Source organism: Pseudomonas sp. MSSRFD41 (assembly GCF_014230245.1).
GTDB lineage: Bacteria > Pseudomonadota > Gammaproteobacteria > Pseudomonadales > Pseudomonadaceae > Aquipseudomonas > Aquipseudomonas piscis.
The window spans coordinates 1-57,671 of sequence record NZ_JACKZK010000012.1; the positions used below are offsets into that span (position 1 = coordinate 1).

Sequence of the window (57,671 nt, forward strand, 5' to 3'; positions counted from 1 at the left end):
GTGCTGTCCTACGTGCGCGGCAAGGTCAATGCCGGCGGCGTCGGGTTCGTTGCCGCCAGCGATATCGTGATCGCCGACCAGAGCGCCTCGTTCAGCCTTTCGGAGTTGCTGTTCGGGCTGATGCCGGCCTGCGTATTGCCGTTCCTGGAGCGTCGCATCGGCCCGCAGCGCGCCCACTACATGACATTGATGACCAGCGCGATAGGTGTCGACCAGGCCCTGGCTTGGGGCCTGGTGGATGCCTGCGCGGCCGATGGCGACAACCTGCTGCGTAAGCACCTGTTGCGCTTGCGGCGCCTGTCCCGGCCCGGGGTGGCGCGCTACAAGCAATTTCGTGGCGCGCTGTGCGGCGCGCCACGACTCGATCGCGACGCCGCGCTGGCGGCCAACCGGCAGGTGTTCAGCGATCCGCAGAACCTTTCGAACATCGTGCGTTACGTCGAGACGGGCGCGTTCCCGTGGGAGCAGGTGTGATATGAACGACGATCTGGTACAGCTCGAGCAGGTAACGCCAGCGATCGTGCAGGTCACCATGACCGATCGCATCCACAAGAACGGATTCTCCACTGGCTTGGCCCAGGCACTGATCCGCACCTTCGAGACGGTGCGTAGCAATCCGGCGTGGAAGGTGGTGGTCCTGACTGGCTACGACACCTACTTCTGCACCGGCGGCACCCAGCAAATGCTGCTCGAGCTGGCAGACGGGCGCGGCCAGTTCACCGACTACCCGATCTACGAATTGCCCTTGAACTGCGAGATCCCGGTAGTGGCAGCCATGCAGGGGCATGCGATTGGTGGCGGGCTGGTGTTCGGCCTGTTCGCCGACCTGGCGGTGCTCAGCCGCGAGAGCGTGTATGCGGCGAACTTCATGCGCTATGGCTTCACCCCGGGGTTCGGCGCGACCCTGGTGCTGCAGGAGAAGCTCGGCCTGGCGCTGGCCCAGGAACTGCTGATGACTGCCGAGAACTATCGCGGTGACGAGCTGGCTGGCCGCGGCATCCCGTTCCCGGTGCTGCCGCGGGCGAACGTGCTGGCCCATGCCCATGAACTGGCGGCGCAATTGGCCGAGAAACCCCGGCATTCATTGGTGACCCTCAAGGCGCACCTGACCTCTGGCCTGCGTGCGCAGCTGCCCGCGGTCACGGCCCGCGAGGTGCAGATGCACGCGCAAACCTTCCATCACCCCGAGGTGCGAGAGCGTATCAAGGCACTGTTCGGCAACTGATTGGCCGTTACCCGGTGCGTTATTCCTTCAACAGCGAGGCACAAGCATGACCAGAGAACAGGTATTCGAATTGATTGTCCGTCACGTCCGGCAAGTGATTCCCACCCTTGCCAGCCATGCGTTCACCCGCGGCGACCGCTTGCGTGACCTGGGGGCGAACTCGGTGGATCGCGCGGAAATCGTGATGCTGGTGCTGGAGTCGCTGTCCCTGAGCATTCCTCGGGTAGAGCTGTTCGGCCCGGGCAATATCGGCGAACTGGCGGACCTGATCCACGCCCGGCTCGAGGCGCGGGCGGTGTAGCACGGATGGACCGGGCAGCGGGGCGCCAAGTCCGGCGCGCCGCCAGGGGCAATGCACAACGGAGGTGTCAATGAAGGTGTTCATCTTTCCCGGCCAGGGTTCGCAGCAGCGAGGTATGGGTGGCCCGCTGTTCGATGAGTTCCCCGAGCTGACCGAAGCGGCCAGCGACCTACTCGGTTATTCGATCAAGGCCCTGTGCCTCGATGACCCGGATGGCCTGCTGGACCAGACCCGCTACACCCAGCCGGCGATCTATGTGGTCAACGCCCTGGCCTATTTCCAGCGGCTGCGCGATGGGGCCCAGGCGGATGGTTTCGCCGGCCACAGCCTGGGTGAATTCAACGCCCTGCTGGCGGCGCAGTGCTTCGATTTCGCAGAGGGCCTGCGCCTGGTCCAGCGCCGCGCCGAGCTGATGAGCCAGGTCAGTGGCGGGGACGGGGGCATGGCCGCGATCATGAACCTGCGGCGCCACACGCTGGTGGAGCTTTTGCAGGCGCAACAGGCCGATGGTGTCGACCTGGCGATTCACAACGCCCCCTTGCAGAGCGTGATCGCCGGGCCCAAGGCCGAGCTGGCGCGCCTGGAAAGCGCGGTCGAGGCAGCGGGCGGCATGCTGTATCCGCTCAATACCAGTGGCGCCTTCCACTCGCGCTACATGCAACCGATCGCCGATGCCTTTCGCGCGTATCTCCAAGGCCTGGAGCTGGCGCCGCCGAACAAGCCGGTAATCGCCAACGTTTCGGCCCAGCCGTATAGCCAGGAAGCGATCGCCGACCACCTGGTCCAGCAACTGACCCATCCAGTGCAATGGTGCGAGAGCATCCAATACCTGCTGGCCCAGGGCGAGGTGCAATTCGAAGAGGTCGGCCATGGCGAGGTGTTGACCAAGCTGGTGGAGAAGATCCGCGCTGGCAGCCGCCCGCCTGTGCCTGGCGTTGCGGTTTCGCCGGGGGGCGCAGCGCCTGGGCCTCGCGAAGCGGTGCTGCACAGCGCCATCGAGCAGGTCGCCCAGTGGAATGCCCGGCATCCCGCCGGCACTCGGGTGCGCTCGCTACGGGTCGACGGCGAGCTGCTGACTCGCAGCACCGCCTTGGTGTTGCTGGGCCACCGGGCGGCGGTCTACCTGCAAGGCCACAACGGCTATTTCGCCCTCGACGAGATCCAGGCGTTGTAGCCATCCATGCAGCCATGGGCCGGCCCGTTGCCTTCGCCCGAATCGACAATCCTGGTGCCAACATGCTTGCCACTCGACCACTACCCGTTGCGATCACCGGTGTCGGTATCGTTTCCGCCATTGGCCAGGGCCGGGAGGCCTTCACCCGCGCACTGCTGGCCGGCGACGCCGCTTTCGACGTGCTGCAACGCCCCGGGCGCCAGGGGCAAAGCCGTTTTCTCGGCGCCGAACTCGGCCCCCTGCAACTGCCGCAGGAGCGTGCGCCACGGCTGTTCCGGCAGTTGTCGCTGACGGCCGAGGCGGCCCTGGTGGCCTTGCATGAAGCCTGGCAGGACGCCCGCCTGGAGGACGTGGACCCGCAGCGCATAGGCCTGGTCGTCGGCGGCTGCAACCTGCAGCAACGTGAACTGGCCCAGCTCCATGAGCGCTACACCGGGCGCGAGGCCTTCGTGCGGCCGGGCCATGGCGTCGAGTTCATGGACAGCGACCTGTGCGGGTTGTGTACCCAGCAGTTCGGCATCCAGGGCATGGCCTGCACCGTGGGCGGGGCCTCGGCCAGCGGCCAGGTCGCGGTGATCCAGGCGCTACAGGCGGTGCAGTCGGGGCAGGTGGATGTGGCGATCGCGCTGGGCGCCCTGATGGACCTGTCGCATTGGGAGTGCCAGGCGTTGCGTTCGTTGGGGGCCATGGGCTCCGAGCGCTATGCCGATGCACCGATGCAGGCGGCTCGGCCGTTCGACCGCGACCGAGACGGTTTCATCTATGGCGAGTGTTGTGGCGCGGTGGTGGTGGAGCGCATGGCCGGCCCCACGCGCAGCACCGTCCGGCCCTATGCGCAATTGTCCGGCTGGGGCTGGACCATGGATGCCAACCGCAATCCCGACCCATCGCGCGAGGGCGAGATGCGCGCCATCGCTCAGGCTTTGGGGCGCGCGGGCCTGGCCCCGGGGCAGATCGACTATGTGAACCCCCACGGGACCGGCTCGCCCCTGGGCGATGTGGTGGAGCTGGCTGCCCTGCGCGACAGCGGCCTGGGCCACGTGCGCCTCAACACCAGCAAGTCGCTGCTCGGCCATGGGCTCACCGCCGCCGGCACCGTGGAGGTAATCGCCACGCTGGTGCAGATGCGCGAAGGGCGCCTGCACCCGAGCCGTAACCTGGACACGCCGATCGATCCGTCCTTCGACTGGGTCCGTGATGTGGCCAGACCGCACCCGATAGAGCACGCCCTGACCCTGAGCATGGGTTTTGGCGGCATCAACACTGCGTTGTGCCTGACGCGCCATGAGTGATGAACAGCCAAGGAGAAAGCCAATGTTATCCGTAGGAATAGAAGCGATGAACGTGTTCGGCGGTCGGGCCTGCCTGGACGTTGCCGAACTGGCCGCGCACCGCCAGCTGGATACGGCGCGCTTCAATAATCTGCTGATGAAGGAAAAGACCGTCGCGCTGTTGGACGAGGACCCGGTGACCTATGCGGTGAACGCAGCACGCCCTCTGGTGGAGGCGTTGTCGGCCGAAGAGAAGGTCCGGATCGAGTTGCTGATCACCTGCTCGGAGTCGGGGATCGATTTCGGCAAGTCGCTGAGCACCTACGTCCATCACCACCTGGGACTGGACCGCAACTGCCGATTGTTCGAACTCAAGCAGGCCTGCTATTCGGGCACCGCAGGCTTGCAGATGGCGGTGAACTTCATCCTGGCCCAGGTCTCGCCGGGGGCCAAGGCGCTGGTGATCTCCACCGACCTGGCCCGGCACATGACCGCCGATGGCGGCAGCGCACTCACCGAGGACTGGTCGTTCGCCGAGCCCAGCACCGGTGCCGGCGCCGTGGCGATGCTGATCAGCGACCAGCCGCGGGTCTTCGACATCGACGTTGGCGCCAACGGCTACTACGGCTATGAAGTGATGGACACTTGCCGGCCAACCCCGGATACCGAGGCCGGCGACTCCGACCTGTCGCTGCTGTCCTATCTGGACTGCTGCGAGAACGCATTCCTCGAGTACCAGAAGCGCGTCGGCGACGTCGACTATGTCGGCTCGTTTCGCTACCTGGCGTTCCATACACCCTTCGGTGGGATGATCAAGGGTGCACATCGCACCATGATGCGCAAGCAGGCCCAAGCTACGCCGGCGGATATCGAGGCCGATTTCCAGCGCCGGGTGACGCCGGGGCTCAGCTATTGCCAGCGGGTCGGCAACATCATGGGCGGTACCGTGCTGCTATCGCTGGCCAGCACCATCGCCAATGGCCGCTTCGAATCGCCGGGGCGCATCGGTTGCTTCTCCTATGGCTCGGGCTGCTGTTCGGAGTTCTACAGCGGCGTAGTGCGCCATCAAGGTCAGGTGCAACTGCGGGCCCAGGAGATCGAACGCCAGCTCGATAACCGTTACCGGCTGTCGATGAGCGAGTACGAAGGGCTGTTGCAGAGCAACACGCAGGTACGCTTCGGCACCCGCAACGTACGGATCGACGACGCTTCCAGCGTACGTCCGCAGTTGCCGCGTGCGGATCGACCACAGCTGGTTCTGCGGGAAATCAAGGAATTCCACCGCGAGTACGAATGGGCCCAGTAAGGACCTGGGCCCATGGGTGGGCCGCGAACAATGGATGGTTTGCCAGACAACTGAAGGAGTAGATCCATGGATCCACGATCGCCGCAGGACGAAACCACCGCCACGCCTGGCGCCAGCGAACAGGCCGCCAAGCCATCGCCCCAGGCCTGCCCAGAGCAGGCAGCCATCGCCATCGTCGGCATGTCCGGCCGCTATCCCGGGGCCGACTCGCTGGAGACCTATTGGCGCAACCTGGCGGACGGCCGCGACTGCGTGGGCGAGATCCCAGCCACGCGCTGGGACGTCGATGCCTATTTCGACCCGGCCATACCTTCGCCGGGCAAGGCCTACAGCAAGTGGCTGGGCAGCCTGGAGGCCATCGAATGCTTCGATCCGCTGTTCTTCAACATCGCCCCCAGCGAGGCGCAACGGATGGATCCGCAGCAGCGCTTGTTCCTGGAAGAGGGCTACCGGGCTTTCGAGGATGCCGGACGAGCGCCGCTGGAACTGAGCGAGTCGCGTTGCGGCGTGTACCTGGGCATCAGCGGCAGCGAGTACGGCACCCTGGTCCAGCAGCGCCTGGGCCTGGTGGACATGATCGGCAGCAGCCCGGCGATCGCCGCGGCCCGCATCGCCTACTTCCTCAACCTCAAGGGACCGGCGATTCCGGTGGATACCGCCTGCTCGTCGTCGCTGGTGGCCATGCACCTGGCCTGCCAGGCCTTGCGCAACGGCGAAGTCGACCTGGCGCTGGCCGGCGGAGTGGCGTTGTACCTGATGCCGGAGCTATACGTCTGCATGTGCGCGGCGGGAGTCCTTTCACCCAGGGGCAAGTGCCGGACCCTGGATAACCAGGCCGACGGCTTCGTGCCAGGGGAGGGCGTGGGCGCGCTGGTGCTCAAGCGGCTCGCGGATGCCGAGCGCGACGGCGACCTGATCCATGGGCTGATCATCGGCTCGGGGATCAACCAGGACGGCCGGAGCAATGGCTTGACCGCGCCCAACCAGGACAGCCAGGCCGCGCTGTTGCGCGAAGTCTATCAGCGCCACGGCATCGATCCGGCCAGCATCGGCTACGTGGAAATGCACGGCACGGGTACCAAGCTGGGCGACCCGATCGAACTCAATGCCCTGTCCACGGTATTTCGCGAGGGCACCAGGGAACTGGGTTTCTGCGGCCTGGGCTCGGTCAAGAGCAACATCGGCCACACTTCGGCCGCCGCCGGTGTAGCCGGTGTGCACAAGGTGCTGTTGCAGATGCGCCATCGGCAACTGGTGCCGACCCTCAACTACAGCAGCCCCAACGAGCATTTCGACCTCAAGCTGGAACAGTCGCCGTTCTTCGTCTGTACCTCGGGCCAACCCTGGGCGCCTACCAGCGGGGCGCCATTGCGCGCGGCGGTCAGCTCGTTCGGCATCAGCGGCACCAATGCCCACCTGGTGCTCGAGGAGTATCGCCGGCCACAGGCCAGTCGCTCCAGGGTGGAACTGGACGAGCAGCACCCGCTGCTGATCGTGCTGTCGGCCAAACGCCCCGCACAGCTCAAGAGCTGCGCCGCACGGCTCAAGGCGTTCCTCGAGAACACTGCGGATGTGGACTGGCCGGCCCTGGCCCATACGCTCCAGGCGGGGCGGGCGCCCCTGGAGCAACGGCTGGCCTTTGTCGCCACCGCGCCTGGGCAGGTCATCGCGACACTCGCAGCCTTCATCGAAGGCCAGCCGCTCGAACAGGTAGTGGTGGGCGACATTCGCAAGATCCAGGAGCGCACGGCGGATTTCGATCCCGCCAAGGTCTTGGCTGGGTCCGGCGAGCTGGCCTTGCTGGAGCTGGGCAGGGAGTGGGTCAAAGGCACGCAGATCGACTGGCGGTCGCTTTACACCGAGCAGCCCGGGGGCCGTATGGCCCTGCCGACCTATCCGTTCGCCCGGGAGCGCTACTGGATCGAGCAGCCCCCGGATGCGGGCGACGAGCCCGGACCGCTGCCTCCATCGTTGCAGAGCTCGCTGCAGCCCCTGTTCCAGTACAGCGGCTCGCTGGCAGGTGAACAGCGTTTCTCCACGACCCTGACCGGCGACGAGTTCTTCTTGCGCGATCACCAGGTCGCGGGGCAGCCGTTGGTGCCCGCGGCGATGCAGCTGGAATGGGCGCGCGCGGCCATGGCCCAGGCCCATGGCTTGCCGGCCGAGCATCCCGTGCTGCTGGAGGACATCGCTTGGCTGCGCCCCCTGGCGCTCCGCTCGCCGCTGCAAGTACATGTCGGCCTGCATGAGCAGGGCGAAGGTACTGTCGCCTACCGGATCTTCAGCGCTGGCCAGGGCCAGCCATTGGTGTACAGCCAGGGCCGGGCGCGGCTGGACAGCAGCCCTGAGCAACCTCGGCTCGACCTCCAACAACTGCGTGCGAGGTGTGGCCGCCAGCTAGACGGTGCCGCCTGCTATGGGCGCTTCGCCGGGCTTGGCTTGGACTATGGCCCGAGTTTCCAGGTGCTGCAGGGCCTGGAGCTGGGTGACGACCTGGTGCTTGCACGATTGCGCGGCGCTAGTACGCCCCCTGGAGTCGGCTTGCCCGCACCGCTGATCGATGGCGCGCTGCAGGCCAGCCTGGGCCTGGCCGCGCAAGACGTCCTGGCATTGCCCTTTGCGCTAAAGCGGCTCGAGCAGTGGCAAGCGCTGCCGCACGAGATGTGGGCGATCTTGCGACCCGCTACGAACGACCGGGGCAAACGACGCGGGATCGATATCGAACTGGCCGACAGCGAGGGACGCGTCATGGTGCGATTGAGCGGATTCAGCAGCCGGGCGCCGGCGGACAAAGCGTCGTTGGCGGCGACGGGCACCGACCCGCTCCAGGAACTGAGCCTGATGCCGGCCTGGGAGCCAATCCTCGAGCAGCCGGGCAACAGGCTGAGCGATCCGCGGCCCGTGGGCCGGGCGGTGGAAATCGGCGGCGAGGTGGAGCAACGCCAATTGACCGCCGACGGCCAGGGCGCCTGGCAATCCTGGCTCCGGCAGCAGGAGCCGTTCGAGCAGTTGGTCTGGCACGTACCGCCAGGCCAGCCCTGGGCTGCCAGGGCCGCCTTCCTGTTGATCAAGGCCCTGCTGGAGCTGGGGCACGGCGGGCGGCCTCTGGCCCTCTGCATCGTCACCCGCCAAGCCCTGGGCGTACGCCCGCAGGAGCTGGGCGATCCCTTCCAGGCCAGTGTGCACGGTCTGATCGGTAGCCTGGCCAAGGAATACCCCCATTGGCGCCTGGACCTGGTGGACCTGGCGCCGCAAGACCCGATTCCCTGGTCGGCGCTGCTCGGTCGCACGCCAGGCGTGGCCGGAGAAACCCTGGCCTATCGCCAGGGCCGTGGCTATCGCCAACGCTTGCTGGCCTGCCAACTCGGCGCACCGGCGCAGCCAGCATTCCGCCAGGCGGGGGTGTATGTACTCCTCGGCGGCGCCGGTGGCATTGGCGTGGCGTTCAGCGAGTACCTGATCCGCCAGTACCAGGCCCAGGTGGTATGGCTGGGCCGGCGCGCTGAGGACCAAGCGATCGCCGATCAATGTGTACGCCTCGCGGCGCTGGGCCCGGCGCCCCTGTACCTGCAGGCCGATGGCCGCGATCGCGCCGCCCTGGAAGCGGCGCTCAGCGAAATCCGCGGGCGCTACGGCGCCGTGCATGGCGTGGTGCATGCCGCGCTGGTGCTGGCCGATCGCAGCCTGGCACAGATGGATGAACAGACCTTCGAGGCGGCGCTGGCGGCCAAGCAGGAAACGGCGCTGAACCTAGACGCGGTCTTCGGCAACGAACCCTTGGACCTGATGCTGTACTTCTCGTCGTTGCAAAGCTTCGCGCGGATGGCGGGGCAGGGTAACTATGCCGCTGGCTGTTGCTTCGTCGATGAATTTGCCCGCAATGCGCAACGTCCCTATCCGGTGAAGCTGGTGCACTGGGGCTACTGGGGTGGGGTCGGCGTGGTGGCATCGCCCGACTACCGGGCGCGGATGACCCAGGCCGGAATCGGCTCGATCGAGGCCCCACAGGCCATGGCGTGGTTGGAAAGCTGGCTGGACGGCCCGCTGGAGCGCCTCGGCTTGGCCAAGCTGGACCTGGCCAGGGTCGCCCCTGCCTGGGGCATCGCCAGCGATGCAGTGGCAGAGCTCATGCCCGCAGTGCCTGCGGTGTCGCTGCCGGTAGCGCCGGTACTTGCCCCACCGCTTGCCGTGGCCAGCGCCTGGCTAGCGCTGGAGCAACGCCTGAAGCCGCTGCTGTACAGCCTGCTGCAGGAGCACGGCTGGCTGGCAACCGAGCAGGGACTGGCACCGCGATACCAGCGTTGGCGTGCAGCGGCGTTGCGCCTGGTCGGCCATCCCGAGGCGGATACCGGCTGGGACCAGCAGTGGTCGCAGTGGCAGGCCTACTGCGAACAGGTTCTGGCAGGAGCCGAGCCGCGCGGCCTGGAGACCCAGGTACGCCTGCTCGACCAGATGCTGCGGGCATTGCCGGCGATATTGCGTGGCGAACGGGAGGCGACCCAGGTGCTGTTCCCCGAGGGGCGTCTGGACTGGGTCGAAGCCCTGTATCGGGATCACCCGGTGTCGAACCACTTCAACGCAGTGCTGGGTGAGCGCCTGCAGGCCTATGCCGAGCAGCGCTTGAGGCTCGAGCCCCAGGCGCGCTTGCGGATCCTGGAGGTCGGCGCCGGGACCGGCGGCACCAGTGCCGGGCTCTTGGCGCGCTTGGCACCTTATGCCGGACAGATCGACGAGTACGCTTATACCGATGTGTCGCCGGCCTTCCTTGAGCATGCCCAGCAGCACTACGCACCGGGGGCAGGCTACCTGCGCACCGGCTTGCTGGATATCGAGCGGGACCCGGCGAGCCAGGGTTTCCAGGCCGGTGGCTACGATGTGGTAGTGGCGGCGAACGTGCTGCATGCGACCCGTGATATCGCCTGGACCCTGGGGCAGGTCAAGAGCCTGCTCAAGGGCAACGGACTGCTGCTCTTGAACGAGGCGACCCAGGCGCACCTGTTCGGGCACTTGACGTTCGGCCTGTTGCCCGGGTGGTGGCTGGCCGAGGACCCAGAGCGGCGTATCCCGGGCACGCCGATGCTGGCTCCCGCCAGTTGGCGCTGCGTGCTGCAAACACAAGGATTTCATGGCGTGGACATCCCGTGCGGCACGACCCGGGCCCTGAGCCAGGAAGTCATCCTGGCCATCAGCGACGGCGTTGTGCGCCATGCCGTCACGCCCATCGAGCCGCTTCCCGCCGCACCTGCCGGACCCACGACTGAAGCTCAAGGCGACCAGCCGCCTGCGACGCCGTGCGGCCTGGATGCCCAGGAGCTGGTGACCCAGGTCGAAGCGGCGATCACCCAGATGATTTCCGACTACCTGCAGATCGCCCGTGAAGAGCTGGACCGGAATACGCCCTTTGGCGAGTTCGGTTTCGATTCGATCGCTTCGACGGCGTTTACCCGGCTGCTCAATGAGCGTTATGGCCTGGACATGGCGCCCTCGGAGTTTTTCGAGACTCCGACGATTGCCGCGCTGGCCAGCTACCTGGCGCAGGAGTACCGGGCCGAACTGCAACCGCTCTTTGCCTCGACCCAGGCGCCCCAAGGGCCCGAGGCGAGCGCGCCGAAGGCTGCCGTATCCAGGGTCGATCCTGTAGCCCAAGGTTCGCGTGGCGAGCCCGGCCCGACCAAGGCGGGCGCCGAGCCGATCGCCGTGATCGGTATGAGCGGGCGTTTCCCTGGGGCCGAGGACATCGACGCGCTGTGGCGCAACCTCGAGGCAGGCCGCGACTGCATCGGTGAGTTGCCCCTGGGGCGGTTTGGCGCTGGGCCAGAGCCCACCTTGCGCCATGCCGGAGTGCTGGAAGACCTGGATGGGTTCGATCCGGCCTTCTTCAATATTTCACGCCGCGAGGCCCAGGGCATGGACCCCCAGCACCGCTTGCTGATGATGCAGGTCTACAAGGTGATCGAGGATGCTGGGTATTCGGTGCAAAGCCTCTCGGGCAGCAATACCGCGCTGCTGGTGGGTACCTGCGCCACGGGTTATGCCCAGTTGCTGGCCCAGTCCGGCGAGGCCGTGACCGCGGCACTGGCAGTGGGCACCGCTGGATCGATGGGCCCCAATCGCATGAGCTACTGGCTGAACTGGCATGGGCCGAGCGAGCCCATCGAAACCGCCTGTTCGAGTTCCCTGGTGGCTGTACATCGGGCCGTGACCTTATTGCGTACTGGACAATGCGACCAGGCGGTGGTGGGGGGCGTCAACACCCTGCTTTCAGCAGAGGCCCATGAGAGCTTCATGCATGCCGGGGTGCTGAGCGGGGATGGTCGGTGCCGGGCGTTTTCGGCCCGGGCTGGCGGTTATGTCCGGGGTGAAGGAGTGGCGATGCTGATGCTCAAGCCACTGTCCGCGGCCGAGCGTGACGGCGACCAGATCCATGGCTTGATCCTCGGTAGCGCGCAGAATCACGGCGGCCAGGCCAACTCGCTGACCGCTCCCAATCCGCAGGCCCAGGCCAAGGTGATCGAAACGGCGCTGCGTGAAGCCGGGGTGGACCTGAAGAGCATCGGTTACATCGAGGCCCATGGCACCGGCACCGAGCTGGGCGACCCGATCGAGATCAAGGGCCTGAAGCAGGCGTTCCATACGCTGGCAGGCAAGGATGCGTTGGCCGAGCACAGCGTCGGCCTGGGAACCATCAAGAGCAACATCGGTCACCTGGAACTGGCGGCCGGAGTGGCGGGGCTGGTCAAGGTGCTATTGCAGATGCGCCATGGGTGCCTGGTCCAGAGCCTGCACAGCCAGCCGCTGAACCCGCAGATCGAACTCGCGGGCAGTCCGTTCTATGTGGTGGATGCCAAGCGCCCCTGGCCGGCGCTCGCCGATGGCCGGGGCAACGTGCTGCCCAGGCGCGCCGGGGTCAGCTCGTTCGGCTTTGGCGGGGTGAATGCCCATGTGGTGCTTGAGGAGTATCGGCCGCAGTCGCGCCCGGCCCAATTGGCCCAAGCCAAGCCGGTGCTGGTGCTGCTCTCGGCCCGGGATGCCACGGGACTCAAGGCGCGGGTCGAGCAACTGCTGGCTTTTCTGGAGCACCGCGAAGCGGACCTGCAATCCCTGGCGTATACCCTGCAGGTAGGGCGCGAGGCAATGAAGGTGCGCCTGGCTTGCGTGGTGGATTGCATCGATGGCCTGCGCAGCCGGCTGCGGGCTTACCTGGGCGAAGAGGGTGGGCAGGGCGAGATCTTCCATGGCGATATCAAGCGCGACCCGGGCCTGCAAATGATCTTCCAGGCGGACGAGGACCTGCAGGAAACCGCCAGCAGGTTGATCGCCCAGGGCAAGCTGGGGCGACTGGCGCAGTGGTGGGTATTGGGCCTGGAGATCGACTGGACGCGCTTGTATGGCCAGCAGCGGCCGCGGCGGATCAGCTTGCCGACCTATCCCTTCGCCCTGGAGCGATGCTGGGTGCAAGCATCCGCCAAACCGCGCGCTAGCCAGCCGCACCGCGAGCCTGCGCCGATGGCGTCGTTGCCCGGCAAGCCCCGGGGCCTGCGCCTGCGGGCGACGGAAGAGCGCACCGAGCTACGGGCCGTCGCTTCCCTGGGCGGGGCCTCGAGCGGGCATTCCACGGTGCAGGTGGCCGCAGCCCAGGCGCTCGCGCAGGCTCCCCGGAGCCTCTCCGATATCGACACCGTAGCGTATCTCCATCAGCAGAATGCTGGGCTGGATGAGCTGGAGCGGACTCTCAAGGAAACCCTGGCGGCGGCGCTGCGGATTGACGTCAACGAAATCGACCCTGACGAGATGCTCTCTGAACATGGTCTTGACTCGATCATCGCTGTGGAGTGGATCCGTGAACTCAATCGGCGGTATTCGATCTCGATCAATACCAGCCAGGTGTATGAGTTCCCGACGATTCGCCAGATGGCCAAGCTGGTGCAACAAGCCAGGGAGCGCCCGAGGCCCGTTGCCTTGAATTCCGCAGCCGACGGGCAGGGTTCCGGCCAGACCTCGGGCGCGACACAGATGGAGCGCGCGACGGCGATCGCCGTCCAGTCGCAGGCGGAGGTCGTCGGGCCCGCCACGGCCTGCTTGCCGCGCGCAGAGCGGAGTCAGGCCGACCAGGACGCGCTGGAGCAGGAACTGACAGCAAGCCTTGCCCAGTCCTTGCGCATCGACAGCCAGGAAATCGATCCGGAGGAAATGCTCGCCGAACATGGGCTGGATTCGATCATCGCCGTGGAGTGGATCCGCGAGATAAACCAGCGTTACTCGATCTCAATCAATACCAGCCAGGTCTACGAACACCCGACCATCAGACAGCTGGCGGCCCTGGTCGGCCAACTACGAAGCACCGAGTCGCCCGTTGTCTCGGGTACGCCGCCGTCGGTGGCAAGCGCACTCCAGCGAGCAGCGATGCCCGCCCAGCCATCGCCCGACGCGGATCCGATATCGGCTGTGACGGCGTCACCCGCCGGTCACCAGCTGGAATCGCCATCGCGGGTATTGGCAAACCAGCTTCGGCTGGACACCTTGATCGGTTCGGACATCCTGCGCGCGGCAGCGAAACTTGCGCACCCCACCGATCGACCACCAAGCCAGGTCCTGTTGACCGGGGCCAGTGGGTTCGCCGGGCGCTTCCTTGCCCTGGACCTGGCGCAAGGCTTGGCTCCAAGCGCGGGGACCCTGTATTGCCTGGTGCGGGCAACTTCGGATGCAGCAGCGCGGCAGCGCCTGGTCGAGAGCCTGGCGGCATCCACCGAACTGCAACAACGCCTGGTCGCACTGGAGCGGTCCGGGCGCCTGGTGGTCCTGGCGGGCGACCTGACCAAGCCGCGCCTGGGCCTGGCGCAACCGACCTGGGACATGCTGGTGCACAAGGTCGAGGCCATCGTGCACAACGGTGCCCTGGTCAATCACATGCTGGCCTACAACCAGTTGCACGGGACCAATGTCCACGGCACCGCCGAGGTGATACGCCTGGCGCTTTCGGGAAAGAAGAAGGCCATCAACTTCATTTCGAGCATCGCCGTGGGCAGTGCGGTGCACCGAAACGAGCCGATCCACGAGAGTGAGAAGGCCCTGGACCTGTATGACCAGTGCCTTGGAGCAGGGCGCTACGCCGCCGGTTATGCGGCCAGCAAGTGGGCCGGGGAGGTGCTGCTGCAGGAGGCATGCGAGAAGTGGGCGATACCGGTCAAGGTGTTCCGTTGCGGCATGCTGTTGCCCCACAGTACCCGTCCTGGATTCGTCAATCTTGCCGATATTTTTTCGCGTTTCCTGGTCAGCCTGGTACGCACCGCCATTGCTCCGCCTTCCTTCCATCTAGACAGTTCCCGTTCCATGGCCCCGATATTTCGCGGGTTGCCGGTGGACGCGGCCACGCGCTCGATTGCCCAGATCAGCCTGGGCGTGGAGGCCGGGTACTCCATCTACCACGTCCAGAGCAACGCGCCCGACGCCCCCAGCCTGGACCTGCTGGTGGAGTGGATACGGGAACTGGGCTATCCGCTCCAGAGGCTGGGAAGCTCCGAAGCCTGGAGCCAGGAGTTCATGGCCCGCCTGCAAGCGCTGGACGCCCGGCCAAGATCCTACAGCCTGTATTCATCGGTCTATCAACTGGACGAACTGCAGGAGGTATTGAACCAGCCCGAGTTCGACAGCCACAGGTTTGCCGAACGCTCCCGCTCACTCATCGACGGTCCGGTGGCCCAGGACTGGCTGGCGCCGATCGATCGGAAGTTCATTTCGGGCTACCTGACGGAACTGGCCAATGCCGGGTTGATCTAGGGACTCACTTCGATCGAGGACATGGATATGGGAAATACTCCTGACCCACTGGCACGGAGGGTCGGCACCGCGGCAAGCGAGCGGCTCCAGGGCGGGCAGAACCTGGGCAGCGCGCTGTTCCGCCGGCGCTACGGCTTGAAGTACGCCTATGTCGCCGGAGCCATGTATCGCGGCACCGCTTCACCGCAGCTGGTGATCCGCCTGGGCCGGGCCGGCCTGCTCGGCTACCTGGGGACCGGTGGCTTGAGCCTGGCGCAGATCGAACAGGCGATCGGCACGCTGCAAGCCGCGCTGCCGACGGGGGAACCCTACGGGCTGAACCTGTTGGCGGAGTACGACGATCCTCGCCATGAGCGAGCGACGGTGGAGATGTACCTGGCCCACGGCATTCGCAATATCGAGGCGGCGGCCTTCATCGAGATCACATTGCCGCTGGTGCTGTTCCGGCTGCGTGGACTTGCGCGCGAGGCCGACGGCACGCTGGTGTGCAGGCACCGAGTACTGGCCAAGGTCTCGCGGCTCGAGGTGGCCGAAGCCTTCATGAGCCCGGCGCCGGAGCCGCTGGTGGAGGCGCTGCGCAGGGCCGGGGATATCACCGAGGAGCAGGCCGAACTGGCTCGGCGGGTGCCCATGAGCCATGACATCTGCGTCGAAGCCGATTCCGGCGGGCACACCGATGGCGGTATCCCGACCATCGTGCTGCCGGCGATGGTGCAGTTGCGCGACGCGCTGCAAGCCCGGGCGGGGTATGCCGAGCCCATCTGCCTCGGCCTGGCTGGAGGCATTGGCACGCCCGCAGCCGCAGCGGCGGCCTTCGCGATGGGCGCCGACTTCATCCTGACCGGGTCGATCAACCAGTGCACGGTCGAGTCGGGCGCCACGGACCTGGTCAAGAGCATGCTGCAGGACGTGAGCATCCACGACATGGCCTACGCCCCGGCGGGGGACCTGTTCGAACGGGGGAGCAGGGTGCAGGTACTCAAGCGAGGGGTGCTGTTTCCCATGCGGGCCAACCGCCTGTATGCGCTCTACAGCCATTACGAGAGCCTCGAGGCGATACCGCAGAACATCCGTGGCGTGCTGGAGCGGCTGTTCTTCAAGCGCACCCTGGAGCAGGTCTGGCAAGAGTGCGAGCACTATCTGCTGGCCCAGGGCCGGGAAGAAGACCTGGCCCTGGCCCGGAGCAACCCCAAGGTGCGCATGGCCCGGGTATTTCGCTGGTACTTCGCCTACTCGACCAAGCTGGCCTTCAGCGGCGAAAGCGCGGACCAGGCCAACTACCAGGTACAAACCGGCCCGGCGCTCGGCGCCTTCAACCAGTGGGTCAAGGGCACGCCCCTGGAGTCCTGGCAGCGGCGACATGTGGACGAGATTGCCACGAGCTTGATGGAGGCCACGGCGCAGCACTTGCAGGCGCTGCAGATGGTGCTGGCCAGCCCGCAGGAAGCCATCCGATGAGCTGAGCGCCCGTCACCCGGCTGGGCGTACCGGCAAAGACTGCCCGCCACCCACGCCATCTCGCTGTCGTGCAGGAGCCGGCTGGCTCCCGCCAACGGTTTCAGTCGGCTGGTACACGATCCTGGGCCGGCGCCACCGATGCCTGCGCGCCTGCCGCCCGGGCGCTGGCGACGCTGATCGAGCGCAGGCGAGTACCGGCCAACGTTCGACGATCAGCATAAAAGCTGCTCCAGCTCATGGCGTTCGAGTGTGCGATTGGCTTCAATAGCACGCTGCGTCGCCTTGCCTGCTGCATGGCTTGCAGGGACATGGATGAATAACAAAAACGGAACAAAAGGACCCTGCATGTCGCTCTCCCGCTATCTGTCCGGCCTGTCCAACTTGCTGCACTACCGCCGTGAATGGTTGCGCGCCGACCTGCGAGCCGGTTTGTCGGTGGCGGCGATCCAGATTCCCATCGCCATCGCCTACGCCCAGATCGTCGGCCTGCCTGCGCAGTACGGGCTCTATGCCTGTGTGCTGCCGATGATCGTCTATGCCTTGGTCGGCAGCTCGCGGCAGTTGATGGTCGGCCCCGATGCGGCCACCTGCGCCATGCTCGGCGGGGCCGTGGCGCCCCTGGCCATGGGCGACCTGCAGCGCACCGTCGAGTTGTCGATGATCGTCACCGTGCTGGTGGGGCTGATGCTGATCGCCGCGGGCATCGCCCGGGCCGGGTTCATCGCCAGCTTCTTCTCGCGGCCGATCCTCATCGGCTACCTGAACGGCATCGGCCTGAGCCTGATCGCCGGGCAAATGGGCAAGGTGGTGGGCTTCAAGATCGAGGGTGAGGGCTTCATCCTCGGGCTGGTGGACTTTCTCCAGCGCCTGGGCGAGATCCACTGGCTGACCCTGGCCATCGGCCTGGCCAGCCTGGGCCTGCTGATCGGCTTGCCGCGCCGCTATCCACGGGTGCCGGCGGCGCTGGTGACGGTGGCGGTGTTCACCCTGCTGGCCGGGGTCTTCGGTCTCGACCAGTTCGGCGTGGCGGTGCTTGGCCATGTACCTGCCGGCATCCCGGAGCTGTCCTGGCCCAGCACCACCCTGGAAGAGAGCAAGAGCCTGCTGCGTGACGCCCTGGGTATCGCCACGGTGAGCTTCTGCAGCGCCATGCTCACCGCCCGTAGCTTTGCCGCGCGCCATGGATATTCGATCAATGCCAACCATGAGTTCATCGCCCTGGGCATGAGCAACCTGGCGGCCGGGGCCTCCCAGGGGTTCGCCATCAGCGGCGCGGATTCGCGCACCGCGGTCAACGACATGGTCGGAGGCAAGAGCCAGCTGGTGGGCATCATCGCCGCCGTGGCGATCGGCCTGATCCTGCTGTTCTTCACCGCGCCCATGGCCTGGATCCCGCAGCCGGCCCTGGGCGCGGTCCTGCTGATGGCCGGCTGGGGCCTGATCGATGTGAAGTCGCTGGAGCAGATCCACAAGCTCAGCCGCTTCGAGTTCTGGCTGTGCCTGCTGACCACGGTCAGCGTGCTGGGCCTTGGGGTATTGCCGGGGATCATGTTCGCCGTGACCCTGGCCATCCTGCGCCTGCTGTACAGCATCTACCAGCCCACCGACGCGGTACTGGGCTGGATGCCGGGCATCGAAGGCCAGGTCGACATCAGCAAGTACCCGCAGGCCCGGACCGTGCCCGGCCTGGTGGTGTATCGCTTCGACGACGCGATCCTGTTCTTCAACGCCGACTACTTCAAGATGCGCCTGCTGGAGAACATCGGGCGTGACGGCAAGCCCGAGGTGGTGTTGTTCGATGCCGAGGCGGTCACCGATATCGATGTCAGCGGCATCGCGGTGCTGCGGGAAATCCGCGACACCCTGGCCGCCCAGGGCATCCACTTCGCCATTGCCCGAGCCCGCGGCACCTTCCTGAAAATGCTGGAACGCTCGGGGATGAGTGCGCAAATGGACAACCAGATGCTGTTCGGCTCGGTCCGTTCGGGAATCAGGAGCTACCGGATCTGGCGCAACAGCATGCGCGGCAAGCAGTAGCACGCAGCAGCGGGAGAGAGCCGCCGGCAGGAGGCTGCGCCGGCGGTTGGATCTTGGCTCGAGCGAGCCGGCGGACCCTCTCCAGGTGTCTTGCGGCCCGCCCAGGCAGCCCGCAGGGGCGGATCACTGGGTGATGGTCAGGCTGCCGGTGGCCTGGACCGAGCCGTACCGAATGCGCGAATAGACCGGGTCGCTGTAACTGAAGTCCATGACGGTGCCCATGGAGCCGAGATGTATGGCCTGGCAACTGAAGTTCACTGCCACTTGCCCGCCATAAGGCGTGACGCCGATGGCGACCTGGGTCGGTCCGGTCCATTGGATATTGCAGCCCAGCGTGCTGCCCCCGGCGCTGGTGTTGTAGCCACGGCAATTCAAGCTGGCGTTGCCGTTGCTGGTACTGGGGAACCCGGCCCACTTGGCGATGGCCAGGTTGGCCGAGCAAGAGGTGTTGATGCTGCTGGCCCCCGGGGCAAGCTTGTAGACCCCGGAAGGCGGCGCGAGGGTGGCGGTGACAGGAGTCAGCGGCAGGGGGGAAAAAGTCGCGGCGGCCTGGTTTTCAACCACCGTGGTGGGCGAGGGAGGAAGCTTGCACACCACCACGGCGCCGACATCGTCGGACTTCTTCAGTTCACCCAGGGCGGTAATGTCGGAGCCGCCCCTGGACTCGCAAAAGAGTTTTCGCAACTGGGCTTTCTCTGCGTTATCGGCCGTGGATGAGGCCTGGGCCAAGGGGGCGGTTGCCAGGCCGATGACTCCTGTCAACAACAGGCGTGAAAGACGCATGATCGATTCCTTATCGAGGTCAAGACCCGGCGAAGGGTATGCCCGGCCTGTCGTCGATTTAATGACAAAAGCTCGGGTGCGAGCCTGTACTAAGCTGGATCGCAGTTGCGATGGTGCCTTGAGCCCATCGCTGAAAACCCACCCCACAATGCGAGGAAGGCTACATGCCGCACATCGAGGTAATCCTGGTGGATGACAACGATAGGGAAGTGGGCTTCATGGAGAAGCTGGCCGCCCACAAGGTCGGGGCGCGCCACCGGGCGGTATCGGTCTATGTGTTCAACAGCCGCAATGAACTGCTGCTGCAAAGGCGCGCGGCGCGCAAATATCATTGCGGCGGTCTATGGAGCAACACCTGTTGCGGGCACCCGCTGCCAGGCGAGAGCACCGATCATGCGGCGCAAAGACGCCTGGAAGAGGAGATGGGCTTGACCTGCCCGGTGACCAAGCGCTTGGAGCTCAGTTACTTTCTCCCTCTGCCGCAAGGCTTGATCGAGCACGAATACGGGCACCTGTACTTGGCCCGTTGCGATGTTGAGCCCGTCTTGAATCCCGACGAAGCGGACGCCTGTGCGTATCGCTCCCTGGAGGACATTCGCCAGGACCTGGATGAACACCCGGACGACTACACGCCCTGGTTCAAGTTCACCTTTCCCCAGGTCATGGACTTCAAGATCTAGTGCCCACGACAGCTATCGCAGTGTTTTTTCGTCGGTTCTGGCCGCAACCAGGGGGCTGCGCACCCGGCGCAGCGCTCACAGGTGACGCCCGCCCAGCCGGCCAGGCTCTCAGCGCCTCTGGATCGGCCAATCCACATCGTTGCAGCATGATAGAATCCGCCGCCCAAAAGGCTGGACTCCCCGCAATTTCATTATCAACGAGAGCGCTTTCAAGTGGCCCGCTAGCAGTTGCAGGGACCCAATCAGGGTGACTATTGCAACTGAAAAGGACTTCATACCTGACCGAGGGAAATGCAAAATAAAAATGAAAAGATCATTCATCGCTTCGCTGGCTGTCCTAGCGTCGATCCACGTGCCGCTGTCCTTCGCCGATAATGCCAATGGCAAAAACCTCTACCAGCAGCGATGTGCCGTGTGCCATGGCCCGGATATCAAGGGAACGGGGCCATTGGCCAATAAAAGCAATCCGCCGACACCGGACCTCACCACATCCGCCTTCAAGAAACGCCTGAACGATTACCCGGGCGTCATCGTCTCCTCGGTGATACTGCGGCCAAACGGCGACTTGATTCCAAGAACCTTGCGCGAGAACGGCGTGAAGATTGCGCCCTATGCCTGGAAGGTCCAGGACTTTCGCGATTTGCACCAGTACATGACCGGGGTGATCGCGAAAACTCGCTGACCTGGCCCAGTTCCACGTCTCGCAGGGCTTGACCCGGTACCGCCGTCTGCTGTTGAATGCGCGCCCTCAAGCCCCTGCAACCTTTCCCTCACGTGGTGAAGCCAGTGCCCTACGCCAGCCAACACGCCTGATACCGACGACGGTCCATCGTGCCTGATGGCTGCCCGTGCCTTTGCGCGGCGGCGCCTCATCGCTGTGCCTGCCTGATCCTGTCGTCGGTTTTTCCCTATGCCCAAGGAGAAACCCATGAACATGGATATTCGTGCCGACGCGCACTCCCTAGAACTGCTCAAGTACCCCCGTACCCCCCACCTGGAAAGCTCGCGCCTGCAAGATGGCGACACTGACACCGGACAGGTCCGTTATGCCTCACTGGCCGGCCAATGGCTGGTGGTGGAAGAAAAACTCGACGGTGCCAACGCCGGCATCAGCTTTACCGAGGGCGGCGAGCTGCGCCTGCAATCCCGCGGCCACTACCTCACCGGTGGCGGACGCGAGCGCCAGTTCAATTTGTTCAAGCAGTGGGCCGCGGCCCATGAACACTGGCTGCTGGAGCGCCTGGAAGATCGCTTCGTGCTGTACGGCGAGTGGCTGCACAAGAAGCACTCGGTGTTCTACGACCACTTGCCCCATTACTTTTGCGAGTTCGATGTGTGGGACCGCAGCAGCGGGTCGTTCTTGTCTACGGCCGCACGCCGCAAGCTGCTCAAGGACGGCCCCGTGCTGTCGGTACCGGTGCTGTACGAAGGCCCGGTGCCACGCCGGCAGGCCGAGCTGATGGCGCTGGTTGGCGATTCGCTGGCCAAGACTGCCCATTGGCGCGAGGCGTTCGAACACGTGGTGCAGCGCGAAGGCCTCGACCTGGCCCGGGCCTGGCGCCAGTGCGACCGCTCCAGTCGCATGGAAGGCTTGTACCTGAAGCTCGAGGACGCACAGCAAACCCTCGGCCGCTTGAAGTGGGTTCGCCAGGATTTCGTCCAGGCCATCCTCGATGCCGACCAGCACCATGCCAATCAACCGTTCATTCCCAATCAACTGGCCGACGGCGTCGACCTCTACGCGCCGCGCCTGTCCATGGACTGGCATGGCCCCTGCCGTGGCTACTGAAGGAGCTTTTCGAAATGGATATTCATCCACTGCAACACCTGGTGCCCGAGCCTGGGCACGCCATGGACAGTGCCGCCTGCCTGGCGGCCATCCCGGCCCTGGAGCGCCTGGCCGACACCCCGCAGGACCCGACCTACCACGCCGAGGGCGATGTGTGGATTCACACCCGCATGGTGGTGGAGGCGCTACTGGCCCAGCCGGCGTACCAGCAGGCCAATGCCGAGCAGCGCTTCGTGCTGTTCTTCGCCGCCTTGCTGCATGATATCGCCAAGCCCGACACCACGGTGATCGACCCCGAGACCGGGCGTATCGGCCAACCCGGCCACTCGCGTCGGGGCGCGGTGGATGCCCGGCTGCTGTTGTGGCGCGCCGCTGTGCCGTTCGAGCTGCGCGAGCAGATCTGCCGCATCATCGCCGTGCACCAGGTGCCGTTCTTCGCCCTGCAAGGCGATCGCAGCGGGCGCAGCACGGAGTTCCTGCTGCACAAGCTGTCGTGGGAGCTGCCGGTGTGGATGCTCTGCGCGGTGGCCGAGGCCGATATGCAAGGCCGCGATTACGCGGGCAAGGCCGATGTCTTGAGCGCTATCGAACTGTGGCGTGAACTGGCGGCCGAGGAGGGCTGCCTGCACGGGCCGCGGGCGTTTGCCGACGACTACACGCGCATCCAGTACCTGCGTGGCGCCCGGGTGCACCCCGACTATCCGCTGCATGCACCGCAAGGCTCGCAAGTGCTGATGCTGTCCGGCTTGCCGGCCAGCGGCAAGGACACCTGGGCCGCACGACATCATCCGGACTGGCCGGTGGTCTCGTTCGACGATGCACGCCAAGCCCTGGGCTTGCGCCACGGGCAGAACGAAGGCGCCGCCGCGCACTACGCCATCGACCGGGCCAAGGCCTTGTTGCGAGAGCAGCGGCCATTCGTGTGGAACTCGACGCACCTGTCGGCGCAGATGCGCAATCGCACCCTGGACTTGCTGTACGGCTATGGCGCGGAGGTGGAGATCGTCTACCTGGAAAGCCCGGAGGGCGAGATCATGCGGCGCAACCAGCAGCGCGACACCTCGCTGCGCAACGCGGATATCCGCCGCATGCTATTCAAATGGGAGGTGCCGCTGCCGACCGAGGCGCACCGGGTCAAGTACCAGGCGCTGACCGGGTGATGCCGGAGGAGGGCGGTGGAGGCCAGGGGGATATAGAGAGTGGCGCCCCTGCATGATTACGCTGGCCAACCCCATGGCCAGGTGGAGCAAGGCAAGGGCGCAGCGGGTTGGCCCAGGTTAGTTCTGCCAGCATTGCGCGTAGCGCTCACACACCCCGTAGCGCTTGTCCAGGTCGGCCATCCGGGTCCAGTGATCGGCCATCGCTTCTTTTTGCAATTGCTCATTGAGCCGACGGTAGTACTGCAACATCGCGTTGTTGGTAGCCAGCGCCTGGGTGACATCGGTGGCCTGGGTGTCTGGCACCAGTGCCTTGATGGCTGGTGTATCCAAGCGCGAGAGGCGTGTGCGGTACTCGGCCTTGTAGTGCTCGAGCGCGCTGGCCTTTACCCCTTGAGCCTGCTTCAGGTAAGTCGCTACGTTCTGCCGAAATTGCGTCCAATAAGCATCCGGCAGGTCCAGGTTCATCTGCCGCTTGCGCTTGTCGACCACCAGGTCGGCGGCTTCGTTCTGGTTGCTCTCGCTCAAGGCAGGCCCGGGCTTCATCTCGCTGATGATGCTCTGCGAGACAATCTGCTCGATCATTTCGTCACGCTCGACGGTGGCCGGCAGGCCCTTTACGGGCTCAGGGAAGAGGGCGTTGGCGCCCAGGCAGCTTGCCAGGCCTTTATTCACCAGAGGGACAGGGGAGCGCACCACTTGGCCCTGCGCTTGGTGCAGGCGCTTGAGCGATGTCACGCACTGACTGCCGGCACGACTGAAGGTGAGTTCGTATTCAGCGCCACTTTGCGGCGTGAAGGTGAAGGCCATGCCACATACCGAGGCGGTGCCTTGGGTATTGAGGTGCAGCATTCGCTCTTTGTTCGGGGCCAAGCGGATTTCCAGGTAAGGCGTCTTCTGGGAGGCAGGAGGTATCGACATGTTCGCTCGCCGGCGAGAATCGGCGAGGAACAAGTTATTGAGAATCCCCGTGGTTTGCCCGTCACAGTTCTGCTCATCGAACACACCCAGCGTGGCGCTGCTCATGTCGCTGATAAAACGAAGCTTGGCGGCGTCTGCTTCGGTTGCATCTGGATAAGTGCCCGATACACTGCAGCCGCTCAAGATCAAGGCGAAGGCCATGGCACCCGATACACGGCCAGTGAAAATACTACTCATAGTGGGGTGTCATCCTTAACGCTTGATTTGAAAGGGGCAGCATCATAATGGGAAAGCCACATTTTGTTTCAATGGATCGAGTATCGAATGCGCAAGACAAGTCAGTTGTTGGTCGTTGGAGTTACAGCCTTGATGAGTGCCTGTTCGGCATTACCACCTGAAATGGCCCTGGATTCCAAAGTCTATTCCGCCGAAAACGCAGGCCTCGTCCTGGGTGCGCTGATCGAGGGCGGGCCCTACGGCACCTGGGTCAGTTTTCGTGACGTGAATAGCGGCAAGACCTACGGCTGGGCTCCCAAGGACTATTACTCGGCATGGCTGCCTGCAGGTACCTATGAAGTGAATGACCTGGGTTCACGCCGCGGCCTCATGGGCCCCTATTCGAAACCCCTGCGTTTTACCGTGGCCAACGGCCAACTCAATTACCTGGGCGAGATGGCGTACGGCTGCCCGGTCGCGGCCCACCCAGCTGCCGTCTATGGGGTCAAGAACTGCGGTTTCCTTGCACTGGGAACCTGTACGGTGGACCGTCCCAGTATTGCCATATGTGTGACGGACAGGCAGGAACAGGCCGTTCGAACCTTCGTCAAACAGCACCCGCAATACTCCCAGCTTCCGGTCAGGCCGACCGTGATGTCGACGCAGCAGCCGTAACGACGGCCAACTCGCTTGGGCATCGATGACGGGTAGGGCAGGGAGCAGGTTGTGATCTTTTCGGCATTGCTCGCCTTATGCCTTAAGATGCCCGGTTGCCGAAAGAACCGTCATGGCCATAACCGCCATGAAGGGCTTTCATCCTTTACAAACAAGTGTGGTGAAGATGAACAAGCCTTTCATTTCGCTGTGCCCTGAAATCACTCGGGCACATGCGCTGACGTTGAAAGATTGGTTGGAAGATGAGCGCGTTACCTGTTACCTGAGCGATTCACGTGATGTTTCCCGTTCCATCGAACACGTCATCGATCGGACCCAGCTGCCGATCCTGACCCATCTGTTCAACCGGGGCGGCCGGTTCTTCATGGCCTATGACCGGCATGACGCGCCGGTGGGTTTTGTCCGGCTCGTCAAGACCGATTCGAATTGCGAGATCGTCCTGGTTATCGGAGACAGCGACAAATGGGGGCGAAACCTTGGCGCCCGGACCCTGCGCGAGGGCATGAAAAGGGCCTTTCTCGACATGCGGGCCGAAAAGCTCATCGCCAAGATCCACCCGGACAACTCGCGCTCACTGAAAGCCTTTGTGCGCAGCGGCTTTGTGCTTGAGAACGAAACGCCGGCATTGAAGTCGTTTTCCATGACGGCGGGGCGCTATCTGCAGTTCTTGCGCGAAGGTGCCGCTGGCGACTCCACGGGGATCTACATCACCGAAATCGACAAGGCCAGGCTCGAGAGCCTGATCGTCTTCGAGCAAGGCCCGGCCGTGGTTGAACTCGAACATGAGCTTGAGCGAGCCATTGTCGTCAAGCCGCAGCACGTGGCGGGCAATGTCGTCACGATGAACTCCAGGGCCTTGCTGCACCTGGACGACGAAGCAATCGAAGTAGCGCTGGTCTACCCGGACGACGCGGACAGCAGCGCCGGCAAGCACTCCGTGTGTTCCGATATCGGCGCCGCGATCCTGGGCTATCGGGAGGGCGACGCCATCGACTGGCGTATTTCTGCTCGGACCCGCCGGATCGAGATCAGGAAAGTGCTTTATCAGCCGGAGGCCGCCGGCGATTTCCACCTGTAGTCGCGCCTTTGGCCCAGTGCTCGTTCATCAGGCGCCAAGCCCCTCCAGAAAAGAGGCCGCGCCTGATACTGGCCATCCTTAGCACCCGGGCGAATCAGTACACGAGTGACCTGCAGTCAAGCTTCTTCAGTCAGGCCCGGTGTCGATCAAGGCTTCAGAGTTTTTGCAGTGGCTGGATAAGCTGGAAGCGCTGGCGATACTCATCCGTCACCTGGCGCGCCTCGCTGTTGCCGGTGATCACGCGAGGGGTGATGAGCACGACCAGTTCCGAGCGGTCGTCATTGCGCATGGTCGTGCCGAACAACCACTTCAGCCCCGGCACCTTGCCCAGGTACGGCACGCTGCGATTGGCCTCTACCTGGTTTTGCTTGATCAGGCCTCCGAGCAGGACCGTCTGGCCGCTTTGCACGGCGACTTGGGTAGACACCGCGCGAGTGGAGATGGTGGGGTTGGCCGGTGGCGTCGCCGTGGTCCCGGTTCCGCCGCTGGCGGGCGTCGTGGCGTCGCTGACCTGTTGCTGGATGTCCATGTACACCAAGCCGCCGGGGTTGATGCGTGGCACCACATTGAGGATCACCCCGGTCTGCACGTACTGCACGGAGCTGGTCTGGATGGCGCCGACCCCGGTATTGATGGTGGTCTGGCTGATCGGGATGTTGTTGCCCACCTGGATCCGCGCTTGCTGGTTGTTCATCACCACCAGCGATGGCGCCGACAGCACCTTGGTGTTGCCGCTGGTTTCCAGCGCTCGCAAGGCCACCTGGAAGTTGTTGCTGACAAAGGAGTAGAACAGCGAAGCCGATTTCACCTCGACGCCGCCTCCGCCCAACGCACCCTGGCTACCCGAGGTGTTCTGCACGCCAGGAGTGGTCGAGTGGCCCGCCAGGTTCCCCAGGTACCATTGCACGCCTTGCTCCAGAGAACCGGTCAGGCTGACTTCGAGAATGCGTGTTTCGATTTGCACCTGCAGGGGGGGATTGTCCAGGCGTTGTATCGCCGACTCGATTTCAGCCCATTGCGCCGGCCGGCTGCGCACCAACAGTTGGTTGCTGCTTTTCTGGGCCGTGATGCGCACTGAATTGTCGAATGTTTCGTTGCTCGTGGCGTTTTCGGCCTGCGCCTGATCCTCGCTGTTGGCCTCGAACTCTTCTTCCGGCTGTGCCGCGTTGGTGCCTCCAGCGTTGCCGTTACCACCGATCCCATTGATGCCCGATGGCAGGGCTGAAACATTGCCGCTACCGTCATTGCCAGTACCGTAGCCATTGCTCGACAGGGTGACCGTACGCAGGCCGGGTGCCACCTGGGCGGCCGGCTCATCGGTGATTTTCGCATTGCCGTAAATCTGTCGCAGGTACCTGGCAAGGTCGGTGGCCTTCATGTTGCGCACGTCGTACACATACATTTGCGGCTCATTGCCACCGCCCTGGTCAATGGCTTCGATCCAGCGCCCGACATCGCTGAGGTACTGCGACTGAGAAGAAATCACCACGATGGAGTTGGTGCGTTCGATCGGCAGGAAACGCAACATCCCGGCCAGCGGTGTCGCGCTTTGCGCTCCGAACAAATGCTCAAGCTCGGGCATCAACTTGCTGACGTTGGCGTGCTTGAGCCCGAAGACGCTGACGGACATGCCCTTGAGCCAATTGACATCGAAGGTGTCGATGGTCTGCTGATAGTTGTTCAGCTCATCGGGAGTGCCCGCCATGATCAGCAGGTTGCGAGCGGCGTCGACCTGCACGAAGGCATTTTCCCGGGCCATGGGCTGCAAGAGCTTTTGCATTTGCGGTGCGGAAATATAGTTGAGCAGAAAGAACCGGGCCGTCATGCCGCTGCCAGGTTGTGGCAATGCCAGCTGCGGCGCGAGCCGGCCGGCGAGCGCCGTGTTCGCCGGCAGCACAACGTAGCTGTCGTTCTGCCGGATGATGGCGTTACTGGTCAGTGCCAACAGGGTTTCCAGGATTGAGAAAGCCTGGTTCTTGTCGACGGGCCTGGAGGTCGAGAAGGTGACGTCGCCCACCACACCCGGGGCGATGCTGTAGTTCTCCTTCAGCACATCACCGAGGATGGTGTTGGCCACGGCCTGGATCGAGACATTGGCGAAGTTGAAGGTGACGCCTGGCTCTTGCGATGCCGTCGCGGCATGAGGCCGCGCTGACGGTTGTTTATTGATGAAGTGCTGGCTGCCCTGGACAACCCGGGCCGTGGTCGGCGGTGTGACGATCGCCAGTGGCGGCCCTTTCGGCGCCGGGATCGGCAGCGGTGCGCGATCAGTACCGGTGCCGGACAAGGCTTCCTTGATCAGCCTGTCGTCCCGTGCGCTGTCGGTGGCCGGTGTCGTACACCCACAGAGCACTATCGCGCCGGCCAAGCCAGTGTAGATGAATCGTTTTCTCACAGATCGCTATCCTTGGAAGTGTCAGGCAAAGAGGGGAGAGCCGGTGTGTTGTGCGGCACTTTCAATAGCAGCAGCTTCAGCGTTTGGGTGTTGGCGCCCTGGGTCAACGTGACGTGCGTCGGTTCGATCCGCTCGACTCGCCGGCCATTGGGCAGTTGTTGCTGTTCGAGGGCCGCCAGCGGTTGCCCGTCGCGGGTCTTGAAGAAGGCCTTGCGCAGGGCTCCGGAAGCGATGATGCCGGTCAGGCTCAGGCCATTGAGCGACGCTGGCGCCTCGTCGATGGCTGGCGAGGGTGGCGGGTCAGGCTGCCGATGGGCGTTGAACAGTGGTTTTTTCCAGGTGTATTCATACGCTGACAGCGCTACGGGCATGGGCTCGGCAGTGACGGCAGCTTTCACCGGGGCTGCCGATGGATCGAGTGGAGGTAGCCACCGAACCTCGGTGCCAACGCCGTTGAGCAAGATCAGGAGCCACCCCAAGAGGCCCAGTACGGCTGCACTGAGCCAACGAAGCAAGGGCGGGAAGCGCCTCATGGCGTCGCTCCTTTTGGCGTTGGGTTTTGCAGGTAGGCGCTGATCAGCAGTTGCACGGCCAAGCGGTTTGCGCTGGCAAGCTGGCCGCGGCTTTTCTCGATCCGCAAGGATTCGATGAACAGCGAGACTTTGCCGTTTTCCAGGCGATGCAGCAGGCCGGCCAGTGGCTCGATGGCGCATTCGAGGTTGATCCGCACACTGACTTGCCGATAGGGCCCTTGCTGGGTGACGGGCACCGGAATTCGATTGGCCAGCGTGCAGCCACCGCCCAGCGTGGCGAATACCTGCAAATCGGCGGCGATCAACTGCATCAGTTGTGCGGTGGCCGCGCCCATGTCGGAATCGGCCAGCAGGTTTTCGTTGCCCACGGATGAGCGCCTGATCCGAGCCAGCGCGTTCTCCAGGGCAGGCCGTTGGCTGGACAATGCCACGTAGCGTTGCTGGTTGTGGCGTAGCAACGCCATCTCATCGGCAATGGCCAACAAAGGCTGGCTGAACCAGACATGCAAGGTCAGGAAGTACCCCCCGACCAGGCTCAAAGCGGCCAGGGCCAGGGCCAGGGCGCGCTGGCTAGCGGGGGGCGGACGCAGGCGCATGGCTGGCCTCCGCTTTGCGTAGGGTGGCGAGCATGCTGAAGCGGTCCTGGCCGGTGACCGGGTCTGGCTGGATGGCGCCCTGGAAATTGATGCCTTCCAGGCTGCGGCAGGCTTTCATGGCGCTGATCAGGGCGCTGGCCTGGCTGCTTTGGCCGATCAGGCTGACCTGGCCGTCCGGGTTGACGTTCAGGGTTTCCAGGGTGGTGTTCAACGGGATGCATTGGCTCAACTCATTGAGCAGCGCCGCCATTGAACTGGTTTGTGCGCGCCGTTCCACGACATAGCGTTGAGCATCGAGGGTGTCGTCGATCTGCTGATTGAGCGCCTGGACCTGTTGCGTTTGTTGTTGCAGGGTCTTGACCTGCTGCCGCATGTCTTCAAGGGCCTGCTGGCGGTTGTGCAACCAGAGTTGCAGGCCGGCCAGCGCCAGGACCAGGGCGGCCAGCGCGAGGGCCGGAGCTGGCCGCATCAGCGAGCGGCGTATCCGGGCGCGGCGATGGGGTGCCAGCAAGTCGACGTGCAAACGTGCGCCATGCTCATCCAGCGCATCGACCGCTGTGATCGAATGACCGGCCTGTTGCGCCTGATCGAGCAGTGCATCCAGCCGTTCACGGCTGACCACGGCCAGGCGAATGCGGATCAGCGAGTCGTGGGCAGAGGGCAGGCGGACACAGTCGAAATAGACCTGGCTGGCCTTGAACGGGGTGTATTTGTCCATCTCGAAGGACAGCATGGAGCTGAGGTCCTGGGCCACCGCCGCCGGCAACGACACTTCATGGAGCAAGCGCTGGTGCGGTAGCAGGACCAGGACCGGTGTACCCGATGTCGATGGGGAGGTGGCCGGTTGCAGTTGCCCAACGTCCCCGGTCCAGAAACGCTCGTCCCGGGAAAACAGCAACGGCGGTTTTTTCTCGGGGTTGATCCTGGCTCGCCAGGAGGCGGGCAGGCAGACCAGGAGCTCTGCCCGCCACCACGCAAGGAATCCAGGCAGCGGCGACCCTCGCCAGCGCAGCAGTAGCCAGCGGATCAGCGGCTGTAGCCGATCAGCCAGGGGCTGGATCAGCCGATTCATTCTTTCCAGCGCAGCACCCGATACGGTCGTTGACCGCTTCCTTGTGGTGAGAGAAAAACCACGGCCTCCAGGGAAGCCGAGACCTGATTGTCCAGCGTCGCCAGGACTCGCACGTTGACCACCGACTCGGGGCCCCGCGGGAGCGCGACCTTTGGCCGTGACAGTTTGAGCAAGGCCAGCAGTTCGGGACTGGCTGCATCCACATCCGGCGCCGTCAGGCCGGACCAGAGCGTGAGATGCGGTAGCAAGCGCTCGTACAGGCGTGCCTGCATGCCGGGTAACTGCTGCAACTGTTCGAGCGCTTTAAGGGGGCCGATACTGCGCTGTTGGCCCAGGCTTTCACTCCATTGCCGAGCCTGTTCGGCGGTGGCGCCGAGGCCATGGGCCAGGCGCGCGAAACTGTCCAGCGCGACGAAGTTCAGGTCCAGTTTGCCGCGCTCGCTGCTGACTTGCAGGCTCAGCGTGGCCTGCTCAAAGGGCAATGAGTAAACACGCCCGTCAGCCACCGTGCGCGCCGGGTAGGCAAACAACCCTTCGACCGCCAACGCCAGGCCCGCTTGCGCGGCCAGCAGGGCGCGGCTGTGTTGCAATTCAAAAGCGCTCTGGCGGTTTTCCAGGCGCAGGATCTCGACCAGGCTGCCCATCATCAGTCCCAGCAGGGCGATGGCCCACAAGACCATGATCAATGCGGCGCCGCGCTGGCGACTCATGGGGCTACCTCGGAGTCCAGGCGCAACGCTACGACTTGCGTAGGCCACAGGCCGGCTCCGCGAGTAGCGACGTCGATACGCACGGCCTGGGGCAGCCGGCCCGGCCAGGGCCAGCGCTCCAGCCAGTCGGTCGGCTGGCGGTTGGGGTCCAGGCCTCTGTAGCTCAAGCGCAGCTCCTGAACCTCCTGCACCAGGATCTGGGGGTTGCCCCAGGGATGCAGCCCATCCGGGCGGTCCTGGCTGAAACTGATCTGCAAGCGACTGCCGTCAGCCGGGCCGGCCACCGCTTCAAGGGTATGCACCTGGACGCCCGCAGCGAGTTGCCCGGGCATCGGAGAAACGAAACGCAGGCGTTGTCGCTCTCCTTCGAACACCCGTTCCTGATCCGCCGCGTGGCCAAAATCTTCGGCCAGCGCCTGTTGGAGTGCGCTGCGCAGGAAGTTCTGCGCGGTCCTCACTTGGGTCAGGCGATCGGTGTGTTTTTCGCTGAGCAGCAGCAAGTGGTTACCGGTGCCCAAGGCGGAACCGATCAACACCATCAGCAAGCCGAGGAAACTCAGGGCGAGCAGCACTTCCAGCAGCGTGAACCCGCGCTGGCCTTGCCTCATGGCAGGCTCCCCGCTGGACGCTTGATGGCCCTGAGCGTGACAAAGCGTTCATGCCGGCTGCCCTTGACCAGCATGAGTTCCAGCTGGTCAAGGACAATCGCCCCCTCATCCCGAAGCGGGGTGACGCTCAGGCGCCATTGGATACCGTCGCGGGTACCTTCCAGGTGGGCGCCGCTGCCCAGGCCTTCTCCATACTCGGCCATCAGCGAAGTGGCCATCAGCGCCATCCGGGTGGTCTGCCCATTCCGCGCCAGTGCCTGGGTGGCGTAACCCAGGGTGTTGAGTACCACTGCAAACCCAATGCTCAGGACGACAATCGCCGCGAGTAATTCGATCAGGGTAAAGCCACGCTGCTGGCGCAGAGGCGAAGGCGTCATGGCTGTTGCCCATCCCGCCAGTCGACCCGTCCGGTGAGCCAGTCGATATCGATACGCGACGCTTGGCTGCCGCGCGCCAGATACAGGTGCCCGCCAGTGGAGCCACCGTTGGGGTAGAAGGTGATCAGCCCGACTGGCCCTTCATCGCTATCGGCAGTGGCCGCCGTCGTCAGGCGCAGGGTCATGCCGTCCGGCAAGTGGCGCGGTGTCTTGCCGGGCAGTTGATAGCTGTTGCGCAGTACATCCAGGCGCAGGGAGGCCGGTTGTCCAGCGCTGATGGCCTGGCTTCGGACCTGGCGCAACGCCAGGCCCAGGTCGCGCTTGACCTGACGCTCCTGGGCACTCTTGAGCCCCTGGGAGATACCCGAGGCCAACAGGCCGAAACCCACGGCAACCAGAAGCAGCACCACCAGCATTTCCAGGAGGGTAAAGCCCTGTTGAACCGGCCGCATGGCGGGCATGGCTATTCCCAACTGCCCAGGTCCTTGTTGTAGCCGTCGCCGCCGGGCTGGCCGTCCTGACCGTAGAAAATCAGGTCGAACGAACCGTGCTGGCCGGGTGTGCGATAGCCGAATGCATGGCCGAACGGGTCCTTCAGATCACTGGCCTTGGCATACGGACCGCTCCAACTGGCGGCATTGGCGGGGCGCGCAAGCAGCGCCTCGAGAGTGCGCGGCGGTGACCCGACGTCCAGCGCATAGCTTTCGATTTTCATCGACAGGCTGGCCAGTTGCGCCTTGCCGGCACCGTACTTGCCCTTGTCGACATTGCCGCCCACCTGGCGAACGACGATGGTGGCGACAATGCCGAGCAAGACAATGACCGCCAGCATCTCCAGCAAAGTGAAGCCGCGTTGGCGCTTGGGCAGTGAACGAGTGGTGTTCATTAACGTCTCCGGTCAAAGGTTACTGGTCAGGCTCATCAGCGGCAGCATGATGGCCAGCATGATCACCGCCACCAACACCGCCATGACCACGGTCAGGCTGGGGACCAGCGCGGCCAACAGGCGGTCGATGCTGCGCTTGGCCTCTTCATCGAAAATGCTCGCCACTTTCAATAACATGCCCTCGAGTTTTCCGGACTCTTCACCCACTTCGATCATCTGGATCGCCAGGTCGGGCAACCGTTGTTCAGCCGCCAATGCCGTCGACAGCCGCTGGCCGTCCTTGACCTTGACCGTGGCGTTTGCCACGGCGGCGTTCATCGCCAGGTTATTGGCGACTTGCCGGCTGATGTCCAGGGCATTGATCAGGGGTACGCCCTGGGCCAGCAAGGTGCCCAGGGTCCGGGCGAACCGTGCGCTTTCCAGGCGTTTCAACAAGCCGCCGGCGAGGGGCGATCGCAGCAGGTATCGATGCCATTTCAAGCGGTTTGCGGGCCGGCCCAGGTAGCTCAGCGCTGCCCAAGCCAGCCCGAGAAGCAGCGCCAGTGCATGCAGGCCATAGCTGGAAAGAAACTGCCCGAGGTCGAGGATCAGCTGGGTCAGCAGCGGCACAGGCACCCCCAGGCCGTCGAAAATCGGCACGAACTGCGGGACCACATAGGCCAGCAGCAACACCAGCGAGCCGAGCACACCCACCACCAGGAAGGCCGGGTAAATCATGGCGTTGATGACTTCGGTACGGATGGCCTGCAGCCGTTCCAGGTAGCTCGCCAGTTGCCCGAGGCTTTGATCCAGCACCCCGGCGGCTTCACCGGCGTGAACCAGGCTCAAGTACAGCGGGGTAAAGGATTGCCGTTCGACGGCCATGGCCGCTGACAGCGTCTGCCCGGCCTTGACCCGGTCGCGAATGCGTTCGATCAATTGCCGAGCCGCTGGTTTGCCGGGTTGTCGGATCAGGATACCCAGCGCCCGCTCCAGCGGCTGATCGGCCCCGAGCAACGTCGCGAGCTGCTGGGTAAAACGGCCCAGTTCCTCGCGGCTGAAAGGGGACGGACGCCACCAGGAGGGGCGAGGCACACCCGAGGCGCGCTGTACCCGCAGGACCAGCAGGCCACGCTCTTGCAGCTGGCTCGCGGCGGCCTGCGGGTCGCTGGCTTCGAGATGGCCGTCCACGGTGTTGTGGTCGGCGTCCAGTGCCTTGTATCGATACTGTTCCATGGTCAGTCATTGCGCGTGATGCGCAATACCTCTTCCAGTGAGGTGATACCCGCCAGGGCCTGGCGCAGACCTTCCTCACGCAAGGTGCGCAAACCGGCAGCACGAGCGGCCTGTTCCAGGGTCGCGGCATCGGCGTGACGCATCAGCAGCGAGCGGATGTCTTCATTCATCACCAACAGTTCGGTGACGGCGCTGCGTCCGCTGTAACCGGTGCCCGGTGCATCGGCCCTGGGGCGGTACAGCCGGATCGGACGCTCATCGGTGTAGCGATCCAGCTGGTGCTCGGCGATTAGCTGCGCAGGCGCCTCGAAGGCTTCGCGCCATTGCGGGTCCAGCCGTCGCACCAGGCGTTGAGCGAGGATCCCGCTGACGGTCGAGGCGATCAGGTAGCTCTCCACGCCCATGTCCAGCAAGCGGGTAATGCTGGCGGCGGCGCTGTTGGTGTGCAAGGTCGACAACACCAGATGGCCGGTCAATGACGACTGGATGGCGATCCGGCAGGTTTCCAGATCGCGTATTTCACCGATCATGATCACGTCCGGGTCCTGGCGGACGATCGAGCGCAACGCGCCGGCGAAGTCCAGGCCGATGGCCGGCTTTACCTGAATCTGATTGATCCCGGGCAATTGGTATTCGACAGGGTCCTCGACGGTGATGATTTTCCGTTCGCTGGTATTGAGCCGGGTCAGTGCGGTGTACAACGTGGTGGTCTTGCCCGAGCCGGTGGGGCCGGTCACCAGCAGAATGCCGTGGGGGCGCTCGAGTACATCGAGGAGTTGCTGGAGCCGCTGGCCATCGAAGCCCAGGCTGGGAAAATCGAAGGTCACCTGCTCCCGGTCCAGCAGCCGCATGACCACCGATTCGCCGTGCCGGGTCGGCACCGTCGAGACCCGCAGGTCCAGCTCCTTGCCTTGAATCCTCAACATCATGCGCCCGTCCTGGGGCAGGCGTCGTTCGGCAATGTCCAGGTGCGCCATGATCTTGATCCGGGAAATCACCGCTGCCGATGAACTGACCGGAGGCGCCTCGCCTTCCTGCAAGGTTCCATCGATGCGGTAACGCACCTTGAGCTGGTTTTCGAAGGGTTCGATATGAATGTCCGAGACGCCCAGTTCGACCGCTCGTTGCAACAACAGGTTGACGATCCGGATCACCGGGGCTTCGGAAGCCAGGTCCTTGAGGTGTTCGATATCGTCGGTCGTGTCGAGGCTCTCGCCGAGGTTTTCGATCAGCGTGCCCATGGCCGAGCGGCCCTGGCCGTAATAGCGCTCGATCAATTGCTCAATCTCACTGCGCAGGCCGATCGACAGGCGCGCCGTGAGCTGGCAGGCATACTCCAGGGCCAGGATCGGATAACGCTGGGCCGGATTGCTCACCAGCAGGTGCAGTTGCTGGTCGAAGGGCGGCAAAGGCACCACCCCGTAGTGTTTCAGAAACCGTGGCGAGACCTGCGGCAGACCACCTTCCAGCGGCGGTGCGTCGCTGCCATGCAACAAGGGAATGTCCAGCAGGGTCGACCAGGCCATTGCCAGGTCCTGTTCCGAGAGCCGGCCGAGTCGAATCAGCAACTCGGGCAATTCGTGCTGTTGCGCGTCGGCCTCCAGCTGCCTGGCTTGTGCTACCTCGGCCCCTTTCAAGTGCCCCTGTGTGACCAGCCAATCGATAGCTTGCGTGGTCAGTGTGGATGAGTCGGCTATGGCCATCAGCGGGTTCCGTTGGTGAACAGACCTTGCCACGCCATGACGACCGTGCGTCACGGGGTGACAAGGTGCCTTAATGACTCAGCGGCTGCGGGGCACTGCTGCCGAAGATCTCCAGGCGCAGCGCCTTGAGTTTTTCCTCGATGGCGGCGCGCCGTGCCTCGTCGCCATCGACGGTCTTCAGCACTTCGTCAATCGCTTGGTTCGCGGCCTGCTGGTAGGTATCCAGTTGCTGGCGCTGGGCAGGCGAGGGGGGAGCCGGTGGCGTGGCGTGGTCTTTCATGTCCATCCAGATGCGGTAGTTCAGGCGCTCCAGTGACTTGGGGTCGGACTCGATGTTTGGCGTCAGTCGTTCAACCTGGGCATAGGCGGCCTTCACGTCCTCGCCATTGCTGACCGATGCTTTCAGCTCGTTGATCAAGCGCTCGGCAGCCTGCCGGCGCTCGGCGGCAGGCAGGGTGTTGGCGGTTTGCGAAAACGCGGCGATTTGCTGTTCCAGCGACGCCGGCGCTTGGCTGTCGGCGGTTGGCGCAGGCACGGCCGGCTGGGTATCGCTCACCGGACTCGAGGCGACACTGGGCGCTTGTTCCACGACGGTGTCCACCGGCTGGCGAAACAGCACCAGGTAGGCGATCAGCGCTGCACACACCGCTAAAAGAATGGCTTTCATCTTGAAGGTTCCTTTCATCAGGACGGCATGATGTCCAAGAGTGGATCGGTCCGGCTTGGCAAACCGGTTTCAACATGCCCAGCGAGCCGTCGAGAGAAGTTGCTTTCGGTGTTGCTGGCCGTGAGGGTCAGGTCATACCAGCCGGAACTGCTGCGCAGCAACCAGGGATCGGTCAGGCTTTCACCCGGCTTGAGTTCAAGGGTATGCACCGTATCGCCCTTGTACGCAGGGTTGGATTTCACCGTCACCGTACAGGCCAATACCCCGGTATTTCTGATCGTCAGAACAATCTGCGCCCCCTGGTAGCTGACTGAAACTTCAGGCCGGGCGAGGGTCTTGGCCAACTGGCTGTTGCCGGTAAATTCCCGGTAGAAGCCATTCGGTGCACGCACCTCAAAGCCGTAGCGACCGTTCGCGTCGATACGGTCCTTGAGGTTTTCGATGAGGGTCTGGCCGCGGCTTCTAAGGTTTGTTGCCGCATGGATATCGTAGCTGGTCACCGTATAGAACGCCGGGGCGCCCCGTTCGGTGGAGTGCACCTGAAAGACTGCCGCCGAACGTCCGTATGGGTTTTCCGGCAAGACCATGCCGTCGTTTCTCAAGTTGAGCAGCAAGCTGCCATCGCTGGCGGCGAAACTGACCTCGGCATGCAGCTGGTAGGGCACGGCCAGCGCGTCACGCTGGCCGGTTTCCTGGCCCGGCAAGGTCGTCGGGTTGGTGTAATAAGGGTAGGAGCGATAGTACTGCTTGTAGTAGGCGTCATCCTGACGGGCCTTGGTTTCAGTCAGGTTGGTCAGATTGGCGGGCACGCTGCTATCGGTTTTCCCGGTGAAGTCGAAAAGCGAGGTCAAGTCACCGCAAACCGCCCGGCGCCAGGGGGAAATATTGTCCGCGGTAACGCCGAAGCGTTTTTCGAGGAATCTGAGCACAGAGGTGTGATCGAAGACTTCGGCACTGACCTTTCCACCCCGGGACCATGGCGAGATCGCCAATACCGGCACGCGTGGACCCAAGCCAATGGGCAACTGGGTGGCGCTTTCGATTTCACCTTGGGTGTCGACGGCCGAAAGGCCGGTGCCCGGTTTCCATGGCGGTACGGCAGCGGACACATGGTCGAAATAACCGTCGCCTTCATCGTAGTTGATGATGAACACGGTCCTGGCCCAGACCTTGGGGTTGCTGGTCAGGGCTTCGAGAATCTTCGACACGTAGTATTCACCGAAGGAGGGACCCCACCAAGGGTGTTCCGAATAACAGTACGGCGGCACGATCCACGACACTTGTGGCAAGGTGTTGTTTTGCACGTCTTCGCGCAACTTGGTCACTCCGCGAGCGACCATGGCTCGTTGCCACAAATCGGAGTCGGGTTTTGACTCTTTGAAGCGTTTGAACCAGGCCAGGGCATTGCAGTCGTAATTGTTGTCCTCCTGTATGAGCCACTTCCATTTGAGATCGAGGTAGAGCCACCAGAGTGAAGAGGACTGGTAGCCGCCTTCCTGGTAAATACGCCAATCGATATTGGCTTCGCTCAGGCGTTCGGGGTAGGTGGTCCAGTCCACGGAACCACTGGCGCCGGTGGTGCCGTCACCCATGCTGTTGGTGTATTGGACATTCTTGCCATCGCCGGTAGGCGCGGTGCGTCCGGTCATGTGATACAGGCGATTGGGGTTGGTGGGGCCCATGATCGATTGGTGATAGGCCTCGCCCAGGGTAAAGGCGTCTGCCAGGGCATAGTAGTAAGGGATGTCATCCCGTTTGAAATGGCCCATGGCGGTGTAGTCCTGGATCGCCGTCCAGCGGTCGTTGCGGCCTTCGTTCCAGGTCCCGTGAAACGCCGACCACTCGTGGTTTTGCGAGCCTAACCATTGGGCGTGCACGTTCTTGGTATCGAAGTGATAAGGCAGGTATTCGGTGGTTTTATAGGTTTGATGCATCACCGACTTGCCATCGGCGCGCTTGAGAACCCGGGGGTCGTTGAACCCACGAACGCCATTGAGGTGGCCGAAGTAATGATCGAACGAGCGGTTTTCCTGCATCAGGATGACCACATGGTCGACATCCTGCAGGGTGCCGCTGCGCACATCCGGCTCAATGGCCAGTGCGCGTCGTATGGTTTCGGGAAAAAGCCCGGACATTCCGGCCAGCACCGCAGCCTGTGCACTGCCTTGCAAAAAAGTCCGGCGATGAAACTTTGGGGCGTCTGTCATCGATAAGCTTCCTCTAAGGTGCGTTGGGAAAACGCCCGCATAAAAGTTCGACTTTATTGTTCTTTCTTGATGTTTTTATTAAATAGGCCGCTATTTTCTCGACGGTTCAGGCGCACATGCCAGGCTATGCCCTGATGCGACAGTTACTCATGGTGAAGACGATATCCAGGCGAAATTCTGCAAACACAAGATGCACATTCACGCAGCATGGTTATTTTCATGGACCTAACAAGCGCTTTCCTGCAAGAGGCTCCTATCGTTTCTAATCTGAGGGCTGCGCCTCCAATACTGCCAGGGCATTACAGGACAAAAAGCGGACTTTGAAAGACAGATTATTGCAATAGGAACTGAGGCTCTTCCATGCCAAAGATCTGCTTGCGCAGTGCGCTGAGCTTTTCTTCGATAAGGTTGTACTGTTGCTCTTCGCCTACAACGCTAGCGAGCACCTCATCAATCACCTGTTCAGAGGCCTTCGCATAGAGGCCGATCTGTTCGCGCTGGACGGGGGTGGGGGCGGGCGGCGGGGTATGGCTGTCCTTGAGTGCCATCCAGAGCTGGTAGTTCAAGGCTTCCAGAGGCTTGGGCTGGGGCTCGATGTACGGCGTCAGTTCCTGGGCATAGGCATAGGCCTGGTTCAGATTCGCCCCTTTGGCGACAGCGCTTTTTATCTCCTCTATCAAGTTTTCCGCGCGTTGCTTGCGCTCCGCCTCCGACAGCGTGCTGGCAGATTGAGAAAGCGCGGCGATGTTGGCGGCTAGCGCCTTGATGTCAAGCATGGTCGGTCCCTGAAGAAAGAGTGTGTGTGGTCGAACTCGAGCCGATTAAGCCCTATACGGCAATGGCCGGCAGAGTAGGTTACAAGTATTACAAATGAAGTATCCCTGATGAACAAAGATGAACCTCGGCAGCAATTAACTTATTACCAATCCAAGATCAATCAGCGACTACTTCAAACTTTCGGGTCGTTCCTGTAAAGGCACTGATAGTGCCCCAGACATTCTTCTGATCACCGCCATGGCTGATGTAGTAGAAGCCGGGTTTGGCATCCTGTGGAATATCCCAGGAAATAGTCGCCTTCGATGCGGAAATACCGACCCGTTCCCAGCGGTATTTGGTTTCCCAGTCGTTGTCGGTCGCCACGCGTATCGCCGGTTTATCACGGGCGGGGTCGGCCGAGGTGTAGTACACGCTCAGGAAGGTGTCTTCGGTATGCAGGTTGTTCTTCGGGTGTCCGGTGACGAAGGCCACCGTCACGGTTTGTCCCCGGTGGTAGATTTTTTCCGGTTGCTGCAATACATCGCCGAACGAGGTGCCGATGTAGGGGGCATCGGTGACGACACCGGTCTGGAAGTTCAGCAGGCAGCAGGACAGGTCAGGTGGCTGGGCGGTGCTGGTGACCGGCTGCTGGTCACGCATGGCGCTGGCCATGTCGGTGAACAGCTGTTGATAGGCGGCCTGGGTCCAGGGGCCGAAGATCGTCGAGCCGCCTTCATATTCCTGGACACTGTACTCCTCGCGGGTGGTGACATAACTGGCGTAGGCGTTGGCATAACCATTGAAGATCACATGGTTGATGCCCATGGGGGCGACGATGGCTTGTACCGCCCGGCGAATGCGCACACCGGACATCACCGTAAACTCGGCCGGTGCCCCCAGCACGGCGAGCTGGCCGATGCGAAACATCTGGATCGGCAGCACATTGGGGGTCCAGGGGAAGGGTTTCTTGTTGCCAGTATCGGCCAGTATCTGTTTTTCAGCCTGGCACTTCTTCAGCTCTTTGGACGGCACACCGGTGAGCAAGCCGCCGAGGAAAGACAGCAGCGGATTATTGCTTTCACTGATGCCCAGTGGGCCAGGGCCATCTTCCGTACTGCCGGCCGCCAGGCTGCTGCCCAAAGCGGCGATACACAGCGTCTTCGGTGTGCCATCGGTGTAGTCAGGGCGTACGGTCAGGCCGTGGAAGTCGACGAACTGAAAGCGGTTGTCGAGCCCGCCGGTCACTTCCTCGGTGGGCCCGGTGGCCAGTTCATAGGCTTTGTTGAACTGCCTCAGGCCGATTTCCTTGGTATTGGCGAACTCGTTCTCGGTCGGCCCGGAACCTGGGCGCAAGTTCAAGTTGGGCGACAAATTGCCGGCATTGGTCTGGGCAAAGGCGGCGATAAACCCCGGTTTCTTACTGATGTCGTGTTCCCAGTGGTAAGACGCATAGCCTTTGTTATCAGAAGAAATCAGATGATTGTTATTGGTCATGGACGTGGCGTGCACAGGGAACCAGCTGATGACTCCGGCAAGCTCGCCCTGTTGGTCGACGAACTTCAATACCGTCATTTCCGGGTCGAGACCGTCTATGTAGCCGGCGACATCCGGATTGCGCTGGTGAGAGAGCAGCGACCTGTTCTTGCTGGCATTGGTGAGATCACCCTTGGCATAAAACAATCGACCAGGTTGCATCTGTCGATGGGCCTGATCAATTGAACGCACGATGCCATCGACAATCACGTTAAAGGTCTTTTCCTGAAAGCCCAGTACCGACAAGTCGTAGATCGTGTAATGGGAAAAGCCACCAGGACCTGAGTGAGTGTGAGTGGCCGCCAGCATCACATTGTTTTCGTTATAGATCCCCGGGTACTTCTTCTCCAACTTGCGCAAGACACTTTGCTGCACCGCTTGGAAAATCATGCCCAGGTCGGTGTTGACGTACACCAGCCGCTTGCCCGTGGCCGCCTCTTCAATGATGAACGCCCTCGACCATTGCCGCGTATGAATACCAGCGGTCTTCTGGTCGGTGGAGGAGTATCCCATCATCCCGACTTCCGCTGCCTCGCCGGTAATATCGGCTTTGCCCAAGCCGAATCGATAAGGTTGTTCGCCAGCAAAGCCGGTCGAACATAACAAGCAGGTGATGACAACGAGAACAGAACGATAGCGTCGGATACTCATTTGAATCTCCCTGTTTATTGTTTTTGTGTGCAAAAGATCACCCCGCGTTGCCAGGCTCGTTGCAAGCGAGCCGGCACTGAAGACCGAGCCGCTGATCAGGGGCTGGTAGAAACTAGAACAGTCCGGTTCAGAGGGATGGGGTATTTACGGACATAAACGGGACTCTTACGGACAACTGTTGAGTACCTCCCTGAAGCGCGGTCTCGTCCGCGAGGATAAGATCCTCGCCGGTAGTTGAAGTGGAGGTATCCCCATCAAGCAACGGGTCGATGTGAACGCGCTACCGAATGCCAGGCGGTCTTGGTTTGGGTTAGCGCAGTGCGCCGCAGCCTTGAACCCTGGCTACTTTAGAGGTGCCGTCGACGGCAGCGCCCCCATCCGGAACGGGTGGCGCGGTGTTGCAGGGGATCAACCATGGAGGGGGGCAAGGACCGCCAAGAGCAGAACTGAGGGGCCGCTTCCGTCCCTTGGCTGGCATCGACGACGAGGGCCAAAGGAGTGACTGCCACCCAGTGCAGCTCTCGAATCAAGATACAAAACGCTGTCAGCACAGCGGCTTCTGGAAATACAGCCGGGTATGTCCCGGCGGGTAATCCGCCAGGCGTCCGAATTCGGAGTAACCCAGTTTTTGGTAAAATCCGGGCGCTTGAAAGCTGAAGGTCTCCAGCCAGACACCCCTGCAATTCTTTTTCTGCGCGACCTCTTCAGCCATGCGAATCAGCCGTTCTCCGATCCCCTGGCCCCGCATCGACTCGGGCACGCTGACAAGATCGATGAGCAGCCATCGATAAGAAATCTTGCCGTACAGCCCGCCAATGACGTCGTTACTCTCAGGATCTCGTAGCAACAGGGCAAATGTTTCATGCGCATCGTCTCCACCATTGGCCAGGTTATGGGCCAACAATGGGGTCAGAATTCCTGACCGCTCTTCTTCCGTCACATTTTCTGAAAGCTGGATCTCTACAGCCATGGCGCACTCCCTGAGCAATGGGTAACTGGGGCGACAAGCAGCTATTCCGGTCATCCCATGGTGAAGCCGTGAATATACCAAGCCGTCTGGGCTTTAGATGAGTTGAGGGGCAGCGTTGGCCGGAAATGAGCGTCCTGCTGGATACCCAACCTCCAGGCGCTCGCCATCGGCGGGAATAAGCAGCTTGTGGGCAACCCCCATGTCGATGGCGGCCTTCCTTAACTCCCGTCGCGTGACAGGGCAATGGTTGATAGCTTCCAGGTGGTTCGCAACGACGATGCCCTCGCTGAGGGTGACGAATTCCAGGACATCCGCCACTCCCATGATGATGTCACCGCCAACATCGAAACGTGCACCTCCCGCTGGGACGACGCTGACCTGCGGTTGATGGCGCATTACGAATTCGCGAACGGTTTGCGTCAATACAGTATCCCCGGCCAGATAAATGCTGGGCTCGCCTGGATATTCGATCAGATAGCCGACACCGTGCTCCATCATGCGCCCGACCAGCCCACCACCATGGGTGCATCGCACTGTACGAATCAGGCCGCCCAGAAACGCGACCGGATCACGGTGTCCCTCCGCCAACGGCTGAACGTTCAGCTTTCGCCTGGCCAGGTAGGGAGCATCATGCGGAGTGCAAATAACCGGAACATTTCGTGAAATCAACCAATCGATGGCTGCCCGATCAAGATGGTCGAAATGGCCTTTCTGGCAGTGCGTGATCAGGCAGTGAGTGACCGTGTCGAGGGCCTGTTCCGCCGAGGCAGGCAACTCGACGATCGGGTTCCGTTGCCAGGAAGAAAACAGCCTCAACGACGGAAGGGTACCTTTACCGGCGAGCATCGGATCGACCAGGATTCGCTTGTCGTCCAGTTCCAGAATGAGGGTTGCGTTACGGATCTGCCGAATCTTCATCATGAACCTCTTCCCAATAATGGGTTCATGGTGCCCGCCAGATGATGCGTCCATAATGGCGGCTTCAGCCACAATTCACTCATTTCCTGCCATGCCCAGTACACTTCGAATCGGTCTTACCCTGTTTCCCAACTGTATGCCCGCAGGCCTACTGGCATTCAATGATCTGCTTCATGCCGCCAACCGGCGCTCGGGGGCGGCACTGTTCGAGACGCACTACGTCAGCACGCAAAGGGGGACAGTCGAGTGCGCTCATGGCTTGAAGCTCTCGGCCAGTCACTGCATTTGCGAGCTGACCCTCGATGCAATCCTGATTCCCGGCTTTTGGGCCGAGTCTGTTAGCCAGGCGGAAGCGGCCGTTATCGCCAATAGGGAACTGGTCAGGGCCATCGCTCGGATTGGCAAGGACTGTAAAGTCTGGAGCTACTGCACGGGCGTCATTCTTGCCGCCGCAGCGGGGCGTTTGGCTGGCGAAGAAGCCACGGCAACCTGGTGGCTGGCCGACACACTGCTCAAGCGGTACTCCGGCACGCGTTGGCAGATGGAAAAGCACTGCATCTTCAACGAGCGGACCGCGACGGCCAGCGGCGTCAATGGTTATCTGCCCATTGCCCAGGCGTTGCTGGAGACGCATGTCAGCCAGACGGCACTGCACGACCTGATTCGGCTGATGGTGCTCCCGCGCCCCACGCAAACGCATGATGCGTTCCAGTCGTTGAGCCTGATCGAGCAGCCTGGCGAGATTCTGCGACGCATGCATACGCTTGTGCATTCGCTACCTGCCGAACAGATCACGGTGCAAAAACTTGCGGATGCTCTGCGCATGTCGCAACGGACGCTCGCGCGGAAGGTGAAGGCAGAAACGGGACTGGCCACGGCCACTTACGTGCGCCGCATCAAACTTAGCCAGGTAGGCGAACGATTGGTGCTGACGTCCGCGTCGATCCAATCCATCTGTGAAGAGCTGGGTTTCAGCAGTGACTCCAACCTCCGACGCATGTTCAGGGGGGTGACCGGGCTTACGCCGACTGAATATCGACAGAGGTTTGCTCGTTTCTGATGGCGGCGACTTTGTGGGCCGGGGCGGCTTTACTTTTGAGGGGCGCTCACCAGCTTCAGGTCGGTGGCGATGTAAAACCCCTGCACCGTGCGTTTTTTCTCTTCGTACTCACACAGCACCAGGGTGGAGTGCGGCAATGGCGTCGCCTCCAGTGACGGTTTGACCAGCATCCTTTTGCCCCCCGAGCGCAGGCGCACATATTGCCCGGGCTCGAAGGTACTCATGGCCGCGTCTCGGCAGCGGCCAGCCGGGTCGGTTGCGCCCATGCGCCGCCCAGGGTGGTGTACACGATCAACTGCGCCGAACGGTCGGTAATCAGCCCCTGCTGTGACGAAAACAACGAGCGCTGTGCGTCGAGGAACGGTACCCGCTGGCGGCTGCCGCCCGCCGTCGCCGAGACCACCGGGAACAGGTCAGCGCGCTGGATCTGGTACTGCGCGCGGTACGCCTGGACATTCAGCGCCGCCACACGCAGGTCGCGGTTCTCGGTAAGAGCGCTCTGGACCAACTGCCGCAAGGCGGGGTCGTGGAACAACGTGCGCCAGCCCTGGCGAGCAACGTTTTCGCTGACGGTACCTGCAGCGGCGGCATAGGCCGGGCTTTGCGGGTATTGCATGGTCACCGGAGCTGCCGGTGGGTGGTAGCCAGGGATCAGTGAGCACCCGCTCAGTGCCACTGCAACCGCCACCGCAGAGAAAGCAAACTTGTTCATTGGCCTGCCTCATGTAAAGGATTGCAGCGCAGTACCCCGCAGCGCCGGGCTGCCATCGCGCGATCCCCGTGTGCATTCGTGCACCGCAACGCGTGACACCTTGCCCGCGGCCCCTTGGGTTCGCGTATTCAGGCGAATCGGCAACGAGCTCTTCATCTCCTGGCAGGGAGGGTTGGCGGTGGCGCGATTCGCTTGTTGTACGGGGATGTCGGCGGGGGCGCCGGCCGTGCCGAGAGGCTTGCAGCCATCTTTCACTCCTGAAGGGTCCGGCTGGGGACCGTATTAGGCCCAGTCATGCCGCACCGGTCTGCAATGGAAAGCGGGGACATTCGGGAGGGCATCCGCCTCGGCGGTGTGTATTGGTGTCGGTTCACCTGTTGTACAAGCTTTCGGGGACAGCCGAATTGGCGCCAATCCGTACACTTGGCGGCGCCGGCAACAGGGCCGGTAGCAGCGGCTTGTCTGGCGGGCCATGCCCGGTCTTGCGTGTATTTGAGGAGTTGGTCCATGAACAAAGAGCATGAGAAGCCGCCCAAGCCGGGCTCGGTCTTGCGCCTGCTTTGGCAAAATCATCCCTGGCTGGCGTTCTTTTCCCTGGTCACCGGCATCGTCAGTGGGGTGGCGGCGATCGCGGTGGTTAACGTGGTCAACCAGGCTATTTACGAGCAGGGGTCGCGCTTGCACCTGCTGTATTGGTTTGTTGGCTTGAGCGTGGTGGCGCTGGCGTTTCGTAACGGCGCGACCTTGTTTCCCGCTTACGCCAACATGAAGCTGATGACGCGCCTGCGCATCGCGCTGTGCCAGAAAATCCTCTCCTCGCCCCTTGAGGAGGTCGATCGGCGCGGCCCACCCAATGTGCTGACACTGTTGACCACTGACATTCCGCAACTCAACGCCACCTTGTTGGTGATGCCGGTGATGCTGGTGGAATCCACGGTGTTCATGTTCGGCCTGGCCTACCTGGCCTACCTGTCATGGACGGTGTTTGCGTTGACGCTGGCGCTATTGGCGCTGGGCGCCGTGTTGTATGTGTTCTTGTTCCTTGGCGGGGTGAAGTTCACTGGCCGTGTGCGTGATGAGTTCACGGCCTTCAACGAGCATACCCACGGTCTGGTCTTTGGCCTCAAGGAACTCAAGCTCAATGGCATCCGTCGGCGCTGGTTTGGCCGTTCGGCGATCAAGGAATCGTCGACGCGGGTAGCGCGCTTCAACTTCATCGAGCACCTGTGGTACCTCGGCGCGGAAAACATGGGGCTGGTCACTCAGTCCCTGCTGATTGGCAGCCTGGTGTTTGCCTTGCCGCTACTGAGCATCACCGACAGCCAGGTGCTGACCGCCAGCGTCCTGACCGTGATGTACATCCTCGGGCCGCTGGGCCTTTTGATCAGCACCATGCCGGTGGTCGCGCAGGGCCGGATTGCGATCACCCGCCTGGCCGATTTCGGCTTCCTGATCAATGAGCACCATGCCGAGCAAGGCGAGCCGGAAACCAGCAATGTCCTGCGCCTTGAGCACAAAAAGCACTGGCAGGAAATCACCCTCAAAGGCGTGGTGATGAACTACCGCGGTGCCGACGCCGAGAGTGGCTTTGCCCTCGGGCCGGTCGACCTGACCATCAACCGCGGTGAGTTGATCTACATCATCGGTGGCAATGGCTGCGGCAAAAGTACCCTGGTCAAGGCATTGTGCGGGTTGTACGTGCCTCAGTCCGGGCAGATTCTGCTCGATGGCGTTGCCGTCAATGATGACAACCGCAGCGATTACCGCGACCTGTTTTCCGCGGTGTTCAGCGACTTTCATCTGTTCAACCGGTTGATTGGCCCGGAAGGCGAAGAGGTCAACCCGGACCTGGCGCAAAAGTACCTCGGCGCGCTGGGGTTGGCCGACAAGATCAAGATCGAAGGGCTGGGTTATTCCACGACCAAAGAGCTGTCCTACGGCCAGCAAAAACGCCTGGCCCTGGTATGTGCCTACATGGAAGACCGTCCGGTGTATGTGCTTGACGAGTGGGCGGCAGACCAGGATCCACCCTTCAAGCGCTTCTTCTATGAAGAGTTGCTGCCGGAACTCAAGCGCCGCGGCAAGACCATTCTGATCATCACCCATGACGATCAATACTTCCAATTGGCCGATCGTGTAATCAAGCTGCTCGATGGCCATATCGTCTCCGATGTAAGCCTCGTCGCCCAGGATCGCCGCGCCTGATCCAGGCGTTGCCACAGACCGTCCATTCGCACGACGCCGACAGCCTTCATGGCTGTCGGCCTCGTGCTTTTTTTTGGATTAAAAAAGCCATATTTATCAGATAGTTGATGGCGATTTCACAAAATTTTTACAGGCCCGCCGATTGTCCGGGTTTGGGGTGACATACAGCCAAAAACACGAGTGCTTAAATTTGCCAATGCGCTCATCAGGTCGTGCTGTGGGTGGCTGTTCCGACCGCGTGAAGCGCTGCTGGCCAGCCCCCTTGCTGCTGTTATGAGTTGGCGTTTTCAACAATTTTTTCGCCTCAACTTCCCTCGCTGCTGCGCTGTGACCCAGGTGGCACTGACAAAACTCTGAGAAGGCTTTTATGAACCGTTTTTCTGCAGTGGCCATGGGCGACCTTGTCGCGAAAAAACTCCTTTCCAAACTCGTTGTTGCCGCTGTGGCGCAGGTGATCGTATGAAGCCGCAAACCTTCCCGCTGACCGCCGCGCAAAAAGCCATCTGGCTCGACCAGATCAGCCAGGGCGATTCGCCGCTGTACAACATCGGCAACTACCTGGAGATCCAGGGGCCGATCGTCCCCGAAGTGATGCAGCGTGCCGTGCAGTTGATGGTGGACAAGCACGATGCCCTGCGCCTCGCCCTGGTTGACGAGACGGATGCCGACGGCGTGCCGTTGCAGGCGTTCGTGCCGGCGATCAAGGTCGACGTGCCATTTCTGGATTTCTCCACCCAGGCCGATCCCGTCGGCACGGCCATGGCCTTCGTTGAAGAACACATGGCGCGGGCATTCCCCATGACCGAGGCGCCGCTGTGCCGGTTTTTCCTGATCAAACTGGCCGACGCCCATTACTGGTCGATCAACCAGGCCCACCACATCATCCTCGATGGCTGGGCCTTCGGTGAGATGCTGCAATCGCTTGGCGCGCTGTACAGCGACCTGCTCGAGGCGCGGCAGCCGGATATGGAAGCCACGTCCTACGAGGATTTCATCCACGACGACCTGCGCTACCGTGAGTCGGCGCGCTATGCCAAGGACCGTGAATACTGGCAGGCGAAGTACCAGAGCCTGCCGGAGCCGCTGTTCACGGCGCGCCATCACAACCAATTCGCCAAGGGCAAGGCCCCGGGCCGGCATTACGCACGGCCGTTCCCGGTGGCTTTACATGAGCGCATGGGGGAGCTGGCCAAAGACTTCCAGGCCTCTACCTATCATGTGCTGCTGGCGGCCATGTATGTCTATTTCACCCGCGTGACGCAGCGCGATGAATGGGTGGTGGGCCTGCCCTTGCTCAACCGCACGGGCAAGTTCAAAGGCACCGTTGGCATGTTTACCCAGGTCAGCGCGGTGCGCTTCAGCCTCGGTCGCGAGCTGACTTTTGGCGAGGTGATCTGTGCCGTGCGCGACGGGCTCAAGCAGGATTACCGGCACCAGCGTTTCCCCTTGAGTGGCTTGAACCTGCGCAACGAAGGCGGGCAGCTGTTCGATGTGACCTTGTCCTACGAACAGGACGACCATCGGTACCAGTTCGCCCAAGGGCTGGGCGATTCGGTCAAGGTCACCAACAGCCACGAGCAGATGCCCCTGGCTTTTCACCTGCGTGCGAGCAACCTGAAAGACAAGGCATGGGCCCACTACGTCTATAACGAAGCGTATTTCAATGCCGAGGAAATCGAATGCCTGGCGGAGCGCTTCACCCACGTGCTGGAGCAAGCGCTGGAGAATGCCGCGCTGGCGGTGAATGACTTCTCACTGACCACCGAGCGCGATCGCGCACTGTTGCAACAGTGGAACGCCGGCTCCAGTACGCCGGCCAGCGATGCCACCCTGCATGGGTTGTTTGAAGCCCAGGCGGCTTCACGACCCGATGCGACCGCCGTGGTGTTCCACGAGCAGCGCTTGAGCTACGCCGAATTGAACCGTCGCGCGAACCGGGTGGCCCACCGTCTGTTAAGCCTGGGTGTGCGCCCGGATGACCGGGTGGCGATCTGCGTTGAGCGCGGCCTGGAAATGATCGTCGGGCTGCTGGGCATCCTCAAGGCCGGCGCCGGTTATGTGCCGATCGACCCGGCGTATCCCCAGGAGCGCATCAGTTACACCTTGCAGGACAGCGCCCCGGTAGCGGTGCTGGTGCAGGCGGCGACCCAGGCACTGGTGGCCGAACTCGCGGTACCGGTGATTGATCTGGACGCGACGAGCCTGCACCAGGAATCGGTACAGGACCCGCACATTGCAGGCCTCACCGCGGCCAGCCTGGCCTATGTGATCTACACCTCGGGCTCCACCGGTTTGCCCAAGGGCGTGATGATCGAACACGCTAACGTCACGCGGCTCTTTACCGCCACCGATGCCTGGTTCAGTTTCAACCATCAGGACGTGTGGGCCTTGTTCCACTCCTTCGCCTTCGATTTCTCCGTGTGGGAAATCTGGGGTGCGCTGATTCACGGCGGCCAACTGCTGGTGGTGCCGCAAGTCACCAGCCGCTCGCCGGACGAATGCTACGCGCTGCTGTGCAGCGCGGGCGTCACCATCCTCAACCAGACGCCGAGCGCCTTTCGCTCACTGATCGCCGCTCAGGGCCAGAGTGCGTTGAAGCACTCCCTGCGCCAGGTGATTTTTGGTGGCGAAGCCCTCGAGCCGGCGATGCTCAAGCCCTGGTATGCGCGCATGGCCAACAGCGGCACGCAACTGGTGAACATGTACGGCATCACTGAAACCACCGTGCACGTCACCTACCGGGCGTTGGCAGCGGCGGATGCGCAACTGGTCGGTACCAGCCCCATCGGCGGGCGCATTCCGGACCTGCGCCTGTACGTCCTCGACGCCCAGGGCCGGCCGGTGCCACACGGTGTCGAAGGGGAGCTGTACGTGGGCGGCGCGGGCGTGGCCCGTGGCTACCTGAACCGCCCTGAACTCAACGCCGAGCGCTTTCTGCACGATCCCTTCGACCCCACGCCCGGTGCGCGCATGTACCGTACCGGCGACCTGGGGCGGTGGCAGGCGGATGGCAGCATCGACTACCTGGGGCGTAACGACGACCAGGTCAAGATCCGCGGTTTCCGTATTGAACTGGGTGAAATCGAAGCCCGTCTGACGGCCTGCGACGGCGTGCGTGAAGCGGTGGTGGTGGTGCGTGAAGACGAGCCGGGCGATAAACGCCTGGTGGCCTATCTGATTGCCGCCGAGGGTGCCCAGCCTTCAGCCGCCGCGTTGCGCACGCAGTTGTTGGTGTCCCTGGCCGATTACATGGTGCCCAACGCCTTCGTCACGCTGGACAGCTTGCCGTTGACCACCAACGGCAAACTGGATCGCAAGGCGTTGCCGGCGCCGGATGCCGAAGCGTTTGCGCGGCGTGAATATCAGGCCCCGCAGGGTGCACTGGAAACCACCCTGGCGGGGCTGTGGAGCGAGTTGCTCGGGGTCGAGCAGGTGGGCCGCCACGACCAGTTCTTCGAGCTGGGCGGCCACTCGCTGCTGGCGGTGAAGTTGATCGAGCGCATGCGCCAGGTCGGCCTTAACGCCGATGTGGGCGTGCTGTTCGGACAGCCGACCCTGGCCGCACTGGCGGCGGCCGCCGGCAACCGGCACCAGGTGCAGGTGCCCGCCAACGTCATTGCCCGCGACTGCCAACGCATCACCCCGGACATGCTGCCGCTGGTCCGACTGCCCCAGGCTCAAATCGACACCCTGGTCGCCAGCATCCCCGGCGGTGTGGCCAACGTGCAGGACATCTACGCCCTGGTACCGTTGCAGGAAGGCATTCTGTTCCACCACCAGACCAGCACCGAGGGCGACCCCTATCTGCTGCAAGCGCTGCTGCGCATGGAGAGCCGCGCACGCCTGGCGGATTTCGTCGAAGCCCTGCAACAGGTGATCGCCCGTCACGACATCCTGCGCACGTCGGTCGCCTGGCACGGCCTGGACGAGCCGGTGCAAGTGGTCTGGCGTGAAGCCCACCTGCTGGTGCAGGAGGTGCAACTGGCGCCTTCGGCCGAAGATCTGGCCACGCAGCTCACGCAACGCTTCAACCCGCGTCACACCCGCATGGACCTGACCCGCGCACCGATGATGGCGTTGCATTTCGCCCAGGAACCGGGCGGTGAGGGCTGTGTAGCGGTGCTGCAGTTCCACCACCTGATCGACGATGCCACCTCGCTGGCGCTGCTTGGCGCGGAAATCGAAGCCTGCCTGCAGGGGCGTGCCGACCAGCTGGCGCCTTCGGTGCCGTACCGTAATTATGTGGCGCAGACCCGGCTGGGCATCAGCCAGGCCGCCCATGAAGCGTTTTTCCGCGAGATGCTCGGCGATGTCGATGAACCGAGCCTGCCGTTCGGGCTCCAGGACGTCCAGGGCGATGGCCAGGGTATCCAGCAGGCCAACTTGCCGGTGGCCGCGCAACTGGGCCAGCGCCTGCGCGCCCAGGCACGGCGCCTGGGGGTCAGCAACGCCAGCCTGCATCATTTGGCCTGGGGCCAGGTGGTGGGGCACTTATCCGGGCGCCGCGACGTGGTGTTCGGCACGGTCTTGATGGGCCGCTTGAGCAGCGGCGAAGACGCCGACCGCGCCTTTGGCATGTTCATCAACACCTTGCCGTTGCGTGTCGAGGCGGGCGGTCAGGGCGTGGAAGACGCGCTGAAAACCACCCACGCGCGGCTGGCCGCCTTGCTCGGCCACGAACACGCGCCGTTGTCCCTGGCCCAGCGTTGCAGCGGTGTGGCCGCGCCGACACCGTTGTTCAGCGCCTTGCTCAACTACCGGCACGCGGCAGTCGGCGCGCAGTCGGCCGAAGACGCGGGCAAAGCCCTGAAGTGGGCGGGCGTGGAAATGCTCGGCGGTGAAGAACGCACCAACTTCCCGTTGATGCTGTCGGTGGACGACCTCGGCGACTCCTTTGGCCTGAGCGTGCAGGCGGTGGCGGGTGTCGACCCGCAGCGCGTGTGCGGTTACATGCACCGCGTGCTGGAGGCCATTGCCGACGCGCTCGAGCACCAGCCGGACCAACCCCTGCACAGCCTGGCGTTGTTGCCCGATGCCGAACGGCAACAGCTGCTGGGCGACTTCAACGCCTTCGACGCCGAGTACCCGGCCACGGCCACCGTGCATGCGCTGTTCGAGGCCCAGGTACTGCGCCAGCCTGACGCCACTGCGCTGACGTACCAAGGGCAGGCCTTGAGCTACGGCCAATTGAACAGCCTGGCCAACCGCATGGCCCATCGCCTGGTCGCTGATGGCATCGGTGTGAACGATCGTGTGGCGATCTGCGCCGAACGCGGCCTGGAAATGGTCGCCGGGTTGCTGGCGATTCTCAAGGCGGGCGCGGGCTACGTGCCGCTGGACCCGGCCTATCCGGACGAACGCCTGGCCTACATGCTCCACGACAGCGCGCCCAAGGCGCTCTTGACCCAGCAATCCCTCATGCCGCGTTTCGGCGCGGCGGGCGTGCCCACCTTGTGCCTGGACAACCCGGCCGGCATCGCCGCACAACCTGCGCACAACCCGCGGGTGCAAGGCCTGCGGGCTGACGCCCTGGCGTACGTGATCTACACCTCCGGCTCCACCGGCCAGCCCAAGGGCGTGGCCATGCCCCACGGGCCGCTGGTCAACCTCATGCAGTGGCAGATCGCGCAGACCGTGGCGGATGGCCGCGAGGCTCAGCGCACGTTGCAGTTTGCGGCGCTGGGTTTTGACGTGGCATTCCAGGAAGTCTTCAGCACCCTGTGTGCCGGGGGTGAACTGTCGTTGATCCATGGTGATGTACGGCTTAACTTCCGCCAGCTGTTCCGTCATATCTGCGAGCAGCGCATCCAGCGTTTGTACCTGCCGTGCATCGCCTTGCAGGCGCTGGCAGAAGCGGTGGCCGATGAGCCGGAACTGGGCGCCCTGGCCTGTGCACTGAGCGATGTCATCACCGCGGGCGAGCAGCTGCGCATCAGCGCGCAGATGCGTGCGTTGTTCCAGCGCCTGCCGGGTTGCCGCCTGCACAACCACTATGGCCCGACCGAATCCCACGTGACCACGGCCCTGACCCTGGACGGCGATGCCGCCTCATGGCCGGTGCTGCCGTCCATTGGCGTGCCGGTGGCCAACACCCGCATTTACCTGCTGGATGAACAGCTGCAGCCTGTCCCCCTGGGCGTGGCCGGCGAAATCTACATCGGCGGCGCCTGCGTGGCGCGCGGCTATTTGCACCGTGATGACCTCACGGCCGAGCGCTTCCTGGCCGACCCATTCGTGGCGGGCGGGCGCCTGTACAAAACCGGTGACCTGGGGCGCTACCAGCCCAACGGCGAGATTGATTACCTGGGCCGCAACGACGGCCAGATCAAGATCCGCGGCTTTCGTGTGGAGCTGGGCGAAATTGAAGCGCGCCTGGCCCAGTACGCCGGCATTCGCGATGCCGCGGTGCTGGTGCGTGAGGACAGCCCGGGCGACAAGCGCCTGGTGGCCTACTTTACGGCCAAGGCCGAACGCGCAATACCGGGCATCGATGAGCTGCGTGCGCACCTGCAGGCACTGCTGCCCGACTATATGATCCCGGCCGCCTATGTACAGATGGAGCGCTTGCCGCTGTCGCCCAACGGCAAGCTGGACCGTCGTGCGTTGCCGGTGCCCGAGGTCGAGGCGTTTGCCAGCCGTGAATACGCGGCCCCTCAGGGCGCCACTGAAACCGCCCTGGCCGATCTCTGGGCCCAGGTGCTGGGCGTCGCCCGCGTGGGCCGCCATGACAATTTCTTCGAACTCGGTGGCCACTCGTTGCTGGCGGTCAAGCTGATCGAGCGCATGCGCCAGTTGGGCATGAGCGCCGACGTGCGCGTGCTGTTCGGCCAGCCGACCCTGGCAGCACTGGCGGCTGCGGTGGGCGGCGGCAGTGAAATCCAGGTGCCGGCCAACCGCATTCCGGCGGACTGTACGCAGTTGCGCGCCGACATGCTGACGCTGATCGAACTGAGCCAGGACGAGCTCGAGCGGATTGTCGCGCGGGTGCCCGGTGGCGCGCGCAACGTGCAAGACATCTACCCCCTGGCACCTTTGCAGCAGGGCATTCTCTACCACCACATCACCGCCGAGCAGGGCGACCCGTACCTGCTGCAAGCCACATTCACCCTGGGCAGTCGCGAGCAGCTCGACACGTTTGCCCAGTCCCTGCAAGCGGTTGTCGAACGTCACGACATCACCCGCACTGCCGTGTTGTGGGAGGGCCTGGAACGTCCTGTGCAAGTGGTGCTGCGCCACGCTGAACTGGCCCTTGAAGAGCTGCATTTCGATACCGCCCAAGGCAGCGTGCTGGAGCAGTTGCGCGCGCGTTTCGACCCGCGCCTGACGCGTCTTGACCTGGGCCGCGCACCGCTGATGCACCTGGCCTTCGCCCATGATGAAGCCAATCAGCGTTGGCTGGCGCTGTTGTTGTTCCATCACATCGCCATGGACCACACGGCCCTGGATGTCATCAGCGAAGAAGTCCAGGCTTGGCGCAACGGCGACTTTGCACAGCTAGGCGCGGCGATGCCGTACCGGAACTATGTGGCCCAGGCCCTGCTGGGCGTCAGCCAGGCGCAGCATGAAGCGTTCTTCCGCGAGATGCTGGGCGATATTGACGAGCCAACGTTGCCGTTCGGCTTGCAAGAAGTGCAGGGCGATGGCCTGGGTGTCAAGGAAGCGCGCCTGAACCTGGACCCGGACCTGTGCCGCCGCCTGCGGGCCCAGGCCCGTCACCTGGGCGTCAGCGCCGCCAGCCTGCACCACCTGGCCTGGGCCCGCGTGCTGGCCAGCGTCAGCGGACGGGACGACGTGGTCTTCGGCACGGTGCTGCTGGGCCGCCTGCAGAGCGGCGAGGGCGCCGACCGCGCCCTGGGCCTGTTCATCAATACCTTGCCACTGCGCGTGGATGCCGGCACAGCCGGCGTGCGTGCGGCGGTGCGCGCCACCCATGGACGGCTGACCGCCTTGCTCGGTCACGAGCATGCGCCGCTGGTGGTGGCGCAACGTTGCAGCGGCGTACCGGCGACGTCGCCGCTGTTCAGTTCGATCCTCAATTATCGCCATAGCCCGTTGCTGGAAAGCGAAGGGCCGCAGTACTGGGCCGGCACCGAAGTGTTCGAAGTGCGTGAACGCACCAACTACCCGTGCATGCTTTCGGTGGATGACCAGGGCGAAGGCTTCCAGCTGGGCGTACAGGCCACGGGCGTGGACGCGGCCCGTGTGGCGGCTTACATGCAAACCGCCTTGCACAGCCTGGTCGAAGCCCTGGAAAACGCACCGAATACCGCCGTGCAGCACCTGCCGGTATTGCCCGATGCCGAGCGCGAAACCCTGTTGCTGGAATTCAACGCCACCGCCCGCGATTACCCGCTGCAACAGACCCTGCACGGCCTGTTCGAAGCCCAGGTTGCACGCACCCCCGACGCGGTTGCCGTGGTGGCCGACGGCCAGCGCCTGAGCTACCGCGAGCTGAACGCCCAGGCCAACCGCCTGGCCCATCACCTGCGGGCGCACGGCGTGCAGCCGGATTCGCCGGTGGCGATTTGTGTCGAGCGCAGCGCCGAGATGGTGGTCGGCCTGCTGGCGATCCTCAAGGCTGGCGGCGCGTATGTGCCGCTGGACCCGGCCTATCCGCAGGATCGCCTGGCCTACATGCTTGAAGACAGCGCCCCGGCTGTAGTGCTGGTGCAAACCGCCACCCGTGCCTTGCTCGGCGACATCGCCGTACCGGTGGTGAACCTCGATCACGCCCACTGGCAGCAGCTGCCGTCAAGCAACCCGGCGGTTGCCGGGTTGACCCCGCAGCATGCGGCTTACGTGATCTATACCTCAGGTTCCACCGGCAAGCCCAAGGGCGTGATCAACGAACACAGTGCGGTGGTCAACCGCCTGCTGTGGATGCAGGAAGAGTACGGCCTCGATGCCGACGACAGCGTGCTGCAGAAAACCCCGTTCAGTTTCGACGTGTCGGTGTGGGAGTTCTTCTGGCCGCTGTTCACCGGCGCACGCCTGGTCATGGCGCGCCCGGGCGGGCACAAAGACCCGCAATACCTGTGCGATATCATCGAGGCCGAGCAGGTCACCACCTTGCACTTTGTGCCGTCGATGCTTGACGTGTTCCTGGCCCATGGCGATGTCAGCCAGGCGGCCGGGCTGGTGCGGGTGATGTGCAGCGGCGAGGCGCTGCCGGGCAGCGTGGTGCGGCGCTTCAAGCAGCAACTGCCGGGCAGCCAGCTGTTCAACCTGTATGGCCCGACCGAAGCGGCGGTGGACGTCACGGCCTGGGATTGCAGCGGTGCGCTGACCCCGGACAACACCCCGATCGGCAAGGCCATCGCCAACACCCGCATGTACGTGCTCGACGCGCACCTGCAGCCGGTGCCGCTGGGCGTCAGCGGCGAGCTGTACATCGGTGGCGTGCAGGTCGCCCGTGGCTACCTGAACCGTCCGGACCTGACGGCCGAACGCTTCTTCAAAGACCCGTTCAGCGAAGGCCGGCTGTATCGCACCGGTGACGTCGGGCGTTTCCTGGCGGACGGCAATATCGAATACCTGGGGCGTAACGACGATCAGGTCAAGATCCGTGGCTTGCGCATCGAACTAGGGGAAATCCAGGCGCGCCTGGGCGAGTTCCCGCGGATCCTGGAGGCTACGGTGCTGGCCCGCGAAGACGTGCCGGGCGACAAACGCCTGGTGGCGTACTACACCGGCGCGCCGGCGGCCACTGACGAGCTGCGCACCCACCTGCTTGCGCAACTGCCGGAGTTCATGGTGCCGCAGGTGTTCGTGCACCTGGACGCGTTCCCGCTGAGCCCCAACGGCAAGCTGGACCGCAAGGCGCTGCCGGCCCCGGACATGGCCGCGCTGCGCAGCCATGAATACGAAGCACCGCAGGGTGACACCGAAATCGCCCTGGCCCAGCTCTGGGCCGAGCTGCTGAACGTGGAGCGGGTAGGGCGTCACGACAACTTCTTCGAACTGGGCGGCCACTCGCTGCTGGCGGTCAGCCTGATCGGGCGCATGCGCCAGAAGGGCCTGAATACCGATGTGCGGGCGTTGTTCGGCCA

Annotated in this window: 38 protein-coding genes and 1 pseudogene (1 of these 39 running past the window's edge); 18 read left to right on the forward strand and 21 right to left on the reverse strand. The window is 63.4% G+C overall.

Going from position 1 to position 57,671, the window contains the following annotated elements; translation table 11 throughout:
• From H7A76_RS18585 to H7A76_RS18625, 9 genes are all read left to right on the forward strand, one after another.
• The coding region (locus tag H7A76_RS18585; RefSeq protein ID WP_260498012.1) for an enoyl-CoA hydratase-related protein at window positions 1-474 on the forward strand (474 nt) is incomplete at its 5' end.
• Window position 475: 1 nt separating this feature from the next.
• Window positions 476-1,225 (forward strand): polyketide synthase, encoded by a 750-nt coding sequence (locus H7A76_RS18590; protein ID WP_185699835.1) that lies wholly within the window; start codon window positions 476-478, stop codon window positions 1,223-1,225.
• A gap of 46 nt (window positions 1,226-1,271) precedes the next feature.
• The gene (locus H7A76_RS18595; protein WP_185699836.1) at window positions 1,272-1,526 is read left to right on the forward strand and encodes an acyl carrier protein; all 255 of its coding nucleotides are present in this window, start codon (window positions 1,272-1,274) and stop codon (window positions 1,524-1,526) included.
• 70 nt (window positions 1,527-1,596) lie between these two features.
• A complete protein-coding gene (gene fabD, locus H7A76_RS18600) occupies window positions 1,597-2,700 on the forward strand; it encodes an ACP S-malonyltransferase (protein ID WP_185699837.1) in 1,104 nt (367 codons plus the stop codon).
• A 62-nt stretch (window positions 2,701-2,762) separates the two neighbouring features.
• On the forward strand, window positions 2,763-3,992 hold the full coding sequence (locus tag H7A76_RS18605; protein WP_185699838.1) for a beta-ketoacyl synthase N-terminal-like domain-containing protein: 1,230 nt from the start codon (window positions 2,763-2,765) through the stop codon (window positions 3,990-3,992).
• Between the two features lie 22 nt (window positions 3,993-4,014).
• Window positions 4,015-5,277, forward strand: coding sequence for a hydroxymethylglutaryl-CoA synthase family protein (locus H7A76_RS18610; RefSeq protein ID WP_185699839.1), 1,263 nt, complete (start codon window positions 4,015-4,017; stop codon window positions 5,275-5,277).
• Window positions 5,278-5,343: 66 nt separating this feature from the next.
• Complete coding sequence (locus H7A76_RS18615; RefSeq protein ID WP_185699840.1) at window positions 5,344-15,054, forward strand: thioester reductase domain-containing protein; 9,711 nt, start codon at window positions 5,344-5,346, stop codon at window positions 15,052-15,054.
• A gap of 27 nt (window positions 15,055-15,081) precedes the next feature.
• On the forward strand, window positions 15,082-16,512 hold the full coding sequence (locus H7A76_RS18620; RefSeq protein WP_185699841.1) for a PfaD family polyunsaturated fatty acid/polyketide biosynthesis protein: 1,431 nt from the start codon (window positions 15,082-15,084) through the stop codon (window positions 16,510-16,512).
• Between the two features lie 345 nt (window positions 16,513-16,857).
• Window positions 16,858-18,549: a SulP family inorganic anion transporter gene (locus H7A76_RS18625; RefSeq protein WP_185699842.1), complete on the forward strand. Its 1,692-nt coding sequence runs from the start codon at window positions 16,858-16,860 to the stop codon at window positions 18,547-18,549.
• 123 nt (window positions 18,550-18,672) lie between these two features.
• On the opposite strand, the gene H7A76_RS18630 is transcribed toward H7A76_RS18625, so the two are convergent.
• Window positions 18,673-19,332, reverse strand: a complete 660-nt coding sequence (locus H7A76_RS18630) for a hypothetical protein (protein WP_185699843.1) — start codon at window positions 19,330-19,332, stop codon at window positions 18,673-18,675.
• A 164-nt stretch (window positions 19,333-19,496) separates the two neighbouring features.
• Here H7A76_RS18630 and idi point away from each other — a divergent pair, with 164 nt between their 5' ends.
• The 4 genes from idi (at window position 19,497) to H7A76_RS18650 (ending at window position 22,961) form a co-directional block, all read left to right on the forward strand.
• Window positions 19,497-20,012 carry an isopentenyl-diphosphate Delta-isomerase gene (gene idi, locus H7A76_RS18635; protein WP_185699844.1) on the forward strand — a complete coding sequence of 172 codons (516 nt, stop codon included), beginning with the start codon at window positions 19,497-19,499 and terminating at the stop codon, window positions 20,010-20,012.
• Between the two features lie 304 nt (window positions 20,013-20,316).
• Window positions 20,317-20,694, forward strand: a complete 378-nt coding sequence (locus tag H7A76_RS18640; RefSeq protein ID WP_185699845.1) for a cytochrome c — start codon at window positions 20,317-20,319, stop codon at window positions 20,692-20,694.
• 246 nt (window positions 20,695-20,940) lie between these two features.
• On the forward strand, window positions 20,941-21,801 hold the full coding sequence (locus H7A76_RS18645; RefSeq protein WP_185699846.1) for an RNA ligase family protein: 861 nt from the start codon (window positions 20,941-20,943) through the stop codon (window positions 21,799-21,801).
• 14 nt (window positions 21,802-21,815) lie between these two features.
• Window positions 21,816-22,961: an AAA family ATPase gene (locus H7A76_RS18650; protein ID WP_185699847.1), complete on the forward strand. Its 1,146-nt coding sequence runs from the start codon at window positions 21,816-21,818 to the stop codon at window positions 22,959-22,961.
• A 117-nt stretch (window positions 22,962-23,078) separates the two neighbouring features.
• Here the strand turns inward: H7A76_RS18650 and H7A76_RS18655 are convergent, their stop codons facing one another.
• Entirely contained in the window at window positions 23,079-24,116 is a 1,038-nt protein-coding gene (locus H7A76_RS18655) for a hypothetical protein (RefSeq protein ID WP_185699848.1), read from the reverse strand.
• An 87-nt stretch (window positions 24,117-24,203) separates the two neighbouring features.
• Here H7A76_RS18655 and H7A76_RS18660 point away from each other — a divergent pair, with 87 nt between their 5' ends.
• Both H7A76_RS18660 and H7A76_RS18665 read left to right on the forward strand, forming a co-directional pair.
• Window positions 24,204-24,770, forward strand: a complete 567-nt coding sequence (locus H7A76_RS18660; protein WP_185699849.1) for a hypothetical protein — start codon at window positions 24,204-24,206, stop codon at window positions 24,768-24,770.
• Window positions 24,771-24,882: 112 nt separating this feature from the next.
• On the forward strand, window positions 24,883-25,848 hold the full coding sequence (locus H7A76_RS18665; RefSeq protein ID WP_185699850.1) for a bifunctional GNAT family N-acetyltransferase/nucleoside diphosphate kinase regulator: 966 nt from the start codon (window positions 24,883-24,885) through the stop codon (window positions 25,846-25,848).
• Between the two features lie 154 nt (window positions 25,849-26,002).
• Here the strand turns inward: H7A76_RS18665 and gspD are convergent, their stop codons facing one another.
• From gspD to H7A76_RS18750, 17 genes are all read right to left on the reverse strand, one after another.
• Window positions 26,003-28,243, reverse strand: a complete 2,241-nt coding sequence (gene gspD, locus H7A76_RS18670; protein WP_409519196.1) for a type II secretion system secretin GspD — start codon at window positions 28,241-28,243, stop codon at window positions 26,003-26,005.
• Entirely contained in the window at window positions 28,240-28,776 is a 537-nt protein-coding gene (locus H7A76_RS18675; protein ID WP_185699851.1) for a general secretion pathway protein GspN, read from the reverse strand. Before H7A76_RS18675 ends, gspD begins: the two co-directional genes overlap by 4 nt.
• On the reverse strand, window positions 28,773-29,372 hold the full coding sequence (gspM, locus tag H7A76_RS18680) for a type II secretion system protein GspM (RefSeq protein ID WP_185699852.1): 600 nt from the start codon (window positions 29,370-29,372) through the stop codon (window positions 28,773-28,775). Before gspM ends, H7A76_RS18675 begins: the two co-directional genes overlap by 4 nt.
• Window positions 29,347-30,444, reverse strand: coding sequence for a PilN domain-containing protein (locus tag H7A76_RS18685; protein WP_185699853.1), 1,098 nt, complete (start codon window positions 30,442-30,444; stop codon window positions 29,347-29,349). Before H7A76_RS18685 ends, gspM begins: the two co-directional genes overlap by 26 nt.
• Window positions 30,441-31,154, reverse strand: coding sequence for a type II secretion system protein GspK (locus H7A76_RS18690; protein ID WP_185699854.1), 714 nt, complete (start codon window positions 31,152-31,154; stop codon window positions 30,441-30,443). Before H7A76_RS18690 ends, H7A76_RS18685 begins: the two co-directional genes overlap by 4 nt.
• The gene (locus tag H7A76_RS18695) at window positions 31,151-31,762 is read right to left on the reverse strand and encodes a prepilin-type N-terminal cleavage/methylation domain-containing protein (protein WP_185699855.1); all 612 of its coding nucleotides are present in this window, start codon (window positions 31,760-31,762) and stop codon (window positions 31,151-31,153) included. The genes H7A76_RS18690 and H7A76_RS18695 overlap by 4 nt, the downstream gene beginning before the upstream one ends.
• Window positions 31,759-32,139: a prepilin-type N-terminal cleavage/methylation domain-containing protein gene (locus tag H7A76_RS18700; protein ID WP_185699856.1), complete on the reverse strand. Its 381-nt coding sequence runs from the start codon at window positions 32,137-32,139 to the stop codon at window positions 31,759-31,761. Before H7A76_RS18700 ends, H7A76_RS18695 begins: the two co-directional genes overlap by 4 nt.
• Window positions 32,136-32,600: a GspH/FimT family protein gene (locus H7A76_RS18705; RefSeq protein ID WP_260498013.1), complete on the reverse strand. Its 465-nt coding sequence runs from the start codon at window positions 32,598-32,600 to the stop codon at window positions 32,136-32,138. The genes H7A76_RS18700 and H7A76_RS18705 overlap by 4 nt, the downstream gene beginning before the upstream one ends.
• 2 nt (window positions 32,601-32,602) lie before the next feature.
• Window positions 32,603-33,025 (reverse strand): type II secretion system major pseudopilin GspG, encoded by a 423-nt coding sequence (gene gspG, locus H7A76_RS18710; protein WP_185699857.1) that lies wholly within the window; start codon window positions 33,023-33,025, stop codon window positions 32,603-32,605.
• Between the two features lie 12 nt (window positions 33,026-33,037).
• Entirely contained in the window at window positions 33,038-34,240 is a 1,203-nt protein-coding gene (gene gspF / locus H7A76_RS18715) for a type II secretion system inner membrane protein GspF (RefSeq protein WP_185699858.1), read from the reverse strand.
• 2 nt (window positions 34,241-34,242) lie between these two features.
• Window positions 34,243-35,943: a type II secretion system ATPase GspE gene (gspE, locus tag H7A76_RS18720; RefSeq protein ID WP_185699859.1), complete on the reverse strand. Its 1,701-nt coding sequence runs from the start codon at window positions 35,941-35,943 to the stop codon at window positions 34,243-34,245.
• Window positions 35,944-36,013: 70 nt separating this feature from the next.
• Window positions 36,014-36,610: a phospholipase C accessory protein PlcR gene (plcR, locus tag H7A76_RS18725; RefSeq protein WP_185699860.1), complete on the reverse strand. Its 597-nt coding sequence runs from the start codon at window positions 36,608-36,610 to the stop codon at window positions 36,014-36,016.
• Window positions 36,611-36,627: 17 nt separating this feature from the next.
• Window positions 36,628-38,817, reverse strand: coding sequence for a phosphocholine-specific phospholipase C (locus tag H7A76_RS18730; RefSeq protein WP_185699861.1), 2,190 nt, complete (start codon window positions 38,815-38,817; stop codon window positions 36,628-36,630).
• Window positions 38,818-39,149: 332 nt separating this feature from the next.
• Complete coding sequence (gene plcR / locus H7A76_RS18735; protein WP_185699862.1) at window positions 39,150-39,593, reverse strand: phospholipase C accessory protein PlcR; 444 nt, start codon at window positions 39,591-39,593, stop codon at window positions 39,150-39,152.
• 157 nt (window positions 39,594-39,750) lie between these two features.
• Window positions 39,751-41,757 (reverse strand): neutral/alkaline ceramidase, encoded by a 2,007-nt coding sequence (locus tag H7A76_RS18740; protein ID WP_185699863.1) that lies wholly within the window; start codon window positions 41,755-41,757, stop codon window positions 39,751-39,753.
• A 544-nt stretch (window positions 41,758-42,301) separates the two neighbouring features.
• Window positions 42,302-42,727: a GNAT family N-acetyltransferase gene (locus H7A76_RS18745; protein WP_185699864.1), complete on the reverse strand. Its 426-nt coding sequence runs from the start codon at window positions 42,725-42,727 to the stop codon at window positions 42,302-42,304.
• Between the two features lie 93 nt (window positions 42,728-42,820).
• Window positions 42,821-43,645 (reverse strand): MBL fold metallo-hydrolase, encoded by an 825-nt coding sequence (locus tag H7A76_RS18750; protein WP_185699967.1) that lies wholly within the window; start codon window positions 43,643-43,645, stop codon window positions 42,821-42,823.
• Between the two features lies 1 nt (window position 43,646).
• On the opposite strand from H7A76_RS18750, the gene H7A76_RS18755 reads away from it, so the two are divergent.
• Entirely contained in the window at window positions 43,647-44,705 is a 1,059-nt protein-coding gene (locus H7A76_RS18755) for a GlxA family transcriptional regulator (protein WP_260498015.1), read from the forward strand.
• A gap of 29 nt (window positions 44,706-44,734) precedes the next feature.
• Here the strand turns inward: H7A76_RS18755 and H7A76_RS18760 are convergent, their stop codons facing one another.
• Both H7A76_RS18760 and H7A76_RS18765 read right to left on the reverse strand, forming a co-directional pair.
• On the reverse strand, window positions 44,735-44,929 hold the full coding sequence (locus H7A76_RS18760) for a hypothetical protein (protein ID WP_185699865.1): 195 nt from the start codon (window positions 44,927-44,929) through the stop codon (window positions 44,735-44,737).
• 137 nt (window positions 44,930-45,066) lie between these two features.
• Window positions 45,067-45,417: pseudogene (locus H7A76_RS18765) on the reverse strand (TolC family protein); the annotation flags it as partial.
• 507 nt (window positions 45,418-45,924) lie between these two features.
• Here H7A76_RS18765 and H7A76_RS18770 point away from each other — a divergent pair.
• On the forward strand, window positions 45,925-47,622 hold the full coding sequence (locus H7A76_RS18770; protein WP_185699866.1) for a cyclic peptide export ABC transporter: 1,698 nt from the start codon (window positions 45,925-45,927) through the stop codon (window positions 47,620-47,622).
• A gap of 459 nt (window positions 47,623-48,081) precedes the next feature.
• A protein-coding gene (locus H7A76_RS18775; RefSeq protein WP_185699867.1) for a non-ribosomal peptide synthetase crosses the window boundary here: on the forward strand, window positions 48,082-57,671 show its start. 9,652 nt of this gene lie beyond the right edge of the window; only the first 9,590 of its 19,242 coding nucleotides appear in the window; the start codon lies at window positions 48,082-48,084; its stop codon lies off the right edge, out of view.

Bases quoted from the DNA above. Each gene is read 5' to 3' on its own strand.
- H7A76_RS18645 (WP_185699846.1), top strand. From the start codon at position 20,941: ATGAACATGGATATTCGTGCCGACGCGCACTCCCTAGAACTGCTCAAG.
- H7A76_RS18685 (WP_185699853.1), bottom strand. From the start codon at position 30,444: ATGAATCGGCTGATCCAGCCCCTGGCTGATCGGCTACAGCCGCTGATC.
- H7A76_RS18705 (WP_260498013.1), bottom strand. From the start codon at position 32,600: ATGCCCGCCATGCGGCCGGTTCAACAGGGCTTTACCCTCCTGGAAATG.
- H7A76_RS18620 (WP_185699841.1), top strand. From the start codon at position 15,082: ATGGGAAATACTCCTGACCCACTGGCACGGAGGGTCGGCACCGCGGCA.
- H7A76_RS18770 (WP_185699866.1), top strand. From the start codon at position 45,925: ATGAACAAAGAGCATGAGAAGCCGCCCAAGCCGGGCTCGGTCTTGCGC.
- H7A76_RS18595 (WP_185699836.1), top strand. From the start codon at position 1,272: ATGACCAGAGAACAGGTATTCGAATTGATTGTCCGTCACGTCCGGCAA.
- plcR (WP_185699860.1), bottom strand. From the start codon at position 36,610: ATGAAAGCCATTCTTTTAGCGGTGTGTGCAGCGCTGATCGCCTACCTG.
- H7A76_RS18740 (WP_185699863.1), bottom strand. From the start codon at position 41,757: ATGAGTATCCGACGCTATCGTTCTGTTCTCGTTGTCATCACCTGCTTG.
- H7A76_RS18700 (WP_185699856.1), bottom strand. From the start codon at position 32,139: ATGACGCCTTCGCCTCTGCGCCAGCAGCGTGGCTTTACCCTGATCGAA.
- H7A76_RS18625 (WP_185699842.1), top strand. From the start codon at position 16,858: ATGTCGCTCTCCCGCTATCTGTCCGGCCTGTCCAACTTGCTGCACTAC.
- H7A76_RS18655 (WP_185699848.1), bottom strand. From the start codon at position 24,116: ATGAGTAGTATTTTCACTGGCCGTGTATCGGGTGCCATGGCCTTCGCC.
- H7A76_RS18650 (WP_185699847.1), top strand. From the start codon at position 21,816: ATGGATATTCATCCACTGCAACACCTGGTGCCCGAGCCTGGGCACGCC.
- H7A76_RS18675 (WP_185699851.1), bottom strand. From the start codon at position 28,776: ATGAGGCGCTTCCCGCCCTTGCTTCGTTGGCTCAGTGCAGCCGTACTG.
- H7A76_RS18665 (WP_185699850.1), top strand. From the start codon at position 24,883: ATGGCCATAACCGCCATGAAGGGCTTTCATCCTTTACAAACAAGTGTG.
- H7A76_RS18730 (WP_185699861.1), bottom strand. From the start codon at position 38,817: ATGACAGACGCCCCAAAGTTTCATCGCCGGACTTTTTTGCAAGGCAGT.
- gspG (WP_185699857.1), bottom strand. From the start codon at position 33,025: ATGAACACCACTCGTTCACTGCCCAAGCGCCAACGCGGCTTCACTTTG.
- H7A76_RS18760 (WP_185699865.1), bottom strand. From the start codon at position 44,929: ATGAGTACCTTCGAGCCCGGGCAATATGTGCGCCTGCGCTCGGGGGGC.
- gspE (WP_185699859.1), bottom strand. From the start codon at position 35,943: ATGGCCATAGCCGACTCATCCACACTGACCACGCAAGCTATCGATTGG.
- gspF (WP_185699858.1), bottom strand. From the start codon at position 34,240: ATGGAACAGTATCGATACAAGGCACTGGACGCCGACCACAACACCGTG.
- idi (WP_185699844.1), top strand. From the start codon at position 19,497: ATGCCGCACATCGAGGTAATCCTGGTGGATGACAACGATAGGGAAGTG.
- H7A76_RS18610 (WP_185699839.1), top strand. From the start codon at position 4,015: ATGTTATCCGTAGGAATAGAAGCGATGAACGTGTTCGGCGGTCGGGCC.
- H7A76_RS18640 (WP_185699845.1), top strand. From the start codon at position 20,317: ATGAAAAGATCATTCATCGCTTCGCTGGCTGTCCTAGCGTCGATCCAC.
- H7A76_RS18590 (WP_185699835.1), top strand. From the start codon at position 476: ATGAACGACGATCTGGTACAGCTCGAGCAGGTAACGCCAGCGATCGTG.
- H7A76_RS18695 (WP_185699855.1), bottom strand. From the start codon at position 31,762: ATGAGGCAAGGCCAGCGCGGGTTCACGCTGCTGGAAGTGCTGCTCGCC.
- H7A76_RS18750 (WP_185699967.1), bottom strand. From the start codon at position 43,645: ATGAAGATTCGGCAGATCCGTAACGCAACCCTCATTCTGGAACTGGAC.
- H7A76_RS18630 (WP_185699843.1), bottom strand. From the start codon at position 19,332: ATGCGTCTTTCACGCCTGTTGTTGACAGGAGTCATCGGCCTGGCAACC.
- fabD (WP_185699837.1), top strand. From the start codon at position 1,597: ATGAAGGTGTTCATCTTTCCCGGCCAGGGTTCGCAGCAGCGAGGTATG.
- H7A76_RS18605 (WP_185699838.1), top strand. From the start codon at position 2,763: ATGCTTGCCACTCGACCACTACCCGTTGCGATCACCGGTGTCGGTATC.
- plcR (WP_185699862.1), bottom strand. From the start codon at position 39,593: ATGCTTGACATCAAGGCGCTAGCCGCCAACATCGCCGCGCTTTCTCAA.
- H7A76_RS18660 (WP_185699849.1), top strand. From the start codon at position 24,204: ATGCGCAAGACAAGTCAGTTGTTGGTCGTTGGAGTTACAGCCTTGATG.
- H7A76_RS18690 (WP_185699854.1), bottom strand. From the start codon at position 31,154: ATGAGTCGCCAGCGCGGCGCCGCATTGATCATGGTCTTGTGGGCCATC.
- H7A76_RS18745 (WP_185699864.1), bottom strand. From the start codon at position 42,727: ATGGCTGTAGAGATCCAGCTTTCAGAAAATGTGACGGAAGAAGAGCGG.
- gspM (WP_185699852.1), bottom strand. From the start codon at position 29,372: ATGCGCCTGCGTCCGCCCCCCGCTAGCCAGCGCGCCCTGGCCCTGGCC.
- H7A76_RS18615 (WP_185699840.1), top strand. From the start codon at position 5,344: ATGGATCCACGATCGCCGCAGGACGAAACCACCGCCACGCCTGGCGCC.
- H7A76_RS18755 (WP_260498015.1), top strand. From the start codon at position 43,647: ATGAACCTCTTCCCAATAATGGGTTCATGGTGCCCGCCAGATGATGCG.